General features: G+C 42.1%; 61 protein-coding genes, 1 other RNA gene and 1 pseudogene (1 of these 63 only partly in view). 12 read left to right on the top strand and 51 right to left on the bottom strand.

Annotated features, from left to right (window positions below; genetic code table 11):
* Positions 1 to 186: 186 nt before the first annotated feature.
* A complete protein-coding gene (locus AC5WOF_RS17775) occupies positions 187 to 4,482 on the bottom strand; it encodes a PDDEXK-like endonuclease domain-containing protein (protein WP_496051273.1) in 4,296 nt (1,431 codons plus the stop codon).
* 377 nt (positions 4,483 to 4,859) lie between these two features.
* Here AC5WOF_RS17775 and AC5WOF_RS17770 point away from each other — a divergent pair, with 377 nt between their 5' ends.
* Positions 4,860 to 5,948, top strand: coding sequence for a hypothetical protein (locus AC5WOF_RS17770; protein ID WP_496051272.1), 1,089 nt, complete (start codon positions 4,860 to 4,862; stop codon positions 5,946 to 5,948).
* A gap of 146 nt (positions 5,949 to 6,094) precedes the next feature.
* On the opposite strand, the gene ssrA is transcribed toward AC5WOF_RS17770, so the two are convergent.
* Together ssrA and smpB are read right to left on the bottom strand one after the other, a co-directional pair.
* Positions 6,095 to 6,457, bottom strand: a transfer-messenger RNA (tmRNA) gene (gene ssrA / locus AC5WOF_RS17765).
* 59 nt (positions 6,458 to 6,516) lie between these two features.
* A complete protein-coding gene (smpB, locus tag AC5WOF_RS17760) occupies positions 6,517 to 6,981 on the bottom strand; it encodes an SsrA-binding protein SmpB (RefSeq protein WP_496051271.1) in 465 nt (154 codons plus the stop codon).
* 177 nt (positions 6,982 to 7,158) lie between these two features.
* On the opposite strand from smpB, the gene AC5WOF_RS17755 reads away from it, so the two are divergent.
* From AC5WOF_RS17755 to pdaB, 3 genes are all read left to right on the top strand, one after another.
* A complete protein-coding gene (locus AC5WOF_RS17755) occupies positions 7,159 to 7,644 on the top strand; it encodes a DUF2690 domain-containing protein (RefSeq protein ID WP_496051270.1) in 486 nt (161 codons plus the stop codon).
* Positions 7,645 to 8,463: 819 nt separating this feature from the next.
* Complete coding sequence (locus AC5WOF_RS17750) at positions 8,464 to 8,937, top strand: glutathione peroxidase (protein ID WP_496051269.1); 474 nt, start codon at positions 8,464 to 8,466, stop codon at positions 8,935 to 8,937.
* 190 nt (positions 8,938 to 9,127) lie between these two features.
* Positions 9,128 to 9,898, top strand: a complete 771-nt coding sequence (gene pdaB, locus AC5WOF_RS17745; protein ID WP_496051268.1) for a polysaccharide deacetylase family sporulation protein PdaB — start codon at positions 9,128 to 9,130, stop codon at positions 9,896 to 9,898.
* Positions 9,899 to 9,944: 46 nt separating this feature from the next.
* Here the strand turns inward: pdaB and AC5WOF_RS17740 are convergent, their stop codons facing one another.
* Both AC5WOF_RS17740 and AC5WOF_RS17735 read right to left on the bottom strand, forming a co-directional pair.
* Positions 9,945 to 11,027, bottom strand: a complete 1,083-nt coding sequence (locus AC5WOF_RS17740; protein ID WP_496051267.1) for a hypothetical protein — start codon at positions 11,025 to 11,027, stop codon at positions 9,945 to 9,947.
* 97 nt (positions 11,028 to 11,124) lie between these two features.
* Positions 11,125 to 11,712: a KinB-signaling pathway activation protein gene (locus tag AC5WOF_RS17735; protein WP_496051266.1), complete on the bottom strand. Its 588-nt coding sequence runs from the start codon at positions 11,710 to 11,712 to the stop codon at positions 11,125 to 11,127.
* A 134-nt stretch (positions 11,713 to 11,846) separates the two neighbouring features.
* Here AC5WOF_RS17735 and AC5WOF_RS17730 point away from each other — a divergent pair, with 134 nt between their 5' ends.
* Positions 11,847 to 12,146 carry a hypothetical protein gene (locus AC5WOF_RS17730; RefSeq protein WP_496051265.1) on the top strand — a complete coding sequence of 100 codons (300 nt, stop codon included), beginning with the start codon at positions 11,847 to 11,849 and terminating at the stop codon, positions 12,144 to 12,146.
* Positions 12,147 to 12,177: 31 nt separating this feature from the next.
* Here AC5WOF_RS17730 and AC5WOF_RS17725 read toward each other — a convergent pair whose 3' ends face one another.
* Positions 12,178 to 12,930 (bottom strand): hypothetical protein, encoded by a 753-nt coding sequence (locus AC5WOF_RS17725; RefSeq protein WP_496051264.1) that lies wholly within the window; start codon positions 12,928 to 12,930, stop codon positions 12,178 to 12,180.
* A gap of 5 nt (positions 12,931 to 12,935) precedes the next feature.
* Complete coding sequence (locus AC5WOF_RS17720) at positions 12,936 to 13,148, bottom strand: hypothetical protein (RefSeq protein ID WP_496051263.1); 213 nt, start codon at positions 13,146 to 13,148, stop codon at positions 12,936 to 12,938.
* Between the two features lie 116 nt (positions 13,149 to 13,264).
* Between AC5WOF_RS17720 and gerD the strand changes: the two genes are divergently transcribed.
* A complete protein-coding gene (gerD, locus tag AC5WOF_RS17715; protein ID WP_496051262.1) occupies positions 13,265 to 13,927 on the top strand; it encodes a spore germination lipoprotein GerD in 663 nt (220 codons plus the stop codon).
* 17 nt (positions 13,928 to 13,944) lie between these two features.
* Here the strand turns inward: gerD and AC5WOF_RS17710 are convergent, their stop codons facing one another.
* From AC5WOF_RS17710 to AC5WOF_RS17685, 6 genes are all read right to left on the bottom strand, one after another.
* A complete protein-coding gene (locus AC5WOF_RS17710) occupies positions 13,945 to 15,012 on the bottom strand; it encodes a P-loop NTPase (RefSeq protein WP_496051261.1) in 1,068 nt (355 codons plus the stop codon).
* 57 nt (positions 15,013 to 15,069) lie between these two features.
* Positions 15,070 to 15,813 (bottom strand): N-acetylmuramoyl-L-alanine amidase CwlD, encoded by a 744-nt coding sequence (cwlD, locus tag AC5WOF_RS17705; protein WP_496051260.1) that lies wholly within the window; start codon positions 15,811 to 15,813, stop codon positions 15,070 to 15,072.
* A gap of 59 nt (positions 15,814 to 15,872) precedes the next feature.
* Complete coding sequence (locus tag AC5WOF_RS17700; RefSeq protein WP_496051259.1) at positions 15,873 to 16,328, bottom strand: hypothetical protein; 456 nt, start codon at positions 16,326 to 16,328, stop codon at positions 15,873 to 15,875.
* A gap of 135 nt (positions 16,329 to 16,463) precedes the next feature.
* Positions 16,464 to 16,778 carry a hypothetical protein gene (locus AC5WOF_RS17695; protein ID WP_496051258.1) on the bottom strand — a complete coding sequence of 105 codons (315 nt, stop codon included), beginning with the start codon at positions 16,776 to 16,778 and terminating at the stop codon, positions 16,464 to 16,466.
* A 142-nt stretch (positions 16,779 to 16,920) separates the two neighbouring features.
* Positions 16,921 to 17,199: a hypothetical protein gene (locus AC5WOF_RS17690; RefSeq protein ID WP_496051257.1), complete on the bottom strand. Its 279-nt coding sequence runs from the start codon at positions 17,197 to 17,199 to the stop codon at positions 16,921 to 16,923.
* A 142-nt stretch (positions 17,200 to 17,341) separates the two neighbouring features.
* Positions 17,342 to 17,569, bottom strand: a complete 228-nt coding sequence (locus AC5WOF_RS17685) for a hypothetical protein (protein WP_496051256.1) — start codon at positions 17,567 to 17,569, stop codon at positions 17,342 to 17,344.
* A 228-nt stretch (positions 17,570 to 17,797) separates the two neighbouring features.
* Here AC5WOF_RS17685 and AC5WOF_RS17680 point away from each other — a divergent pair, with 228 nt between their 5' ends.
* Positions 17,798 to 19,093, top strand: a complete 1,296-nt coding sequence (locus AC5WOF_RS17680) for a helix-turn-helix domain-containing protein (RefSeq protein WP_496051255.1) — start codon at positions 17,798 to 17,800, stop codon at positions 19,091 to 19,093.
* A gap of 382 nt (positions 19,094 to 19,475) precedes the next feature.
* Positions 19,476 to 19,856 carry a nuclear transport factor 2 family protein gene (locus AC5WOF_RS17675; RefSeq protein ID WP_496051254.1) on the top strand — a complete coding sequence of 127 codons (381 nt, stop codon included), beginning with the start codon at positions 19,476 to 19,478 and terminating at the stop codon, positions 19,854 to 19,856.
* A gap of 223 nt (positions 19,857 to 20,079) precedes the next feature.
* Here the strand turns inward: AC5WOF_RS17675 and AC5WOF_RS17670 are convergent, their stop codons facing one another.
* Positions 20,080 to 21,240 carry a hypothetical protein gene (locus tag AC5WOF_RS17670; protein WP_496051253.1) on the bottom strand — a complete coding sequence of 387 codons (1,161 nt, stop codon included), beginning with the start codon at positions 21,238 to 21,240 and terminating at the stop codon, positions 20,080 to 20,082.
* Between the two features lie 458 nt (positions 21,241 to 21,698).
* Positions 21,699 to 22,463, bottom strand: coding sequence for an ArsR/SmtB family transcription factor (locus AC5WOF_RS17665; protein WP_496051252.1), 765 nt, complete (start codon positions 22,461 to 22,463; stop codon positions 21,699 to 21,701).
* 182 nt (positions 22,464 to 22,645) lie between these two features.
* Here AC5WOF_RS17665 and AC5WOF_RS17660 point away from each other — a divergent pair, with 182 nt between their 5' ends.
* From AC5WOF_RS17660 to AC5WOF_RS17650, 3 genes are all read left to right on the top strand, one after another.
* Positions 22,646 to 22,774 (top strand): hypothetical protein, encoded by a 129-nt coding sequence (locus tag AC5WOF_RS17660; RefSeq protein WP_496051251.1) that lies wholly within the window; start codon positions 22,646 to 22,648, stop codon positions 22,772 to 22,774.
* Between the two features lie 77 nt (positions 22,775 to 22,851).
* Positions 22,852 to 23,196 (top strand): ester cyclase, encoded by a 345-nt coding sequence (locus tag AC5WOF_RS17655; protein ID WP_496051250.1) that lies wholly within the window; start codon positions 22,852 to 22,854, stop codon positions 23,194 to 23,196.
* Positions 23,197 to 23,232: 36 nt separating this feature from the next.
* A complete protein-coding gene (locus tag AC5WOF_RS17650; protein WP_496051249.1) occupies positions 23,233 to 23,634 on the top strand; it encodes an ester cyclase in 402 nt (133 codons plus the stop codon).
* Between the two features lie 297 nt (positions 23,635 to 23,931).
* Here the strand turns inward: AC5WOF_RS17650 and AC5WOF_RS17645 are convergent, their stop codons facing one another.
* From AC5WOF_RS17645 to AC5WOF_RS17625, 5 genes are all read right to left on the bottom strand, one after another.
* Complete coding sequence (locus tag AC5WOF_RS17645) at positions 23,932 to 24,522, bottom strand: DUF4309 domain-containing protein (RefSeq protein ID WP_496051248.1); 591 nt, start codon at positions 24,520 to 24,522, stop codon at positions 23,932 to 23,934.
* A 122-nt stretch (positions 24,523 to 24,644) separates the two neighbouring features.
* Entirely contained in the window at positions 24,645 to 25,103 is a 459-nt protein-coding gene (locus AC5WOF_RS17640; RefSeq protein ID WP_496051247.1) for a PIN domain-containing protein, read from the bottom strand.
* Positions 25,090 to 25,356, bottom strand: a complete 267-nt coding sequence (locus AC5WOF_RS17635) for an AbrB/MazE/SpoVT family DNA-binding domain-containing protein (RefSeq protein WP_496051246.1) — start codon at positions 25,354 to 25,356, stop codon at positions 25,090 to 25,092. The genes AC5WOF_RS17640 and AC5WOF_RS17635 overlap by 14 nt, the downstream gene beginning before the upstream one ends.
* Before the next feature lie 153 nt (positions 25,357 to 25,509).
* Entirely contained in the window at positions 25,510 to 25,857 is a 348-nt protein-coding gene (locus AC5WOF_RS17630) for a hypothetical protein (protein WP_496051245.1), read from the bottom strand.
* A 28-nt stretch (positions 25,858 to 25,885) separates the two neighbouring features.
* Positions 25,886 to 26,260 carry an EthD family reductase gene (locus AC5WOF_RS17625; RefSeq protein WP_496051244.1) on the bottom strand — a complete coding sequence of 125 codons (375 nt, stop codon included), beginning with the start codon at positions 26,258 to 26,260 and terminating at the stop codon, positions 25,886 to 25,888.
* 329 nt (positions 26,261 to 26,589) lie between these two features.
* Between AC5WOF_RS17625 and AC5WOF_RS17620 the strand changes: the two genes are divergently transcribed.
* Positions 26,590 to 26,871 (top strand): AbrB/MazE/SpoVT family DNA-binding domain-containing protein, encoded by a 282-nt coding sequence (locus AC5WOF_RS17620; protein ID WP_496051243.1) that lies wholly within the window; start codon positions 26,590 to 26,592, stop codon positions 26,869 to 26,871.
* Positions 26,872 to 26,990: 119 nt separating this feature from the next.
* On the opposite strand, the gene rpsI is transcribed toward AC5WOF_RS17620, so the two are convergent.
* The 31 genes and pseudogenes from rpsI to rplV form a co-directional block, all read right to left on the bottom strand.
* The gene (rpsI, locus tag AC5WOF_RS17615; RefSeq protein ID WP_240876441.1) at positions 26,991 to 27,383 is read right to left on the bottom strand and encodes a 30S ribosomal protein S9; all 393 of its coding nucleotides are present in this window, start codon (positions 27,381 to 27,383) and stop codon (positions 26,991 to 26,993) included.
* Between the two features lie 20 nt (positions 27,384 to 27,403).
* Positions 27,404 to 27,841: a 50S ribosomal protein L13 gene (gene rplM / locus AC5WOF_RS17610; RefSeq protein ID WP_496051242.1), complete on the bottom strand. Its 438-nt coding sequence runs from the start codon at positions 27,839 to 27,841 to the stop codon at positions 27,404 to 27,406.
* A 266-nt stretch (positions 27,842 to 28,107) separates the two neighbouring features.
* A complete protein-coding gene (gene truA, locus AC5WOF_RS17605; RefSeq protein ID WP_496051241.1) occupies positions 28,108 to 28,872 on the bottom strand; it encodes a tRNA pseudouridine(38-40) synthase TruA in 765 nt (254 codons plus the stop codon).
* Positions 28,869 to 29,666: an energy-coupling factor transporter transmembrane component T family protein gene (locus tag AC5WOF_RS17600; protein ID WP_496051282.1), complete on the bottom strand. Its 798-nt coding sequence runs from the start codon at positions 29,664 to 29,666 to the stop codon at positions 28,869 to 28,871. Before AC5WOF_RS17600 ends, truA begins: the two co-directional genes overlap by 4 nt.
* A complete protein-coding gene (locus AC5WOF_RS17595) occupies positions 29,656 to 30,516 on the bottom strand; it encodes an energy-coupling factor transporter ATPase (protein ID WP_496051240.1) in 861 nt (286 codons plus the stop codon). Before AC5WOF_RS17595 ends, AC5WOF_RS17600 begins: the two co-directional genes overlap by 11 nt.
* Positions 30,501 to 31,340: an energy-coupling factor transporter ATPase gene (locus AC5WOF_RS17590; protein ID WP_496051239.1), complete on the bottom strand. Its 840-nt coding sequence runs from the start codon at positions 31,338 to 31,340 to the stop codon at positions 30,501 to 30,503. The genes AC5WOF_RS17595 and AC5WOF_RS17590 overlap by 16 nt, the downstream gene beginning before the upstream one ends.
* A gap of 208 nt (positions 31,341 to 31,548) precedes the next feature.
* Complete coding sequence (gene rplQ / locus AC5WOF_RS17585) at positions 31,549 to 31,941, bottom strand: 50S ribosomal protein L17 (RefSeq protein ID WP_496051238.1); 393 nt, start codon at positions 31,939 to 31,941, stop codon at positions 31,549 to 31,551.
* A gap of 27 nt (positions 31,942 to 31,968) precedes the next feature.
* Entirely contained in the window at positions 31,969 to 32,922 is a 954-nt protein-coding gene (locus AC5WOF_RS17580; RefSeq protein WP_496051237.1) for a DNA-directed RNA polymerase subunit alpha, read from the bottom strand.
* Positions 32,923 to 33,048: 126 nt separating this feature from the next.
* Positions 33,049 to 33,447, bottom strand: a complete 399-nt coding sequence (gene rpsK, locus AC5WOF_RS17575; protein WP_496051236.1) for a 30S ribosomal protein S11 — start codon at positions 33,445 to 33,447, stop codon at positions 33,049 to 33,051.
* Positions 33,448 to 33,466: 19 nt separating this feature from the next.
* The gene (gene rpsM / locus AC5WOF_RS17570) at positions 33,467 to 33,835 is read right to left on the bottom strand and encodes a 30S ribosomal protein S13 (RefSeq protein ID WP_496051235.1); all 369 of its coding nucleotides are present in this window, start codon (positions 33,833 to 33,835) and stop codon (positions 33,467 to 33,469) included.
* 15 nt (positions 33,836 to 33,850) lie between these two features.
* Positions 33,851 to 33,964, bottom strand: coding sequence for a 50S ribosomal protein L36 (rpmJ, locus tag AC5WOF_RS17565; protein ID WP_240876428.1), 114 nt, complete (start codon positions 33,962 to 33,964; stop codon positions 33,851 to 33,853).
* An 84-nt stretch (positions 33,965 to 34,048) separates the two neighbouring features.
* Positions 34,049 to 34,267 carry a translation initiation factor IF-1 gene (gene infA / locus AC5WOF_RS17560; protein WP_028777722.1) on the bottom strand — a complete coding sequence of 73 codons (219 nt, stop codon included), beginning with the start codon at positions 34,265 to 34,267 and terminating at the stop codon, positions 34,049 to 34,051.
* Between the two features lie 163 nt (positions 34,268 to 34,430).
* The gene (locus tag AC5WOF_RS17555; RefSeq protein WP_496051234.1) at positions 34,431 to 34,757 is read right to left on the bottom strand and encodes a KOW domain-containing RNA-binding protein; all 327 of its coding nucleotides are present in this window, start codon (positions 34,755 to 34,757) and stop codon (positions 34,431 to 34,433) included.
* Positions 34,754 to 35,515 (bottom strand): type I methionyl aminopeptidase, encoded by a 762-nt coding sequence (gene map / locus AC5WOF_RS17550; RefSeq protein ID WP_496051233.1) that lies wholly within the window; start codon positions 35,513 to 35,515, stop codon positions 34,754 to 34,756. The genes AC5WOF_RS17555 and map overlap by 4 nt, the downstream gene beginning before the upstream one ends.
* Positions 35,512 to 36,165, bottom strand: coding sequence for an adenylate kinase (locus tag AC5WOF_RS17545; RefSeq protein ID WP_496051232.1), 654 nt, complete (start codon positions 36,163 to 36,165; stop codon positions 35,512 to 35,514). The genes map and AC5WOF_RS17545 overlap by 4 nt, the downstream gene beginning before the upstream one ends.
* Positions 36,166 to 36,241: 76 nt before the next feature.
* Positions 36,242 to 37,543 carry a preprotein translocase subunit SecY gene (gene secY, locus AC5WOF_RS17540; RefSeq protein ID WP_496051231.1) on the bottom strand — a complete coding sequence of 434 codons (1,302 nt, stop codon included), beginning with the start codon at positions 37,541 to 37,543 and terminating at the stop codon, positions 36,242 to 36,244.
* A 1-nt stretch (position 37,544) separates the two neighbouring features.
* Positions 37,545 to 37,985 (bottom strand): 50S ribosomal protein L15, encoded by a 441-nt coding sequence (gene rplO / locus AC5WOF_RS17535; protein WP_496051230.1) that lies wholly within the window; start codon positions 37,983 to 37,985, stop codon positions 37,545 to 37,547.
* Positions 37,986 to 38,019: 34 nt separating this feature from the next.
* Positions 38,020 to 38,208: a 50S ribosomal protein L30 gene (gene rpmD, locus AC5WOF_RS17530; protein ID WP_496051229.1), complete on the bottom strand. Its 189-nt coding sequence runs from the start codon at positions 38,206 to 38,208 to the stop codon at positions 38,020 to 38,022.
* Positions 38,209 to 38,220: 12 nt separating this feature from the next.
* Positions 38,221 to 38,736, bottom strand: a complete 516-nt coding sequence (gene rpsE, locus AC5WOF_RS17525; RefSeq protein ID WP_496051228.1) for a 30S ribosomal protein S5 — start codon at positions 38,734 to 38,736, stop codon at positions 38,221 to 38,223.
* The gene (gene rplR, locus AC5WOF_RS17520) at positions 38,736 to 39,098 is read right to left on the bottom strand and encodes a 50S ribosomal protein L18 (protein ID WP_496051227.1); all 363 of its coding nucleotides are present in this window, start codon (positions 39,096 to 39,098) and stop codon (positions 38,736 to 38,738) included. Before rplR ends, rpsE begins: the two co-directional genes overlap by 1 nt.
* A gap of 32 nt (positions 39,099 to 39,130) precedes the next feature.
* Positions 39,131 to 39,667: a 50S ribosomal protein L6 gene (gene rplF, locus AC5WOF_RS17515; RefSeq protein ID WP_496051226.1), complete on the bottom strand. Its 537-nt coding sequence runs from the start codon at positions 39,665 to 39,667 to the stop codon at positions 39,131 to 39,133.
* 19 nt (positions 39,668 to 39,686) lie between these two features.
* Positions 39,687 to 40,085, bottom strand: coding sequence for a 30S ribosomal protein S8 (gene rpsH / locus AC5WOF_RS17510; protein ID WP_496051225.1), 399 nt, complete (start codon positions 40,083 to 40,085; stop codon positions 39,687 to 39,689).
* A 24-nt stretch (positions 40,086 to 40,109) separates the two neighbouring features.
* Positions 40,110 to 40,295 carry a type Z 30S ribosomal protein S14 gene (locus AC5WOF_RS17505; protein WP_028777712.1) on the bottom strand — a complete coding sequence of 62 codons (186 nt, stop codon included), beginning with the start codon at positions 40,293 to 40,295 and terminating at the stop codon, positions 40,110 to 40,112.
* A gap of 21 nt (positions 40,296 to 40,316) precedes the next feature.
* Entirely contained in the window at positions 40,317 to 40,859 is a 543-nt protein-coding gene (gene rplE / locus AC5WOF_RS17500; RefSeq protein WP_496051224.1) for a 50S ribosomal protein L5, read from the bottom strand.
* Between the two features lie 23 nt (positions 40,860 to 40,882).
* Positions 40,883 to 41,263: a 50S ribosomal protein L24 gene (gene rplX / locus AC5WOF_RS17495; RefSeq protein WP_338057510.1), complete on the bottom strand. Its 381-nt coding sequence runs from the start codon at positions 41,261 to 41,263 to the stop codon at positions 40,883 to 40,885.
* Positions 41,264 to 41,297: 34 nt separating this feature from the next.
* The gene (rplN, locus tag AC5WOF_RS17490; RefSeq protein ID WP_496051223.1) at positions 41,298 to 41,666 is read right to left on the bottom strand and encodes a 50S ribosomal protein L14; all 369 of its coding nucleotides are present in this window, start codon (positions 41,664 to 41,666) and stop codon (positions 41,298 to 41,300) included.
* A gap of 30 nt (positions 41,667 to 41,696) precedes the next feature.
* Positions 41,697 to 41,966 carry a 30S ribosomal protein S17 gene (rpsQ, locus tag AC5WOF_RS17485; protein ID WP_240876417.1) on the bottom strand — a complete coding sequence of 90 codons (270 nt, stop codon included), beginning with the start codon at positions 41,964 to 41,966 and terminating at the stop codon, positions 41,697 to 41,699.
* Entirely contained in the window at positions 41,963 to 42,175 is a 213-nt protein-coding gene (rpmC, locus tag AC5WOF_RS17480) for a 50S ribosomal protein L29 (RefSeq protein ID WP_496051222.1), read from the bottom strand. Before rpmC ends, rpsQ begins: the two co-directional genes overlap by 4 nt.
* Positions 42,172 to 42,594: a 50S ribosomal protein L16 gene (gene rplP / locus AC5WOF_RS17475; RefSeq protein ID WP_240876415.1), complete on the bottom strand. Its 423-nt coding sequence runs from the start codon at positions 42,592 to 42,594 to the stop codon at positions 42,172 to 42,174. The genes rpmC and rplP overlap by 4 nt, the downstream gene beginning before the upstream one ends.
* A 3-nt stretch (positions 42,595 to 42,597) precedes the next feature.
* The gene (gene rpsC, locus AC5WOF_RS17470) at positions 42,598 to 43,260 is read right to left on the bottom strand and encodes a 30S ribosomal protein S3 (RefSeq protein WP_496051221.1); all 663 of its coding nucleotides are present in this window, start codon (positions 43,258 to 43,260) and stop codon (positions 42,598 to 42,600) included.
* 24 nt (positions 43,261 to 43,284) lie between these two features.
* Positions 43,285 to 43,375 (bottom strand): annotated as a pseudogene (rplV, locus tag AC5WOF_RS17465) (50S ribosomal protein L22); its annotated part runs 230 nt beyond the window's last position; the annotation flags it as partial.

Genomic DNA, 43,375 nt, shown 5'->3' with positions numbered 1-43,375 from the left:
TTTTTGTTGTCTGTCCGCACTGTCGCGGCGACAAGAAATAATATAGCATGGACAGACTTAAATAGTCAACACCTTTTTTTCTTTTTATATTAAAATCTATATTCCACTACTGTAATAGGTATTCTTTCCGTTTCCTTGTTTAAAAAGAAAGATGCAATCCTAAATGGATTACACCTTAATAGTGTCTTATACTTTTTCTAACTCTCGACTATCGGAAGATTGCTTTGGGAAAATCTGTAGTTTTTTGCATTTCTCCCAAACAGCCTGCATAGCGGTTTCTGGATCTTGATAGAAGTAACTGCCACGAATTCGATGAAAGTGCCAGCCCACTCGTTCCAATAATGATTGACGTTCAAATTCTTGTTTCCATTGTTCCATCGTGAGAGCCTTATCTCCATCACACTCGATAGCGAGTCTCGTTTTCTGTCCTTCGATCACGATATCTAAACTCTTTCCAATCCCTATCTGGACTTTGACACTAGCGTTATAACCTTTGTCCACGATGTACTGATAGACATCTTGTTCCAGTTGAGAAGCAAATAGCTTGTCCTCTTCGATTGCTTCCGTATTTTGACCAGAAGAGATGCTCTGGCAATATTTCAGCAGGGAGAAACGAATGTCATCAGGTGATAGACCTGTCAACTCTACAGAATGGAATAAGAAGATCTGATCTCTTGCCCGACTCGTAGCAACAGTAAACTGACGTCGATCCGCATCCGAAGTTAAAGCTTTCGGCTTTTCACCGGGAAGTACACCGAGTGATAAGAAAATAATATCTCGCTCATCACCTTGGAATCGATAAGGATCACCACAAATGACATGACGGCGCATCATTTCCAGCTCTCCTAGCTCCATACGAAGGCGATCTTCTATCAGTTTCGCTTGTTCTCCCCCAGCCAATGAGATAACACCAAATGTTTTATTGGCATATCGCTCATCATTGCAGCATTTTAAAATCTGCTCTGCAACAGTAATTGCTTCTGGTTCGTTTAATCCCTTCGCATTTTCTTTAGGATTATCTACTTGAACCGGAACAGTCACTATCGATGGGGAGAGGTTATCTTGTAAGCTAGGCAGTCGCAATGGAATCATTTCATTGTCATAACTTAATTGATTGCTAAATTGGATAATATCTGGAACACTTCTAAAATGTTCTTTTAAAATCACTTTGTTGTGAATGATCCGGTTTGCTGTGTCATATAAGCTGGTAGAAATATCGAGATGACCAGACTGTGGAATATCATAAAGGTAACGTTTAATCAATTCCATATTCAAATCACTATCAAACTTCACCATATCCGGGACAATCTGACCATCGTCTCCCACAATAACTGCTTTCTTCCCACGGAGCAGCGCACTTAGTGCATACAGATTGCTCTGACTGCTCTCATCGACAATGACAACATCAAAACGATCATCATCTAGTTTAATATTTTCGATAACACGTTGGATTGGCATGATCCAAACGGGAATAGCGCCACGACATACATTGAGTTCCTCGTTGGCCTGTTTGCGATAAAGATCCAATTGTTTATCAGAACTCGTACCAATCCGCTTGATCAACTGTAACCACGAAATCAAACTGCGTTTTTCTCTTTCTGTTGTCTTTTCCAACCGTTCTTTCCAAGTCGCGTCCGCAACTAACTGACGAATGATAAAAGCTTCTCTATCTTGATGCTTATGCAGCTCTTTTTCTAATGAATCCAAGTCATTCGTCGGTGCAAATTGACTCAGCGAATACTTGAGTTGACTCCATTTCCAAGCTTCAGCAAAGTTAGCATAAGGAAAATTTTCTTCTTGTTCCAATTTGGAAACAAGTTGTGGTGCAAACTTACGAAGTTGTTCATATTTCTCTTGGAAACGACTATAGACAGTTTGCAAACTTTCCAAACGCTCAAGATCATTATAGATTTGTTCCCAACGATTCATATCTGCTTCTTGCAATGCTTTAAGCAAATCACTCCAATAGGAGTGAGCATACTCGGAATCTCTTCCTGTTACTAATATATGATGCAGCTGCTTGAAATTTTGGTTTAGTTTTTCCCACTGGAAATAGTCTTGCAGAGCTTGCAAGGCGTGTATAAAGTCTTCATACCATTCAATGCGAACATAATCCGCTTGTGGTACTCCTAGTTTTTCTACAATCGGACTTAGTTGCTGTTCTACACGCAAAGGCCATGCTAACAAATATTCAATCTGCTCCAAGCACTCTGTCAATAAATGTACCAATCTTGGCGTAGTTGCTTCCACCATTGGGCCATTGATATCTTCCATCAATCGATTCCACTTTAGAACAACGCGATTTCGCAGATCGTTACGCTCAATATAGTCTTGGATAATCTCAAAATCTTCTCGTTCTTTGGCTACTTTGCCATTGATAGTACATTCTTTAAACAGATACGAGTATTGGCGCCCAGTAATACGACGGAATACACGGCCTGTGCGCTTCATCTGTTTCATTCTTTCCAATACATATGCCACATCTTGCTTGATGGTTGCTGTTGACTTCCCAATCGGTAATTCCACATCAAACTCTAGTAAAGCTTTATCGTAGGCACTGATCCAACTTAATCGATCGCGGAATTCTTCGATCAACTCCGGCCAATCGTGCTCTTCTTTTGTTTGCTGCAAAACATTCATCTGCCAAGCATCACGGTAAATCTCTTGCAACTCTAGGATCGCTTCTTCTACAACGCGTGTAGCTGGCGGCAACAAGTGGGCAACGGAGCCAGAAATATTCCATTCTTGGTAGAACACTCGATTTTGCTCCACACTTTGTTCTACAACCTGCAATTCTTGCATCAATGCAGCAAAGTTAACAGGGTTTGGCAGCTGTGTAAGTTCAGGACGTACACTTGTTAAAGAAATACGATCTTCCGCTTTAAAATGAGACAGACCTTCCACCAAATCCTGTACTTCTTGTCCACTCATCGGCAGGGCAACATCTGGCGAAATCGAATCTGGCAGCCAGTTATGTTCACGATTTTGATGTAACCATTTGGCAGCTGAAAGCGGTGTCCATTTTTCGCCGTCGATTTCTTTTGTTCGGCTGTCCATCATCGCGATCCTGCTCATTTGTTCTTCAATATCATCGATCTTACCCCGTACATTTCTTAACTCTTGGTTAAATTCGTTGATGCTCCGCTCCAGATCAGTCAATTGTTTCGTAGATAATTGTTCGGAGATGGAACGTATCGAGGTTTCTAACTCTTTTACACTTTTCGCATCCCCGCCGAGCAAACTCACACATAAAGATCGAATCTCTTGTGGAATTTTGCCACGCAATACATCTAAAACACGCTCTTTTTCACTTGTCACCAATACACGTTTCCCTTGAGCGAGTAAATGACAGATTAAATTAGCGATCGTATGGCTTTTTCCAGTCCCAGGCGGACCTTGAACAACGACACCATCTTCGTGATTGAGTTTCTCCACGATATCTTTTTGTTGTTGGTTAGCAGGAAGAGGGAAGAGTAAATGCTCACTTAAAATATGATCTTCTTCCTGTTCTCTTTCAAATGTAAATACATCTTCGTCTTCCAGCCAAACTAAGCGAGACAGCACGCGGGAAATAGGGTATCCTTCCTGTAAACGATCGAGGACATCACGAAGCTCCTGATCCCAAGCTAATGCCCCTTTTCGACGAATAAAAACAGCCGGGCTATAGGTGACAAATGGCCGTTCTGTCGCCTTGTTTACAGGCTCCATCTCTGAAGTATAACGGCCATCCGGGCTGATCACATGTACTACTCGTTGGAGAACAGGAGATATCTCATCTTCTTGTCGCGGGGAGTATAATCCACCCTGCTCTTGTACCAACTCATGAATTTGATTGGTATGCGTAAAGGAAGTAGATGTGAGCATATCCGTCTCCATATAACTTCCTTTTGAAGTGGAAGTAAGTCGAAACTCCCCTTTTTCTGGGTAAAAATGCAGTTCTAAGGGGGTGACGATCAAGTGACGGGAAATACGTACATCACCAATTTCCCAATTGAGCAAACCATGTCCCCAAACGATTTCTACGCTGTCACCCTCTGCTTGCAGACGATTATATAAGGAAAACAACTCATCATAAACACGTTTCACTTTATACTTGGCGGCAACTTCCCCAGCCCAAGGTTTCCATTCATCGTTTAGCCAATTCTCTAGAAGTTCTACGCGCTCTGCATCTTTTTGGAACTCCTTTTTTCCTTTGCTCGCAATTGGTTTTGGCTTTTTATCTGGTTGTTTCCAGTCGCTGATCCAACCGATCAATTTTGATGGCGGTGTTGGAGCTTCGCTCAGATGTGGTCGTTCAACGCTCATCCAAACTTCATCATTGCTATAAATATCATAAATATCTACTCCGCTCATACCCATCAGATCAGACTGCCACCAAACAGTTTCGTGTTCCTCGACGGTTCGGACAATTTTCTCTTGCAGACTTTTCGTCTCTTTCAGATATTGGAAAAGACGAATCACTCTTTCTCTTATTGGGTCCATCTGTGTTTTCACCTACTTTTCTATAATCCATCAACTAAACTATGTATGTGGTAAATCTATCATAACAAAAATCATACGGTGAAAAAATGGAGTTTCTCCATCAGATCGGCAAACAAATGGAAAAGTTATACTTTTTAATGTTTTAAAATTTAATTCAGATAATCCCTATAAAAATGGTTGTTGGATTAATATTTTGACGAATAATTCAACAGATTCTTATTCTAATGACAAAATTCATTGCCTGTAACTAATGTATTGCTTAGATTTTAAACTTTTGGTCTAATAGAAATAGAGTTGCCTTTTCCGTCGGTTCGATGGAAACTGGTATTTCAAGAAACTATCAGCAGCAAACAACACTCAAGCTCTAAGGAGCAGACATGAGCAATCAACACCTCCCTGAGTTCAAATCCCCCGCCAACAGTGAGACTCAAGAGAGGGTCGAGACAGGAGCAATTCTGCCTCGCTGTCCGGACAACACCGTGTTCAAGGGTGATCAGTTCACCGTCGAACATGTTCTGGGTCGCGTTCAGGGCGACAAGGAAGTAAGGTTCACCAACAGTGATGAGAAGAGCTCCGTCTGTGCTCCCCGAGTAATTGGTGGAACTGCCCATGGTAAGGTAATGGGAGACAAGATCTGGCTCCATTGCCTAGGGGAGAACGGTCATGCCAATGCAAACGAGCACCTCGAGATCAAGGAGGTCATGGGCGCTGCAATCTCGAAGAAGACAGCCGACATCGGTGTCATCCGTGAAGGCGGGCACGTGAACGCCTCTGGTCACCTCAAAGTGGTCGAGGGTATCTATGGAAGGGCAATAGCTGCCTCAATCCACACGTCAATCATCGGCGAGCAAGCGCGAGTTGACGCCCGCCACGGCCTGCTCCGCTGTAGGAGGATCGACGGCCAGGCTAAGGGTGATCGCATCGAGGCAAATGTCATCAGCCGCGGTGCACGAGCCACTGCTCGCCAGGAATTGACTGTCATATCGCTCGAAGGCCAAGCAGCAGCCAAGCGTGTGGTCATCCAAAATGAGATTGTTGGAACCCGTGTCATCGATGAGAAGGGTTGGAATCTAGTCCACAGCCTCGATTCGAAGGCACCACACGATCTCTACTCCGACTTCCATGGTGTGGCGATCGCCGAAACCTTCAACCTGAAGGGAATCATAGATGATGTTACGCTCGGGAGGCTCTTGGACATCTTCCTCAAGCAACAGATCTGGGACGATTCGATGAAGTGTCCCTACAAAGAAAATGCCCGCAAGTGGCGAGATCTGTTCGTGAAGATGAAGGAACAGCAGGATGGGAGTAAGAACTACCCCGATTCGTTCCTCGACGCCTCTTTCGAGGTGCGCGATCTCAACATGGGCGTGATCACATCGATCTTCACCATCGAAGGAGATTCAGTTGAGAAAGCCCTGCTCAGGCTGACTGCCGCCATCCGCGAAAAGATGATAGTTCTGAGCTGACAAGCACCCCCGCCGGACTGATGTCCAGCGGGGGCGCATGATTTTAGGACAATACTCCCCATGTTCTTACGAAAAATACCTATCAAACTCATATATATAATAAAAAACCGTAACCCACAAAAGGTTACGGTTTTTTATTATATATATGGTGGAGGCGAGCGGAGTCGAACCGCTGTCCGAAGACATCACCCCACGAGGCACTCCGAGCGCAGTCGCTGTATTAGAGTCTCATCTGACAAGCTGCCCAGCGACAGGCGACTTATCAGACCAGCCACTACATTTCGCTAAATCGATCGTGGCCTATCGATCAGCTAGCCTACTAAAGTTTGAGACCCAGCAGCTCCACATAGGCGATGGAGAAGTGGATCCTAGCTACACTATTAGGCAGCTAGAGCAAGATTTTCGTTTTTGCCAGTTATTATTGGCTTCCGCGTATTTAGCGAGATACGCAGCCCCTCGGCTCGCTCCTCGTGGGACAATCATCCCCGTCGAATCCCAAAAACGCCCCCATATCAAAAGAGCAATAACGACTTATGATTATAACACGTTTACTCTTCTTTGTATAGGGTCAGCGATTTTGTTCTTTTAACTTCCGTTCGATCATGCGATCGGCATCCCGTTTTGCCGCAGATGCACGTTTATCATACAATTTTTTCCCTTTGCCAAGAGCCAATTGCAGCTTTGCAAACCCATCCCGCAGATGAAGATCGAGTGGAATCAACGTAAGTCCTTTTACCTTGATCTGTCCGATCAATTTGTTGATCTCTTTTTTATGCATCAGCAGCTTTCGGGTGCGAGTAGGATCGACATTGTATCGATTTCCTTGTTCAAATGGACTGATATGCATGCCAACGACATAAAGTTCCCCTTTAGTCACCCTCGCATAAGCATCTTGCAGGTTTACTTTTCCCTTTCGGATCGATTTGATCTCGGTTCCAGTGAGGACAATCCCTGCTTCATATGTCTCTTCTATATGGTAGTCATGTGTTGCTTTTTTATTCCGAGCTACCACTTTTGTTCCTTTCGTGCCCATCGTGCATCACTCCTGATCGCTATTATAGCATGTGGAGAACATTAGCTCCATCAAATTAACAGAGTACTATCTGCATCATTTTACTGTAATTTTTCAACAAATAGAATTTTATATATTATAGAAATCATTTGTGTTATATTCCATATAAGATTGTACTATCCTACTACGAAAAGGTGGATGGCTCTGCTAGGTAAGTTTCGTGCGTTTAGTATCATCAGCGTTCTCTTATTGAGCTTTTTTTTCGTAGTCCCAACCTCTCATGCTGCTAGTAGTTATGACGGTGTATCTCCAACAGCAACATCTTGTGCAAACGACGCTACTACGATTCGGTCAGCTAATTTAAAAGACCCTAACGAAGCTACTACGTATCCTGGCGGGGTGATTGAAATCCGCTATAGTTTCAGCTGTCATACCGCATGGGCACGATTGACGATTAATTCGAATTGGAAAAACACTGATAGTATAAATACAAATAAAGCAACTATCCACCGAAATAGTGATGGCAGAGAGTATACATGTTCAGTGCCAACTGGTGGAACCTCTTGTTATACCAAAATGGTATATGACTATGGTGTAACTTCTTATGCAAAAGCTTATTACAATTACTACTACCAGCTTGCAGTACACTGGTGGCATTTTACAGGTCAAACGAGTTCATATTAAAATAAGACAAGCCTACTTCTTCAATAGGAAGTAGGCTTTATTGTTGATTCAAACCGATTACATGCGTCTGGCTCGGCGTCTCTGTAGAGATGCCGAGCCAGTGTTCCGACTATGCCACGCAGAGAGAAGGACTAGTCGTGCCAGGGACCTTCTTCGGAGTCCAGACGCTGATCTTCTGCGTCCGTCCTCACAGGCTTACGCCCGGTCGGCCTGTACCTGCCCCAGTTCTCTCCCTGGCCAGCTTCCTGACCGGAACTGGCGTCGACTCCACTGCTTTCGAGAGTGGTGGAGTCGTCAGTTGATGGAGTTGTCATGTGTGTTACCCTTCACTAACAACAAGCAATGTTCATTGCTTATATTTATTATAGTATCTATTGCCTAACTGGCAAGAATAATTTTCAGTTAGCAAGTATTTTATATATTAAAAAACTGACCCAAGAGCCCCTATGGATCAGCTTGTGTTCTGCTTATATGTGTGACTGGCTCGGCATCCCAAAAGAGATACCGAGCCAGCGTTCCTAGGTGGACTAGGACCCAAGAGGACTTGCCGTCACTTCAGACGAGAAGTCCGCCGGTGGTCCCGGCCGTCAGTCCGTTGTGGTCTCGCTCCCCTCGGAGCTCTCGTCTTCGGTCTGGTCGACCGGTTCACCATGCGGAGAACCCATGGGTGTTTCCCTTCTCTCAGTGGCAGCTGTCCTGCCTCTACTTTGAATTATACCATACAATATTCAAAAAAAAATACTATTTCGTTAATTTGCTTCCCTCTCCTACTCTGCTAAACTATAGTTAGTTACTCTTACAAAAAGGAGATTACATACCATGAGCATATATGATATCAGCGTTACTACTTCCATTGGGGAAGAGAAATCCCTTGCCGACTACCGCGGAAAGGTACTACTAATCGTTAACGTTGCGAGCAAATGCGGATTTACACCTCAGTACAAAGGTTTACAAGAACTATATGAAAAATACAAAGATCAAGGATTAGAGATCCTCGGTTTCCCTTGTAACCAGTTTCTCGGACAAGAACCTGGAACGAACGAAGAAATTCAAGACTTCTGCCAAGTGAATTATGGAGTTTCCTTCCCTGTGTTTGCCAAGATCGATGTCAATGGATCAAATGCCCATCCTCTATTCAAACAACTCACCAAAGAAGCTTCTGGAATCCTCGGTGGAGCGATCAAATGGAACTTTACAAAATTTCTCGTCGATCAGGATGGTAAAGTCGCAAAACGCTTTGCACCAAATACGGAACCGGAAAAAATGGCAGATAAAATTGAGGAACTTCTGTAGCATTCCTTTGTTTAAAAATAAAAGCAGGATAAACAAACACCTACCAACGAAATGGGGGTGTTTGTTTTATATATGAATAATGTTTTCCAGTTAACAGATTCAAACAAGAACATTTCAAGAAATCAGACATAAGTTGTCCTGACCGCCCATACGATGAAAGTAGGACAAACGGATGGAGGTCAATTTTAAAATGAACTTTTTCTGGATACTATCAGCCAAACAGCTAAAGAAAGTCGGCTTACTTGCACTTGGAATGGTTTTTGCAGCGGGAATCGTCTATGCCGAACGACAAAATGTTGATGTATTTCTCCCATTAGACGATAATGGACCTTCTGCGATTTATAGTGTAAAAACCGATAAAAAAGTGGTAGCACTCACCTTTGATATCAGTTGGGGGGAAGAGCGGACCGGTCCCATTCTTGATGTACTTGAGCAAAAAGGGATAAAAAAAGCTACCTTCTTCCTCTCCTCTCCTTGGTCAGAAGGTCATCCTGATATTGTAAAACGAATCGTAGACGCTAAGTGGGAAATCGGCAGTCATGGTCATAAACACGAAAACTATAGCACATTATCGGATGCAGAGATTCGTAATCAGATAACGAAGTCAGATAGCATTTTAAAAAAGGTAACAGGTCTCAAACAGCTCAATCTCATACGATATCCAAACGGCGATTTTGACAAACGAGTACTAAAAATTGCAGATGAGATGGGCTATAAATCGATTCAATGGGATACTGATTCACGCGATTGGATGAACCCTGGTGTCGACCAAATTACAAAGCGTGTTGTTACCAAAGCACACCCAGGAGATATTATTTTGCTCCACGCTAGTGACTCCTGCCGTCAAACAAAAGACGCCCTTCCTCAAATCATCGACCAACTTCGAGCAAAAGGCTATGAGTTTGTGACGATATCCGAGTTATTAGCAGGATCAGATGTAAAGCAAAAATCAGTAAACTAAACTTTCCATCCAAAAGAGATGCTAACTGCAAAGTCAGCATCTCTTTTTACATTCCAAAACCGTCTACTTCGAGCAATTGCCCAGTTAACTTTAACAAATACATCGCTACTTCCGGATTTCTTCGGCCTAATCCACATGAACATGCGATATCGACGGTATGACTGCGAACCGATTCAATATGTTTTAAAATCATCTTTGACTCTTCAAAATTTCGCTTTTCATGGATAAAACCAGCGACAAATTTTATATTCTCTGGCAGATGGACATACTTCAAAGGCTTGTAATACTCCAATTCTAAGGAAGGAGGAGCATCTCCTTCTGCTAATGGAAAATGAACATACTCAAGCTGATAGGTCTCCGGCCATTTTTCGATTAATTTATTTGTAAAGTGAACCATTTTATCTAATGTTTTCGCATGGGTCAGCGCTTTATTATTTAGGTCTCCCCAACAAAAATGCAGACCAATAGTTGCTGCTGTATCAAGTTTTTCAATGAGTGAAAGTAAACTGTTCACAGCGATCCCATTCATCATTTTCGGAAGTTGCTGTGCCAGCGCTATTTCAGCAGGCGCTTCAATCTGAATGATGACATCACCATCTGCGATACGGATCATTTCATTTACTTCATATGCCAACCGTCGATTAAATGACTCTTGATAACGGAATGCTTGAAGTGGTCGCAGCATAATCAAGCTAAGCGCAAGACCTGTTGGGATGCCCACTTGAAACTTTAATCCAGGCAAACCTTTCTCTGTCCGCAACTGCTGGAATATCGGATAACTTTTCTTAAAGTAATCCAAATATCCAAGATTTAAATACTGGTCTATATCTGCTGCCGAATGTTTAGGCTGTAATTTCACGGCTGATTGATATGATAAGGGAAATCCATTAGAACCGCGTTCTGCCTCTTTTAGTGTGTCCCAGTGTTCTTTATCTTTCAGACAACTATCAATAACGGAATTAATCCCAGCAGACCGATTTCCGTTTGGATATTCTTTTGATTTCTCTCCAATCTCCCCATCCGGCAAGGAAATAAGCGAGTCACCTAGAATTTGAATTGCTTTGGTCATTGCATCCCTCTCATCTAAAAAAGGCATGCTTCCAATCAGCAATGTGTTTCTTCTCGTCATATAATTCCCCTCTTCGGAGGTTTTGTCGGCTACATCTCAGATTATATAAGCAAAATAAAAAAAGAGGCCGCTATGAATCAGACCTCTTTCTAACAGTTTAGTTATTTTTTTGTGAACGAGTGACCAGCCAAGAGAGCTGTAAAATCTGATAGCTGTTACAAACGAGTAAAATCATTACCGTAAAAACGACAAATGGCAAGGGAACTTCACCCGCTTTCGAATTGATCGAAGGGATCGCTTCCAACGTTGTTGCCGCTACCATAAAAAACAGCGTTGGGACAAATGCCCCTGCAACACTTTTTGCTGACTTCCACCAAGCAACTGCAAGGGAAATAAGCAAAATCACAAGTGGTACAACCAAATGAGCGATCAGAGATGATCCTGCAAATTTACTTGTATTTAAATAAATCAAATTAAACAGCAGGATGAGGATTAAAAAAATTTGAATCGACGAAAAAAGCTTTGGATTGCGCAAAAAGCCTTTTGCTAACCAATTAAAGACCAAATAAGAGAAAAATCCAAGTTCGGCAACTGCCGCAAATGTTAATCCTGTCAATAAAATTTGGGTAAACTCCCCCAGATTCGTTCCGGTAGCTGCACGGATTCCATAAGCCAATACAATGGACAGCACTGCCCCGACAATCAGGGTAGAGCCAATCCAAAAGAACAATTTTTTTAATGTCATATGTATGAGCACTCCCTTGCTTCGTCTAAGATTGTAGCATATATAACCCTCCCTTTCACTTATCACCCCATTTCAAAAAAAAATTTCACTTTAGAGGAAAAAGGGAATTTTCTTGGAAAAAACTTCTTGGTAGAATGAGGGTAAGCGAAATCTACCCCGGAAGGGATCACGGTGCATCTCGAAATCAACAGGTTTACGGCCATTATCTGGCTGGTATTCCTGGCCATCAACGCACTCTTCTTCTGGCTCGGAGGGAAGTTCAAGGAGAACAAGAAGGCACTGAACGTCGAAAACATTCGGAAGCTCATCAACGGGCTGACTCCCATGGAGGCGAACCAGATCGCCGACTCGGTGCTGAGGCACTTGGAGAAGGGAGCCAAGGAAGGCTCGACAGAACAGCGAGTGTGGACTGCTCAGCACATGTTCGCTCGTGAAGTCCACAATGCCCGCGTAGAAGCGGAAAAATCAGAAAAGACAAAAGACCCCAAGGACATCAACGAGTTCCTCACCTTCTTCAACGAGAAGTTCAAGGACGCCTTCCACTACTTGGACTGGCTCTCCATGGGCCTGCTGAGTGAGAGGCAGAGGCAACAGAAGATCGAACACCAGGAGAAGCTGCTTCTCGAACAGGAGTGTGCAGAAGTTCCCACTGGACAGCGCCCGCAGAAGCTCGGTCGACAGCAATTCACACAGGGGCTCGGCGGACAGCAGTTCCATCGAGGTCCCGGTGAGCAGCAGTTCCAGCAAGCCCCCGGCATTCAGCAGGTCCCGCAGGTTCTCGGCAGGCAGCAGTTCCATCGAGGTCCCGGCGGGCAGCAGGTTCAGCGTGGTCTTGTCGGGCAGTGGTACCAGCAGGCTTCCGTACAACAGGGTACCCCGGTCGCTGGCGGTCACCCCGCTTCGCGTCAGGCTTCCGTACAACAGGGTGCTCCGGTCGCTGACGGTTACTCCGCTCCGCGTCAGGCTCCCGTACAACAGGATGCTCCGGTCGCTGGCGGTTACCCCGCTCCGCGGCAGGCTTCCGTACAACAGGGTGCTCCGGTCGCTGGCGGTTACCCCGCTCCGCAGCAGGCTCCCGTACAACAGGATGCCCCGGTCGCTGGCGGTTACCCCGCTCCGCAGCAGGCCCCCGTACAACAGGGTGCTCCGGTCGCTGGCGGTTACTCCGCTCCGCGTCAGGCTCCCGTACAACAGGACAACCAGGCGTTCGGCGGGCAACCCGCTCAGCCCTCGACTCCGTATGGAGTAAACGGCACAGGTCCATACGGTACGCAAACCCCGAGCAAGCCAGTGTGGATCGGAGAAACGAGGCACCCGTAATCTCTTCTTCCCAGTAGATTCCGTCCGGTGGCGGAGACAGGATGCAACACACCTGTCCCCGCCGCCCCGAGCATATAATGAGATACCCATAGATCAAAGACCAAAGCTAATGACACGCTTTGGTCTTTTTTATTTCTCAAGAAGAAACTATTGGAAATTACCCATATCTCCGCATAAGCAAAGCTTTTTCATCTCATATTAAGCAGTAAACAGTGTTGTCGGAGGAATTATCATGTATCGAAAATATATAGCTTGGCTCTTGTTGTTCGTGATTGGACTTACAGCTTGCAGCCAGAAATCACAGCAATCCCAACAAGAAATTCAATATCCGCAAATGAAACAAATGATGCTCGATATTCTCCATTCCAAAGAAGGAGAAAAAGTTTTTCAAGATGTATTGAGTACACCCGAAATTAAGCAACAGATGTTGATGGATGATCAGAAGATAGAATCGATGATGCAAAAATCATTTGCTGATCCGAAAATGCAAAAAAAATTAGAAACGATGATGGCAAAACCAGAGGTAGCAGAAAGCTTTTCTAAGGCGACAGAAAAACAACAGCAACAGATGTTGAAAGCTTTGATGAAAGACCCTGAATACCAAAAATCGATGATGGATATCATAAAAGACCCCGAATTTGAAAAACAGCTGCTCCAATTGACCAAGAGCAGCGAATACCGGAAAGAAGTAATGAAAGTTATCGCCGAATCGCTTCAAATCCCCACAATCAAAGATAAACTGATGAAACTCTCACAAGAACAACAAAAAGAGGGTGGCCAGAAAAAAGAAGGCGATAAAAAAGAAGATGGCGGTGAAGAAGGTGAAGGTGAAAGCGAAGGAGATCAAGGACAAAGTGCTTTTGCTCCAACAAACAAAAAGAAGAACCGAGATTGATCGGTTCCGCTTTTTGTTTACACTTTGGCAATAACTTTTTCGGCTAGTCGGCGATATATTTCTCCAGTGGGATGCTCAGCATCATAAATCGATGGAGAGAACAATGGATCGTTAGGATCAAGCGTATCTGGAGCACGGAGTGGAATTTGTGCCAGCAGTTCGACATGAAGCTCTTCTGCCAGCTTTTGCCCGCCACCGCGTCCAAACACATAATCTTGCTCTCCATCTCGCGTCTCATACCAAGACATATTTTCCACTACCCCGAGCAATTCGTGCTTAGTTGTATGTAGTGCCATTGCACCTGCTCGCGCAGCAACAAATGCAGCCGTTGCATGTGGAGTGGTCACAATGATTTCTTTGCTCTGAGGGATGATTTGATGAACATCTAACGCAACATCTCCTGTTCCCGGAGGCAGATCGAGCAGCAAATAATCGAGCTCTCCCCAATGAACTTCATGGAAAAAGTTGCGCAGCATTTTACCGAGAATCGGCCCACGCCAAACTACTGGTGCATTGTCATCAACAAAAAAGCCCATCGACATCACTTTCACTCCAAAACGCTCTACAGGTAAGATGGTCTCATCAATGACAACTGGCCTTTGTTCAATGCCCATCATATCAGGAACACTAAATCCATAAATATCTGCATCGATGATCCCGACTTTTTTGCCAAGTCGAGCCAAAGATACTGCGAGATTTACGGTGACCGTTGATTTTCCTACTCCACCTTTTCCGCTTGCAACTGCAATAAACTTGGTTTTAGAAGTTGGGGACAGCAGGTCTGAAGCACCTGTTTGCTGCTGAGGAGTACGTAGCTTTTGCGAAAGAGCTGCTCGTTCCTCATCTGTCATCGAACCAAATGTCACATGAACTTTTTCAGCTCCCAAAGCTTTAATCGCATCTTCTACATCTTCCCCGATCTTCACCTTCAAGGGACATCCTTGGATGGTTAAGATTACATCGAGGGAAACGGTAGTACCCTCAATTTGGATATTGCGAATCATATTTAACTCGACGAGGCTTCGATCAATTTCCGGGTCTTTTACCCCTTTTAAAGCCTCTAATACTTGCTCTGCCGTTATCATGGAAGTGGACACCTCGTTTTAACTCCACCCAAAAAATAAAATGGGCCCTCGTGTATATTATTCGTTTTTCATTATATCCGAGTGGTAGGCTAAAATGCCATAGTAGATCGAAGCAGCTATTTTTCGTTGATACTTTTCGTCACCCAACAATCTAGCTTCTTCGGCATCGCTGAGAAAACCGACTTCTACCAAAGCTGTTGGAACAGGGGAATATTTTAATAAAAATACATCGTTTTTCGCTTTTGCAATCCGGTCTGTATTTTCTAGATTATGAACGAGCTCATTTTGTATAAATGTAGCTAACTTCTTATTTGCTTCACGAGTAGGATTGTAAAATGTCTGTGCTCCATGTGACTTCCCAGGAAAGGCATTCCCATGAATACTTACAAACACATCAGCATTTTCTTGTTTTACTAAATTCAAGCGCTGGGAAAGGTCTCTTGCTTTCCATCTACTCTTTCCATTTCCTTCTCCTGCTAAATCTGTATCTGTTTCTCGTGTCATGATGACATATGCACCACTCTGCTGAAGAAAGTCACGTAAATAAGAGGAAATTTTTAGGGTAATCTCTTTTTCTGCTAATCCTTCCGCACTAGTTGCACCGCCATCGATCCCACCGTGACCCGCATCGATCACGATTACTTTACTTGATAAAGGCATCGTCCATGTATACCAAGATTGCTGCAAATCGAGATGAATCCACATAGGAATGGTAAGAAATCCAAACAGAAACGAGATCGCCAGCCACAAAAATTTTTGCTCTCGCAACGATTCATGAAGCTTCTCCCACAATATCTTCACCGCCCAGATTCACTATTATTTCCTATGTGTATGCATATAAAGACAGGCTTATCACACTATCAATGTCGACATCGTTTGCACTCTTCTTCTACACCTTGGCAAAACCAATGTATGACAAGCCCTTCTCCTAATAGATATATGTCCATCAGTGCCCGTTCATCCAGCCAATGCTCAACAGCAAACTGAGCCATACAAGACTTGACCAACTCATATCCTTCTTTTGTAAAGTATTTTGCATAAATACGTTCCCAAGATTCGTCAGCAAATTCGCGCAGACGAATAGCACGAACTGTTTTTGCAGACCGCATCCCCCAAACATAGGCATCATATACCAATCGGTAGATTGCCTCCAGCACAATATTTTGCTTTACACGTGACCAATAACGGACGATTGGAAACACCTGTGTTTTTTTTATATTATCCATCTCATCCCATGGAAAGTAGTTTAACGCTCGATCGCGAAGTTGTTCTTCATATGTAGCACGCAATGTCTCAAACTGAATAAGTCTCCCCATGTAACGGCTCCTTGTCTCATGTTACTTCCATTGTCGACAAGGGAGAGGGAAAAATATACACACAAAGCACAGCACCCCCCTCGTCGACTTGGACAGGGGGGTGCTTTGGCTGGTGTATCATTTAACACTACGATTTCACCAACCAAACACAGCAACTTGTATTTCGTACGGCTTCTCGTCCATCATCTTCATGAAGTCCTCGTAAGCCTGCTCTCTATCCGAGAACTTTCCGGCTTTTAGCTCATCCATCTCTTTTTGAGGGGCAAGACCATCACCGATGCGATCGCACAAGCGAGTACTTTCCCCACATACTTCCTCGTATCGTCCACGGATCTTGATGAACTTTTCCCGGAGTTCCTCAGGAGTTTCTTCTTCAGTCTCCTCAGCCACATCCTTGTGGTTCACTTCACCACTGGGATTCGCTACAAGTACAAGCTTACGTACACTCATACGGGTAGCCTTTCTCTTGTGTTAAGCTTTCGTAAAAATTATAGCATAGCTATGTGTCCTTTTGGATTTTATTTTAAATATTTCGATTAATATTCTGTCGTTTCCGCCCCCCTCCACCGGTCTGGCAGAGTGGGGCGGATTACTACGACGCCAGCTGCCAGAAACGCTTGATGTGCGCCTCTGGAACAGAGTTGATGATCTTTCTGAGATCAACGTAGTAATTTGAGCTCATGTCCCACATGGCTGTTTGTGCCTGAGTCAGCTCCTCGCCATCAAGCTGATTGATCACTCTCTGCTGTTCACAGAGAGCCTGTGTCATCTGCCTGTAGAGCTTACGATACTTTCTCGCAAGCTGATCGATTTGTCTGTTCTGCTTGAAACGATGGAACAGATCAAACATCCTACGCTTCAAATTTTGCATGTCTCTCTCATGTTCAGTAAATCCGTCATGATGACACAATAATTATAATTTGAATAATATTCTATCTCAAGTAAAAATATCGTAACTGCGGCCTGTGATGGTCACGCTGCTGCCAACCTTCTTCACTTTCGCATCTAACAGCTCAATCACCATATTTTTTTCGATCAGGTGTGACCAGATGCACTTTATGGACAGTCCGCAAAGATGGCTTTAATAGACTCGTTTTCACTTCACAAGTGAGTGAAAAATAATCATGATCATAACCTCTTTCTTCTTCTTTCTGCTCTACTTGAAACATAGGCTGTTCTCTCAAATAGTGAACAAAAGCTTGTACTTCTGCTACTTCTCCTGTGATTTGTAATTGAATCATCGAAACTCCTCCTAAAAAATATGATTTTCAAGCACATCTTCGCATAGTATAATGAATTTTACCAATTATGAAATTAATTCCAACAAAGAATAATAGCCTATGAAATCCGTTAAAATTCCGGGTAAAAGCCCGAATTTTAATGCAACTTCTTTGTAAACAGCATACGCTGCATTAAAATTAAGCGTTTGTCATACAAACTATCCAAAAAAATTTTTTTGAGGTGTTGATATGAAAACTCATCTCTATGTCACTGCGGAACTAGCTTCCGAGATACGAGAAGCGAGAAAGAAAAAGGGTTATCGCCAAGAAGACCTTGCGCTGGACGGATTTTTATCCACTGGTACGATCAGCAGAATGGAAAGAGGAAGTGTTTCCGTCAGTAGAGAAAAAGTCATCTTCTTATGCGAACAACTAGGAGTGGAAATTCAAAAATACCAAACGGAAGCCGACGAAGCGGATGAAGTAGATATCGCGTTAAAACTACTCTCGATCGAAAACCACCTTAACATGGTCTCCCCTGATGAAGCATGGGAAGAACTTAGGAAAATAAAGCCTGAAAGCGAATACCATCGCATTTGGGCACTGTATTTAAAAGCGAGATATTGGGAGAGGAAAGGGAAAAAAGACAAAGCAAAAGTAGTCTATCAGCAAGTGGTGGAAAACTATGACCCAGAACTAAGGATGTATAATCTTGCCCCTGCGAGCTGTCATGCATTAGGACGGATTCATTTTTATGAAGATTGTATAGACAAAGCCATGGAATACACAGTCAAAGGACTTGACATTTTTTATAAAGATGGAGAGAAAGAACATATCTATCATTACTTACTGATTAGTAAAGTTATCTATTTGGAAGAGTTAAATCGAAACGAAGAGGCATTGTTGGAAATCGAGGATTTATGGGCAAATAGAAATAATATCGATAGTCGACAAGTAATTCTTAGTATGTATGAAATAAAAACAAGGCTTTTAACCAAACTATCCAGATTTGAACAAGCTGTAACACTTGCTACTGAAGGCCTTATAATGGCTAGGGTTAATCGTATGTATGACCACGCCAGTTATCTGTGGGTGGCCTTAGGGGAGTGTTACCAGCAACAAAATGAAATTCAAAATGCAGAAATCTGCTTTCAATCTGCTATAAAAATGGGTTCACACATGCAAAATAAGTTTTTCATTTCTAAAATCTTTATCCAGATGGGAAAATTGTATCAGCAAGTGAACGCTTCTCAAAAAGCATATGAAATGTTTACTACTGCTATCTACAAATCAAAGGAAACTTCAAATAAGATAGTATTAGCTGAATCATTAGAATGTGTTGGAGACTACTACATTCAATATGAAAAAGTAGAAAAAGCTAGTAAAGTTTATGAAGAATCTCTCGATAACTATAAAAAACTTGGAAAGCGGGGGAATATTAGAAATTTGCTTTTGAAAATTGCTAGTTGTTATCGGGACACCAATCGAACAAAATATTATGAACTATTGGATGAATATCATCAGATCTACAGTGAAAATAGGTGATAGAGTTATGGATTTTACAGGTCCACCAGATGATCAATAGACTAAATTGACCATTGTTTTTGAGACATTAATGGTAGGAGGTAAAACATGAGCTTTCCTGGTCCACCAGATGATGACTAGACTAGAAAGACCATTGCTTTGAGACATAATGATAGGAGGGTAAAAAAATGAGCTTTCCTGGACCACCAGATGAACTATAAAAGGAGGTCATAATGATGAGAGATTCTTATATTAAACCACCTGAAGATTAATAAATTAACTTCCCTTCATAAGTACAGAATTGACTAACTATTAAATTTTATATATAGTAGGATAAATTGCTATTCTTTTACAGTAATACCTTTATCAATCGTGTATATCTACTTATGATGGGAGAATGTGAATGAACACCAAAGAAAAAAGTCTCGTACAGCAATATGTGGACGCTTACAATGCTTTTGATATTGAGGAAATGGTAGCGCTTTTACACCCAGATGTACAATTCCGCAATATTTCCGGCGGTGAGATAGAGGTAGAGACAAAAGGCATCGATGAGTTTCGTGAGTTTGCAGAAGAAGCGAAGGATGTCTTTTCCGAGCGCTGTCAAACGATCAAACAGTTTACGGTTCTCCCAGACAAAGTAGAAATAGAGATTGATTATGAAGCGACACTTGCGATGGATTTGATCGGATTAGTTGCTGGAGGAAAGCTGCAACACCAAGGGAAATCTATCTTTCAGATTAAAGATGATAAATTAATTGTGATCGAAGATCACAGTGAATAGCTACACAAAACAAAAAACACACTCCACAGGTTGGATTACTTAATCTGGCTGGTAGGAGTGCTTTTTCTAGTATCCTAATAGAATAAAGAAGATACAGGGGAAAAATAGCCTTATAATATTTGCCGATGACCCAAGCCCTGCTGGACTTGTGGGTCATCGAGCAATTCCCTGATAGTTAGCCTTTCTATTCGTTAGTTTAGTTTGTCTCACCAGCCCCAACCGACTAAATCTGCGGGTCCTTAGGTGGCAATTTGTGAAGCTTCCACGTGACTACCGCGAACATCACGGAAACTCCTGCCGGAATGAGGAGCCATCCCATAGCGGCTCGGTGAGATACATGGATAGACTCCGCGAGCCAAATGTAAGCACCCCCAATAAGACCCGACAAGTTCCAAGTCACCATAGGGAGAGTGCCACCCAACACTTTGTCCGACGCGTTGGCGTAGCTCGCGTGCCTGACGATGGAGTTGCTACACACGCCCAGCGCCCAAAGGGTTCCACCAGTGCCGATCGCAACCCATGAACCTCCGCTGAGCAGGATCAAACCAAGACCGATCAACATGCAGATTCGGCAGACCAAGATGATCCAGCTGCTCCTCGACCGATGCTTATTGGCATAACTGCTCAAAAGGACCTGAGCCAGCCCTGACAGAAGCGAGATCACCAGAAGCAGGATATCCACATGTCCTTCATCGACAACTTCAGCAAGCGGTAGCAGCTTGCCAAAACAGTAGAACACGAGCAGCATGCAGAAGTTTCCGACATTGATGCGCATCGCTGGATCATGCAACATACCCTTTAGTGACTGCTCCTCGGGTTCATCAGCATCTGGGATGCAGAAGAACATCAAGACCACGATGCCCAACTGAAGCCCAGAATCTAGGATCACCCAGATGAACATAGGTGCCTGAAAGCCCAGATACGTGCAGACAGCTGTAGCTAGTGTTGCAATAAGACCAATCTGTGAGGTTCCCTTGATGTGGTCTTCACCGAGCTGCTTACGAAGCATCAGAGAGACGATCGTTAAGCATGCGCTCGAAATACCTGGAGAAATGCCAAATGCCAAGTAGTAGCAGAGCACGTTGCCGTACTGCATCGCGATGACTAGCAGGACACTAGTTACCACACCGATCACTAGCATTACCTGCACTGTGTTTTTGGCTCCCCAGCGTTTGATCCAACGCCGCACGAACAGGTTGAACACTACCTGAGAAGCCATAACGTCCATGAGGATCAAGCCCAAATGGAAGATCAGGCCCTGTTTTTCCAGCAAAAGCCCCAGTCCTGGGAAAACAAGCTGTCCCTTCGATCCGAGCAGGATATCCGCGATGCTGAGATTCAGCAGGGAGAGGCTTTTCAGCCACGGGATCTTTTGTCGTAGCACAATTGCTCCAAGAGAGATAGGTCTTTGCAAATCTTCGGTTATATCGATTTCGGCTTAATGAGATTTACTACGTTTTTCTCTTTTCTTCTAGGCCAATAAAACAGGGATTGCCTGTGCTCTCTCATTTTATAATCTTCGAAAAATAAAATAAACCATTTTGTTTTGGGGGCTATTTAGTTGACTATGTATTTACCTCTGAAGATTTTATGTTAAACGGCGCCACCCCATCAGAGAAACAGATGAGGTGGGGAACAGACCAGCAGTATTCCTATATGATTGGAGACTACGGACTGCTCAGATTGTTTTCAGAACCTCGATTGGCTGCCCTTTGATATGTCGGATTCCCAAGAAATCCTTCGTACCAGCTTTCTTTGGCTCAACAGCACCAAGCTCCTTCCAACTAAGCAACAAGTAGTTTTGAAGAAATATTTGATAGCCAAGTAGAAGATTACAGTATATTACTCACTAGCCAGCGGCTTCCCTGTTTCCAATAACGTCTTCAAACCGGAAATAACTATCGGTAAACCATTTTCCAAGATTTTCGCTGTGTTTTCCGCTTGTGCAAATTCATCATGAATCACCGTTACAAGTGTAGTACCGGGGATTGCTTCATGTTCTTGTAATTCCCATGTGATCCTTGATGGAGTGTCCTTTTCTGTGCCTGGGAAAGAATGAAAACGGAAGCTCAGCACAAGTATATGTGGAGGCTTGATGTCTAAGATGATGCCTTCCGCCTTCTTCTCTTCTTGATTCCATAGCTCAAAGGAGGACTCCTCTTCCCAAGTCGAGCGCACTGCACAGTTGAACCAAAACTTCGATGTTTTCTCTGGATCTGTGATCGCATCCCAGACTTGATCTGGCTTTGCTTTTATCGCTATGCGGTGAATATGACTAGGTTTGCTTTCCATGCTTTTATCACGCTCCAATTCTTCTTGCAGAGATGCTAATCCACCCACCCACGGTTCGGTATATTTGCTCACCCATCTATTATAAATCTGGTGAATAGGCACAGCATTTAAATAATGTAACTTTTCTCGACCGACTTTTTTAGTTGTAATCAGCCCCGCTTCTTCTAATATGTTTAGATGTTTCATCACACCAAACCGGGACATCTCAAGCGGCTCACATAATTCATGTAAGGACTGCCCATCTGAGGAGTAGAGCAAATCCAAAAGCTTGCGCCGACTTGGATCAGCCAGTGCCTTAAAGGCATCTTTCTCCATCAAAAATCCTCCCAAAAAAATATTTTAAAAAATGATAAGCAACCCTTGACATGTGACCACATGGTAACATATGATAAAAATATCAAAGGTGATCTTTTAGTCACATGTTAGCACAAACAAATTGGTCTGTCAGCAAGTCAAAACGGAATAACACATAATTTAAAAGAAAGGTGATCAAATCCATGAGAATAACCTTAGTAGCAGGAAGTAACCGTAAAAATGCGAACAGTACCATCCTTTTGAAGCATAGCGAATCTATTTTAGCAAGCGAAGAAATTTCCGTTTCCTTTAAAGCTGTAATTTCAAGTTAAATACTCAAAAACACATTTTTTTAGGAAATACGTTACCTTTTGGTTACATTTATATAAATTTAAAGGAGATGTTTGTGATGAACACAATAGAACAAAAAAATTTGGAAGTAGTAACCGCATTTATTCAAGAGAAAGCAAATGAAATCACACTAAATGAGACAGATCAGTTTTTCTCCCCACAAATAACAGAAGCATTTACGAATCGACAATATGAGGTAGATGAAATTTTTGTCCAGAGAGAAAAAGCCATAGCAAGAATCATCATCACTGCTGAACATGTTAGGGCTTTCGCTGGGAACGCTCCTACAAAAAAATCAGTAAAAATTACCCAGTATCGTGAGTTCCAAGTAGTAAAAGGGAAGATTGTCAAGCATAAAGGTTGGTTTGATACAGGTACCCTTTTACCCCAGTTACAAGGTTAATGATAAAAAATAAAAAATTCAAAGGAGATGTTTTAGATGAATACAGTAGAACAGCAAAATGTGAAAGTTGTTAGCGAGTTTGTTGAGCAATTTTGGAACAAAAATGATTTTGATTGCCTCGATCAATTTCTATCGGAAAACTATCGAGAACTTGCATACCAATCCAAAGAAGGGCTGAAAAAGTTTGCTGCAACCATATTGAAATCCTTTCCTGATAAAGGCTATACCGTGGAAGAGATGATGACGAAAGACAATAAAGTACTCGTAAGAATGAAGGTAAAAGGCACGCATAAAGGGATATTCTTTGGAACTGCACCAACTGGCAATACGATTGATGTTACTCTCTATCGCCAATACCGGGTGGTCGATGGGAAAATTACGGAACATCGAGGTTGGATTGATATGGTTACGATGTGGAGTCAAATTCGAGGGAATTAAGTTGTTGACAATCTATATATTCTGAATTATAATGGAATTATTCTAAAAACGTGACCGCTCTCTACCCGAAAGGACACGATGAAGCGACAACGTTGAGCCCGGCATAACCGGGCACCCTAGAAACTTTGATTTGGTACCGCTGACCGCGACCGACCTCTTTGAGACGTGTCGGCCGCGGCCAGCGGGGACCATCCGGTGCAGCTCATATGCTGTACCCCGAGTATATAATGAAACACCATAAATCCCCCTTCTTTAGAAGGGGGATTATTTATTTACTTCCTATCATTTTCAGGGTTCTCACTTAAACAAAGAAGGCCATTTCATCCTATATTGCTGTTTCTCTTCTTGTGTCATATCTTTGTATTGATTCATCACGACAACTTGGTTTATCGTATCTGGATTTTTCCCGGTCTTATCATAGTAATAAGAGATGACAAGCAATTTTTTTCCACACTCATAAGTGGTATAAACTCCATCATCGCCCCTTGTTTCTTTGGAAGGTTCACCTAGCGTTTTTTTCACTTCTTTATAAGTGATGGGTTCATACCGTTTGTCATAGGAGACGATGTGGGTAACCAGACCATTGGATAAGAAAAACGCTATGTTTCGTTTGCTGTACGTAAATGCGTCTTCACTGGAGCTTTCTGGATCAGGCTGTCCCCATTTATTTTGGATATCTTGCCCTTTTACGCCTATCGCAAAGTCTTCACTGTTGATTGCTTTTCCCTGTGTAGCTAGCTGTTCCGTCTGCAAGATAGTACTTCTATGATCTTGTTCTGGGTCTACTTGTTTTGTAAGTGGAGCAGCATAGGTTAATGGTGCTAAACCCGTAATCGTCACTCCTACCGCGAAAGCAGCAGTAACTAAGACTTTCGTAAATTTTCGCATCATTACATCCCTTGTTGTTAGATTATTTTGTTTATTCCTTTATAATTTTATCATACAAACTGGATCATTGTCTATTTAATTGTAAATATAAGTGATTAATTAGAAAAATATGATAATATAATTCACTCTACTGGATTTACATCATGAATGAACAAAAAATCATGAACGGTCATCACCGTAAACACAGCTTTTACTTCTTTCGTATGGAAGTGTTTTTTATCATGGGACACAATCACATCTGATTTACCAATCCACGCACCGACAAAGATGATGACATCATCTGGGTCTTTAATCGGCGGCAATTGTTTTACAATCTGTTTGTATGCAGGATCATTAGGAGCAGGAGTGGGGATCAATTCATATTGAAGGTAACGAAGCATTCGACTCATTAAAGGTACCGCTTTTGGGAATCTTCTTGACAGTACTTCATCAATCTCATCTATAACAGCTGTAGACAGTAATAAAGTGTGATTTTTTTGTACTACTTCTAAAAAATAGCGCATTCTTTGGCTTTTAAATGCAAGCAAAGAGATAAAAATATTGGTATCAACGTAGACACGGAGTTTTTTATTCTTCTCCATAGCGTCTGTTCCTCCGAACGCTAGACAACTCATCCAATAGATCGCTCTCTTTTATTCCTATTTGCTTTGCTTCATGATTTATCTCATCTAAAACGGCAAATAAAGCCTCTATTCGTGCCCCCTTTTTGATAATAATTTCTCCATGTTCATTTTCCAGAAAATCGAGCACATCCCCCGGTTCAAGTTGGAGCTTATCGCAAATGGTTTCAGGTAAGGTGATCTGATTCTTGGCACTTAATCTCGCTTTGTCCATCTTTATCCCTCTTTTTATGTTTGATCACTTTAGATGTATGATCAAATCTTTATCCATAGTTCTAATCACACAAAAAACACCTTTTCGAATTGAAAAGGTGTTTCTATGGTAAAAGGAATAAGAAGGACAAAAATACATGCAAGTGACTAAGAGTTATCCTCTTAGTTGTTCCAAATCTGAGCGGTAAAAAATTTTTGTAACTCCATATGCGGTAGTCACTTCGGCTCCCATGGATTTTAAATATTGGACAATAGCTATACCAGCTTCCGTTTCAAAGGATTTCTTTAGATCTTCTTGTTTTATAAAAAGACCAATTTGATAGTAAATAGGACGATCTAGAAATTGTTTTTGGAGTTCATCAGGGGTATCTGAAAAGGGAGTTAGTTCAATTTTTTCTATGTATGGCATTTGATAGAGCCCTGGAAGAATCTCTTCCTGAATCTGCTTTTGAAACAATGATTTGTCAGCAGGTATATGAAACAATGCTTCCAATTTTATCATTTATAATCATCCTTTCCTACCTATTCTATTAGGAAGACGAGTTGATCACAAAGTCATTGTAGCGGGAAACTATCTCTGATTTACTAATTACTTCTGTATGTCCCCAAGCACATGTATATATGGGTTCACTATATGACGATAACTTTTCTTGAAGTTCCCGTCCAATTTCACTTTCATATAGGAAAAATTGAAATGACTTTTTGGTTTGAAAATACATTTCAATCTGCAAATCAAAAGGGGTTGGCGTGTCTCGTGTATATCCAAGAGGAATCCTGATTTTGGTTAGCTCCATTCTCTCTAACCCATCCACATTCACAATGGCTGGAATAAAATCATCATAATAAAAATGCTCAAATTCCTCTATGTTTTCAGTTTCTTTGAAGATAATCATTAGCTTGTACATGGCGACACCTCTTATTTACATTATTTTATCTTTAAAGATTAGATTACACTACATTTATATTCAAAAACATCTTTATACTAAGAATTTTTGTTAAAGGATAAAAGATGCTAATTTTCCGCACTTAATCTAGTAACTGTTTTTTTATATTGAATCTCTTAGCATCACAAAATGTTAGTGGTACCCTTAGATATAATATCTACAATTGGTAGATAAAGACTGTTTTTCGTTTACAGAAAGAAAATACCATGTATAATTGTAATAACAATGAAAATCAAGAGCGATCAGATGCATACATAAATAAATAATAAAGGAAAGGAAAATGAGACAAAGTGTCAACGGTAGAAGTAGAGAGAAAAGTGACAAAAATCGGCAACAGTCTAGGAATAACTTTACCAGCAGAAGTCTTAAAACATCTGAAAATAAAGCAAGGGGATAAAATTGTTTTTAACTTAGAGCAAGGGAAAGTTTCTTTCCAAAAAAATCATGGGGTAAATATGGAAGAATTTGAGGATATCGAATTTGAGGATATCAATCAAGAGTTTATAGAAGACATGAAAGAACTCTTTTATAACTATGAGGATACTCTCCGCAATTTAACGAAATTGCGCTAGAAATCTACTACTAAAGTAATGAAATGACTGATGAAATAACTAGAAGCCCATCTCACCAGTAACAAAAAACATGTTAAAAAGACTTCCAGTCATAAGATTGGAAGTCTTTGTTTCGATCATTAACGTTTGGAGAACTGAGGTGCACGACGTGCAGCTTTCAATCCATATTTTTTACGCTCTTTCATTCTTGGATCACGGGTCAGGAATCCAGCTTTTTTCAATGCTGGACGAAGCTCGTTATCCACTTCTAGAAGTGCACGAGAAATACCATGACGAATTGCTCCAGCTTGACCAGTATATCCACCGCCGTCAACATTAACCAATACATCGTAACGACCAGCTGTATCTGTTAATACCAATGGTTGACGAACGATTGCTTTTAGTGTTTCTAGATTGAAGTAATCATCAATGCTACGTCCGTTGATGACGATACGACCATCACCAGCTACAAGACGTACACGTGCTACGGATTCTTTACGGCGTCCGGTACCGCGATATTGTACTTGTGCCATTTACTTTTTCACTCCTTTTATTAGCCGCGTAGCTCATACGGGATCGGCTGTTGAGCCTGATGAGGATGTTCACTACCAGCGTATACTTTTAATTTTTTCAATTGGCTGCGACCAAGAGGTCCTTTAGGAAGCATTCCTTTAACAGCTAGTTCAATCATGCGTTCTGGACGGCTAGCACGCAGGTCCCCAGCGGTGATTGATTTCAATCCACCTGGGAATCCAGAGTGACGATAGTAACGTTTTTGTTCTAGCTTTTTACCAGTTAGGTTGATTTGAGAAGAGTTAATAACGATAACAAAATCTCCAGTATCAATATGAGGGGTGTAAGTTGGTTTGTGTTTTCCACGAAGCAAGGTAGCTACTTCAGTTGCTAAGCGACCGAGTGTTTTACCTGCTGCATCTACCACATACCACTTTTGATCCACGTCTTGTGGCTTAGCCATATAAGTGGTGCGCATTGTATTCACTCCTTGAATAAAGTAGGTTTCTATCCCTTGAAGCAAAGGGGTAGAAAATACATATCTATTTGGGAAATTCCTTTTTGCCGAACATGATTTTCCACGGGGCTAGCGGAAAATACCAAATATGATCATACCCCAATAAAGGGCCTAATGTCAATGGAATCACTAAAGTTAGTCATTTTTAGGATGTTAGAAAAAAATGCCTCCACTTGCTGCATTATTAGTGTTCATACACTCATTTAATAAAACAAAGATCTCCTTTATTATACGTAAAGAAAATCCTTTGTCTTAGGTTGATAACCCACTTCCAAAAGGTGCAGCCCCTCTGGTGGAAACGTAGAGCCTGCCGCTTGGCGATCACATGCGTTTATTATAGAGGGAATATCATGTGCATTAATCTTCCCTTTTCCCGCGTCATGAAGGGTACCAACGATAATTCTCACCATATTATAAAGAAAACCGCTTCCCGTTACTTCTACATAACGAAACCCATTTTCCTCCCAAACCATTAAATCATATATCGTACGTACTTTATCCTCTATTTCTGTTTTTGCTGAGCAAAAAGAAGTAAAATCATGCTCCCCAACTAGATGTTCAGCAGCTCGTTTCATCGTTTTCAGATCGATTTCAACAGGATAGTGATAAGCAAAACGCCTCATATGAAGCCTAGGAACTGCTTGTGTTTCAACTTGATAGCGATAGGTCTTCCAATGAGCACTTTTCCGGGCATGAAAGTCCAGCTCTACTTCTTCACTACTATTGATGATCAAATCCGCTGGCAGTGTGTGCCGAAGAATATATGGAAAACGCTTTGCAGGTATGGGTTTACTCGTGACAAAGTGACATACTTGCCCCAAAGCATGTACGCCTGCATCTGTTCTGCCTGAACCTTCAATAATGATGTTCTCTTTCAGTATCCTGCTGAGGGTCTCCTCTAAAACGCCTTGAATCGTGCGACGTCCCGGTTGACGTTGGAAACCGGAGAAATCAGTACCGTCATAAGCGATAATCATCTTTATTTTTCTCATGAGCGAAGCCATCCTATTAAGATTACTAACAGGAGAAAGATCACAATTAAACTATAATCTTTTCCTTTGTACTTCAACAATCGATATTTGGTTCGACCAACTCCTCCACGGTAAGCCCTCGCTTCCATTGCCATCGCGAGCTCTTCAGCTCTGCGAAAAGAGGAGAGAAACAATGGGATAAAAATAGGTATATAGGCTGTTACACGCTTAAAAATATTACCACTTTCCAAGTTCGCTCCCCGTGCAAGCTGCGCGTTCTTGATTTTTTCTGTTTCTTCCCACAGTGTAGGAATAAATCGTAGTGCAATAGACATCATTAATGCTAATTCATGAACAGGAATACGTATTTTTTTCAGTGGTTCTAGTAATTGCTCCAAAGCATCGGTTAAATCGAGTGAAGATGTAGTAAATGTTAATACAGACGCCATGACTACAAGGATAAGAAAACGAGAAGAGATAAAAGCAGCTTGTCGTACTCCCTCTTCATATACGGTAAATAGAGGTGTTGAAAGAAGTACTGCTCCTCCTTTCGTCATGATCAAATGTAAGATAGAGGTAAAAATAATAATAAATAAGACTGGTTTGGTAGATCCCAAGAAGAGACGTACTCGTATCTGTGATAAAAGGATACAGATGATGACAAATAAATAGAGTAAAAGATAAGAAGGTATATTATTTGCAAGAAAAATGAGAAAGAAAAACAGAAAAACAAAGAGGAGTTTTGCTCTTGGATCAAGTCGATGCAGGAAAGAGTCCCCTGGGATGTATTGCCCGATAACAATCCTACTCATTATTTCCTTCCTTCCTTCGAAGCTCTAAATGAGCAACAAGCTGGTCAAGTTCAAATAAAGAAGTAGGAATGGGCGGATGAATACGCTCATTCAGACGGTCAATTAGTTTGGTTAAGCTTGGAGGTTCCATACCAAGTCTATCCAGCCTTGATCGATCTGAAAACAACTCAACTGGTGAACCTTTAAAAACAGATTGTCCTTTCTCTAAGACAAGAACGCGATCTGCTAATCTCGCTACTTCATCCATTTGATGTGTAACCAAAATAATCGTTACTTGTTTTTGCTGATGTAAATGATGAATAAGATTCAATAGTTGCTCACTGCCTATTCTGTCTAAACCGGCTGTAGGTTCATCCAATATGAGGATAGATGGCTCCATAGCCAGAACACCTGCAAGTGCTGCTCTTCTCATCTGTCCACCACTTAAACTGAAGGGGGATTTCTCGAGTAACGATTCATCTAAGCCAACCAATTTAATAGCATGATAAACCCGATTTTTTATTTCTTCAGCAGGGATACCTTGATTTGTAGGTCCATAGGAAATATCTCTGTAAACAGTCTCTGCAAATAATTGGTGCTCTGGATATTGAAAAACAACGCCAATCTTAGAGCGATAAAGAATTTTTTTGGTGTTTGCAGTAACTTTATCCTCACCAACTGTAATACTCCCTTTAGAGGGACGCAATAAACCTGATAATAGCCCAATTAAAGTGGATTTCCCTGAACCTGTCTTCCCAATAATCGCCTGTATAATCCCATGCGGGATAGAGAAGGAGAGATTTGTCAGAGCCTCTTCTTCAAATGGTGTTCCCTTCTGATACACATACGATATGTCATTTACATGGATGTCCATAACTCACTCACCAATTGTTCTTCACTCTCAATCTTCTCTGAAAGTTTCCAACCTTTATTTCTTAATGCTTGGTGCAACAAAATACCAATTGGTACATCTAAGCCCCATTGGTCTAGTAGAGTCGCATTTGCATATAATTCTTTTCTGCTTTGATCCATCATTATTCGGCCTCGATGGATCACAATAAGCCGCTGTGCAAGAAATGCCTCAGTAGCCTGATGCGTGATATGAATAATAGTAATACCTGATTTATGCAATTCATCCATCAATCGAAGGATATGTTTTCTCCCATCTGGGTCCAACATCGATGTAGATTCATCGAATATGATAACATCTGGATGCATAGCCAAAATACCTGCAATAGCGAGACGTTGTTTTTGCCCGCCTGATAGATGATGCGGTTCTTTTTTTTCCAAACCTGATAGACCAACTTGCTGTAAAACAAGAGGAATGCGCAATTTCATTTCTTCTCGGTTTACTCCCAAGTTTTCAAGGCCAAAGGCAATATCATCAATAACCGAAGGTGCAACAATTTGGTTATCTGGATTTTGAAAAATCATGCCTACTCTACGTTTTAATTCCCAGCGGTCTTGATCCGTTGTAATCAGCTGCTCATTAATACGAAACTCTCCCTCGGTTGGAATAAATAACCCATTCAAGAGACAAGCTAAAGATGATTTCCCTGATCCATTGGAACCAATGATACTGATATATTCACCTTGTTTAAAGGTTAAACTCACATCTTGAACTGCCCAATGTTCACGGGATTCTGTTTGAGGATAATAATGAAACCATACATCTTTTAAGGTAATTTCCGTTCCCATAAAAACGCTCCTAATCAAGAAAAACAACCCACAAAAGCTTATCCGTTCATACTAGCAGATAAAGTTATGGCTTTTTATCCGATAAAGAAATCTTGTCGATGGATAAGCTTGTAGGCTTAATAGAGGCTTATTGCCGAATAGTTATAACATTTTCTAACAAAAAAGGGTGGACCGGTCCGATCCTGCCCTCCCCTTTGTCAATTCTTTTTTACTTTACAAGTTCAATAAAAACCATTGGTGCACCATCACCACGACGTGGTCCTAGTTTCAAGATACGAGTATACCCACCATTGCGCTCTTGGTAACGTGGTGCGATATCTTCAAACAATTTTTTAACTGCATCAACGTTTTTATGATGAGTTGCTTCTTCCCCTTCGTTCTCTGTGTAGGAACGATTGGTACGAACAAACTCTGCTGCTTGACGACGAGCGTGGAGATCGCCGCGTTTTCCAAGTGTAATCAGCTTGTCTGCGACAGAACGAAGTTCCTTAGCTTTTGCTTCAGTTGTTTCGATTCTTTCGTTTAGAATCAAGTCTGTCACGAGGTCACGAAGAAGTGCTTTTCTCGCACTACTATTACGTCCTAACTTGGAGTATGCCATATTTTTTCCCTCCCCCGCTACTTAGGATTAATCTTCTTCACGTAATCCAAGTCCGAGTTCCACTAGCTTTTCTTGCACTTCTTCTAGCGATTTACGTCCTAAGTTACGCACTTTCATCATATCTTCTTCGGATTTTTGAGTTAGCTCTTGTACGGTGTTGATGCCAGCACGTTTTAAGCAGTTATAAGAACGGACAGATAGATCAAGTTCTTCGATGGTCATTTCCATCACTTTCTCTTTCTTATCCTCTTCTTTTTCAACCATAATCTCTGCACCTTGTGCTTCTTCTGTCAAACCAACAAATAGCATAAGATGCTCGTTTAAGATCTTAGCACCAAGGCTGACTGCTTCATCTGGATGCAAACTACCATCAGACCAAACTTCCAACGTCAGTTTGTCATAGTTGGTAACTTGTCCAACACGTGTATTCTCAACTTGAAAGTTCACTCTGTCGATCGGTGTATAAATAGAATCAATAGGGATAACTCCGATTGGCATGTCTTCTGACTTATTGCGCTCAGCAGGAATATATCCACGACCACGATTCGCAGTCATACGAATATGTAAGTGTGCATCCCCTGCAAGCGTTGCAATGTGAAGACCTGGATTTAAGATTTCTACATCGCTATCCGCACGGATATCTCCAGCAAGAACAGCTCTTCCCCCAGAACCGCCCTCAATATCGATTTCTAAAACCTTTTCCTCATCGGAATGAATCTTCAGAGATAACTTTTTTAGATTTAATATAATCTCCGTTGTATCCTCTACCACACCCGCAATGGTGGAAAACTCGTGCAATACCCCATCGATATGCACAGATGTGACAGCAGCGCCGGGTAAAGAGGAGAGCAAGATACGGCGCAGCGAATTACCCAATGTTGTTCCGTATCCACGTTCTAGGGGTTCCACCACGAATCTTCCGTATCGATGATCGTCGCTCATTTTAACCGCATCGATCCTAGGTTTTTCAATTTCTATCATACGGCCCCTCCTTTTAGAACGTCGCGTTCCGGGCATTATTCGGTATTTAATAAATAAAATAGATCAGAACTTGTCTCATCCATTATACACAAATTACCGGTAAAATAAACCAACAGGCACGACTGACTATACACGACGACGCTTTGGCGGACGACAACCATTGTGTGGGATAGGAGTTACGTCTTTAATCAAACTCACTTCTAATCCCGCAGCTTGTAGTGATCGAATCGCTGCTTCACGTCCAGCTCCTGGCCCTTTAACCATTACTTCTACGCTTTTCATGCCACTTTCCATTGCTGTTTTTGCAGCTTGTTCGGCAGCCATTTGAGCAGCAAATGGTGTGCTTTTACGGCTTCCTTTGAAGCCCATGGTACCAGCGCTAGCCCAAGCGATGGAATTACCACGTGGATCAGCAATCGTGATGATCGTATTGTTAAAAGTGGAGCGAATGTGTACCACGCCAGATTCAACGTGTTTTTTTACACGACGTTTCACACGTTGGTTGGTTGTTTTACGTTTTACCACAAGTATCCCTCCTTACTTATTATTTTTTCTTATTCGCTACTGTACGACGTGGACCTTTACGTGTACGAGCATTGGTTTTGGTACTTTGACCACGAACAGGTAATCCTCTTCTATGGCGAATACCACGGTAAGATGCAATTTCCATCAAACGTTTGATGTTAAGTGCAACATCACGACGGAGGTCTCCTTCTACCACTACGCTTTTATCAATGTAAGTACGTAGTTTGGATACTTCCTCTTCTGTTAGATCACGTACACGAGTATCTGGATTAATACCTGTCGCAGCTAAAATTTCATTAGCTTTTGGACGACCAATACCATAGATGTAGGTGAGAGCGATCTCTACCCGCTTTTCACGAGGTAAGTCAATACTTGCTATCCGTGCCATCTATCTCTACACCTCCTAACCTTGCTTTTGTTTATGCCTTGGATTTTCACAAATTACCATGACTTTTCCATTGCGTCTGATTACCTTACATTTTTCGCAAATGGGTTTAACTGATGGTTGAACTTTCACTTCTCCAAACCTCCTATTTTAGAGGAATCAAAGCAGAAGCATTTTTAAAATAAAACTTCTAGTCTTTGGGCCTCTAACTTTAGACTATTTATACCGATAGGTAATACGCCCACGGGATAAGTCGTATGGAGAAAGTTGAACTGTCACTTTGTCTCCTGGCAAAATCCGAATGAAGTGCATGCGAATCTTACCAGATACATGAGCGAGCACTTCATGACCGTTCTCTAACTCCACTTTAAACATGGCGTTAGGTAGGGGTTCTTTTACAATACCCTCAACCTCAATCACATCTTCTTTGGCCAATAGAGTTACTCTGCCACGAAAACATAGCAAATAGCTGAGCCTTACCTCATTGCCTCGAATGAGAAAGTCTTTTTGACTTAAATGACTTTCAGATCACAACTAAGTTAACCTAATCGCGCACCTTAGTCAAGCTACAGCCATTTTTAACCTATTTTTTAATAGGTTATTCTCTATGTTTTGTTGCAGATTTCCCCCCCTTCAAATTCAGCTTTTTGTACTGATTTAGGGCAAACACCAATTTCGCATCATCTACAAATCCATTGGACTGTATCGCATCACTTACTTCATCTGCAATATATCTCGTCGGTTGTACATGACGTCTATTCTTACGCTTTGGCTTAGCAAATTTGCGTTCTCTCCCATTTGCTAACCAAACATAAGAATCATCTAAACGAACAACGACCGCATAATTGCCAGCTTCCCGTCCAGATAAGACCATTATTATCTGCCCTAAATGAATTCGACTTGCTGCCTCATGTAAGGCCTTCATTCGAAGTCACCTTCTGCTAGGGTAAGAATCTCATAGCCTTCATCTGTGATCAGGGTAGTATGCTCAAAATGAGCGCACCAAGAACCGTCATCGGTCACTACCGTCCATCCATCATCAAGGGTATGAACATATCGACTTCCCATATTCACCATCGGTTCAATCGCCAGTGTCATCCCACTCTTTATTCTTTGTCCACGTCCAGCAATACCATAGTTTGGAATAGTAGGTTGTTCGTGCAACTCTCTTCCAATTCCATGTCCAGCATACTCTTGAACGATAGAAAAACCAGCATCTTCCGCTACTGCTTGAATGCGGCTGCCCATATCGCCAAGGCGTATACCCGCTTTTAGTACTTTTAAACCGTCGAATAATGAGGCTTCCGTCACTGCTAGAAGACGTGCTACCTCAGGTGAAATTGTTCCAACTGGATATGTCCAAGCAGAATCGCCATGGAACCCTTCATAATACGCACCGATATCAATTGAAATAATATCTCCATCTTTTAGCTTTCTTGGACCCGGGATCCCATGCACCAGTTCTTCATTTACGGAAGTGCACACACTTCCTGAGAAGCCATTATACCCTTTAAAGGATGGTGTTGCTCCAAAACTACGAATAAACTGTTCTGCATGCTGATCTAATTCCATGGTCGTAACGCCGGGATGAATATATTTTTTCAACTCTTGATGCGTAAGGGCGACTAACCTACCTGCCTGGCGCATCTTTTCGATTTCATTCGCTGATTTTATGGTAATCATCTAGTCCTACTCCGAATTTTAGAGAAGATAGTCTCCGTTACTTGCTCTATCGGTTGTTCACCATCAACTCGTACTAACTTTTCTTTTTCCGTATAGTAACGAATCAAAAGTTCTGTTTGTTCCTGATTGATCTGTAGACGTTTTGCTACAGTTTCTTCTTGATCATCTTCTCGCTGGTAAAGAGAACCACCACAGCGATCGCAAACTCCATCTACTTTAGGTGGAGCAAACTGAAGGTGGAATGTAGTCCCACAATTGCTACAAATACGACGGCCAGTTAAACGATTAAGCAACTCTTGTTGTGATACTTCGATATAGATAACATAATCGATCTCTTTACCTAGATCAGAAAGTAACTCGTCGAGTGCTTCCGCCTGTGGAACTGTACGTGGAAATCCATCTAATAGAAAACCACTCTCACAATCATTTTTGCCTAACCGATCCCGGACGATACCAATCGTCACACGGTCAGGGACCAAAGCCCCTTGATCCATGTAAGATTTAGCTTCTACTCCAAGAGGTGTTTCTTCTTTTACAGCGGCACGAAACATGTCCCCAGTGGAGATATGAGGAATATGCAGTTTCTCAACAATAAGTGCTGCTTGTGTTCCTTTTCCTGCACCGGGTAATCCCATCAGTATGATATTCACATCTCATCCCTCCGGAAGGACGGCCACACGTATCAAGTTCGACCTATGGTCGCATGTGTATGTCAATTTCTTTGTCTTAGCTGTTCATGAATCCTTTGTAATGGCGCTTGATTAGTTGGCTCTCAATCGTCTTCATCGTCTCAAGTGCTACCCCTACAACGATCAAAAGGGATGTACCACCAATCTGTACAGACTGTGGAAGACCTGAGAGAGAAATGATAAAGACTGGAAGAATAGCAACTGCTGCAAGGAAGAATGCCCCTGGAAGCGTAAGGCGATTCAATACTTTTGTGAGATAAGATTCTGTCGCTTTACCAGGACGGATACCAGGAACAAAACCACCATTTTTCTTCATCTGATCAGAAAGTTGCATTGGGTTAATCTGTACAAAAGTATAGAAGTACGTAAACCCAACAATGAGAAGCAGATAAAGAATCATACCGAGTGGAGCTTGTGTATAGTCAAAGTTGACACGAATCCAGTCCGCTACAGCATTACCCGCCCAGAAACTCGCAATAGTAGGTGGGAAAAGCAAGAGCGATAGTGCAAAGATCACAGGGATAACACCAGCTGCATTGATTTTAAATGGCAGGTGTGTCGACTGACCCCCATACATCTTACGACCAACAACTCTTTTGGTATATTGGACTGGGATTTTACGTACTCCCTGTTGGATGTAAATAACGCCCACGATGACAATCACAATTACAACAAGTAATCCGACAGTTTTTAATACACCAATGGCAATAGGTGCATTCTTGGTAAACAAGCTACTGTATACCTGACTGATATGATTAGGGATGCTAGCCATGATACCAGCGAAAATAAGAATAGAGATCCCGTTCCCAATCCCTTTTTCTGTAATTTGCTCCCCTAACCACATCAAGAAAGTTGTACCCGCAGTAAGTGTAAGAGAGATAAGTGCATAAGTCCAAACATTAGGGTTTTGTATAAATCCACTTCCTAGCAGACGATCAAATCCCAAGGACAAAGTAATGGATTGGATTAACGCCAAACCGATCGTAAAATAACGTGTAGCTTGTGTAATTTTACGTCTACCAGTCTCTCCTTCTTTTGCCCACCGAGCAAATGCAGGAATTACATCCATCGTGAGTAGCTGAACAATAATCGAAGCAGTAATGTAAGGCATAATTCCCATCGCAAAGATAGAGAAATTACGAAAAGCTCCACCAGAAAAAGCATTGATCAGACCGAATACTCCTTGACTTTTATCAGCAAGTTGCTGAAGCACAGCAGGATTAGTATTTGGAACTGGTATAAAACTACCAATCCGAAAAACTACCAGCATAATAAGAGTAAACAGTATTCGACGGCGAAGATCTTCTACCTTAAAAATGTTACCAAGGGTCGCAAACATGTTAGATTACCTCCGTTGCTCCGCCAGCGGCTCTGATTTTCTCAGCTGCAGTTTCAGAAAACTTATGAGCTTTAACAGTAAGTTTTACTTGAAGCTCACCATTTCCAAGAATCTTAATTCCAGACTTAGTATCTTTGACAACACCAAGTTCTGTGAGTAGCTCAGGAGTAACTTCTGTACCCTCAGCAAAACGATTCAAAGTATCAAGATTTACGATCGCATACTCTTTGCGATTCGGGCTAGTAAATCCACGTTTTGGCAAACGACGGTAGATTGGATTCTGACCACCTTCAAAACCAGGTCGAACTCCACCACCTGAGCGAGCGTTTTGACCTTTATGTCCACGACCAGAAGTTTTACCAGAACCAGAAGCCATTCCACGACCTACACGTCTTGACTCTTTGCGAGAACCAGGTGCTGGTTTTAGCTCGTTTAATTTCATGCTTTGCACCTCCTCTTGTATTAAGTCAATGCTATTACTCAGTTACTTCTTTTACATCTACAAGATGAACAACTTTATTTACCATACCTCGAATCGAAGCATTATCTGGCTTGACCACAGTTTGTTCACGTTTGGTTAGGCCTAATGTACGAAGGGTTACCCGAACGCGCTCCGACTGCCCAATCATACTCCGTCTGAGGGTAATCGCTAATTTGTTTGCCACGGTTATCCCTCCTTATCCGAGTAGCTCTTCAACAGTTTTGCCACGTAGTTTCGCTACTTGTTCGGCTTGTTTAAGACTTGAAAGTCCCTCTAGAGTTGCGCGTACCATGTTGATTGGATTGTTGGATCCGGTAGATTTCGTCAAGATATCACCAACACCTGCAACTGTTAGCACATCACGAACAGGACCTCCAGCGATAACACCAGTACCTTGGCTAGCTGGTTTCAAAAGAACTTTTCCTGCTCCAAAACGTCCTACGATATCGTGAGGAATCGTATTTCCGGTTAGAGGAACAGTGATGAGGTTTTTCTTCGCTGCTTCTACACCTTTTTTGATAGCTTCTGGTACTTCAGCCGCTTTACCGATACCGGCACCAACACGACCTTTTCCATCACCAACAACAACAAGTGCACTGAAGCTGAAACGACGTCCACCTTTTACTACTTTTGCTACACGGTTGATGTTAACAAGTTTTTCTGTGAACTCGGACTGCGCAGCATCACGTTTATTACCTTTGTTTTGTCTCATTAGAAGTCAAGACCTCCTTCCCTTGCCCCATCCGCTAACGCTTGTACACGACCATGATAGAGGTATCCTCCACGATCAAATACAACTTTGTTGTATCCTTTTTCGACAGCACGTTTGGCAATTAACTCGCCGACACTTTTTGCTGCATCAACGGTCCCACCACCTGCACCTTGGTACTCTTTATCCATCGTAGAAGCGGAAACAAGGGTTACTCCTGCTTCATCATCAATAAGTTGTGCGTAGATGTTCTTGGATGAACGGAATACATTAAGGCGAGGACGAAGAGCCGTGCCAAAAAGTTTTTTCCGAACCCGAAGGTGACGCTTTTTCCGATTTTGATTGCGATCTGCTTTTTGAATCACGGTCTGGTTCACTCCCTTCTGAATTAAAAATTCTATTTACCAGTTTTACCTTCTTTACGACGAATTCGTTCTGTAGAGTATTTAATCCCTTTTCCTTTGTAAGGTTCAGGCTCACGTACGGAACGAATGTTAGCAGCCATAGCACCGACTTTTTCTTTGTCGATACCTTTGACGATTACTTGTGTTTGAGTAGGAACATCAAGTTCGATACCATCAGTTGGAGTAATCTCAACTGGGTGAGAATATCCAACGTTTAATACAATATTGGTTCCTTTTTTCGATGCACGGTACCCAACACCTACTAGGTCAAGGGTTTTAGAGAAACCAGTAGATACACCTTCCACCATGTTGGAGATGATGCTACGAGTTGTTCCGTGCAGTGCCCGATGTGTACGATGATCGCTAGGACGCTCAACCAACAACTCATTTGCTGAGATATTGATCTTCATTTCTGCGTGCAGATTGCGAGTCAAAGTACCTTTGGGTCCTTTTACTGTCAACTGATTGCCTTCTAAGTTTACTTCGACACCAGCAGGAACAGTAATTGGTTTTTTCCCGATACGAGACATGTTTGGTTCACCTCCATCATTACCAGATGTATGCTAGCACTTCTCCACCAACGCGTTGTTGACGTGCTTCTTTGTCAGTTACGATTCCTTTATTTGTTGATAGGATCGCAATTCCAAGTCCACGTAGTACGCGAGGTACTTCATTAGATTTGGCATATACACGAAGTCCAGGTTTACTGATTCTTTTTAGACCAGTGATTACCTTTTCGTTGTTTGTACCGTACTTTAAGAAAATACGAAGGATGCCTTGCTTATTATCCTCGATGTATTCAGCATCGCGAATAAATCCTTCTTGCTTTAATATTTCTGCGATCTCACGTTTTACACGAGAAGCAGGTAGTTCAACACTTTCATGGCGAACCATGTTTGCGTTACGAATTCTAGTCAGCATATCCGCAATGGGATCTGTCATCACCATGTGTGAGCCCTCCTTTCAGAAGCATTACCAGCTTGCTTTTTTTACGCCGGGAATCTGCCCTTTGTAGGCCAATTCACGGAAACAGATACGACATAGTCGAAATTTGCGTAATACAGAGTGAGGACGTCCACAACGTTCGCAACGAGTGTACCCTTGCACCTCAAACTTAGGTTTGCGCTGTGATTTGACGATCATCGATTTTCTGGCCAACGGATTCCCTCCTTTGCCTTATTATTTGCGAAATGGCATCCCCATTTCAGAAAGTAGTGTAAATGCTTCTTCATCAGTATTAGCAGTAGTTACGATAACTACGTCCATACCACGCACCTTATCTACCTTGTCGTACGAGATTTCTGGGAAAATCAATTGTTCTTTAACTCCTAAGGTATAGTTTCCACGTCCATCAAAAGATTTAGGGGAAATACCACGGAAGTCACGGACACGAGGTAGCGAAATGTTGATCAATTTGTCTAAGAAATCGTACATACGCTTACCACGTAGGGTAACCTTTACTCCAATTGGCATTCCTTCACGAAGTTTAAAACTTGCGATTGATTTTTTTGCTCGAGTAATTACTGGTTTTTGACCAGCAATAACGGTCATGTCTTCTACTGCATTGTCCAACACTTTGGAGTTTTGAACAGCTTCACCAACACCCATGTTCAAAACAATCTTCTCCACTTTTGGAACTTGCATTACAGACTTGTACTCAAACTTATTCATCAAAGAAGGAACAATTTCATTTGTATATGTTTCTTTTAACCGTGCAGTCAAGGAATGTACCTCCCTTCCTCATACTATTTATCCAGGATTTCGCCTGACTTTTTCGCAAACCGTACTTTCTTCTGTTCACCGTTTTTACCTTCGATAAACTTATAGCCAATACGGGTTGGTTGTTTTGTTTTTGGATCTTCAATCATCAAGTTGGATACATCGATTGGCGCTTCTTTTTCGATGATTCCACCTTGAGGATTTGCTTGTGTTGGACGGGAGTGTTTCTTCACCATGTTGACTCCCTCAACGAGTGCTCTGCCTTCTTTAGGAAGCATTTTGATGACACGGCCTTTCGTGTACACCTTTTTGCCATCTTGGAAGTATGGAGCTTCTTTCCCACGCATCACGATAACCGTATCACCAGTTTTGATGTGAAGTTTATTGGGGCGTTTTTCGCTTTTCACTCACGCGCACCTCCTTATCTCTCACGATCTGTCCTTAAAGCACTTCTGGTGCTAAGGAGATAATCTTCATAAAGTCGCGATCACGTAGCTCACGGGCAACTGGTCCAAAGATACGGGTACCACGTGGGCTTTTGTCATCCTTAATCACGACTGCTGCATTTTCATCGAAACGAATATAGGAGCCATCAGGACGACGGTTTGGACGAACAGTACGAACTACTACGCACCTGACTACATCGCCTTTCTTAACAACGCCTCCGGGTGTAGCTTGTTTCACCGAAGCAACGATGATATCACCGATACCAGCAGTAGACTTCTTCGATCCACCTAACACACGAATGCACATGATTTCTTTCGCACCGGAGTTATCTGCAACTCGAAGACGTGTCTGTTGTTGAATCATCGGTCTTTCCTCCTTCCTTAAGAGAACTCCTTAGATGATGACAGCCTCTTCTACAATCTCTACGAGACGCCAATTCTTATCTTTCGATAATGGGCGAGTCTCCATGATTCTTACGATGTCACCTGTTTTGGCTTGGTTGTTCTCATCATGGGCTTTAAACTTTTTGGTATGTTTTACGCGTTTGCCGTACAGACGATCCTTTTTATAGGTTTCTACTGCAACTACGACTGTTTTATCCATTTTGTCGCTGACCACTTTACCGACACGCACTTTCCGACGTGTTGTACGTTGTTCGCTCAACCCCGATTCCTCCTTTCGCTATCCAGTTCACGCTGGCGAAGGACCGTTTTACAACGAGCAATGTCTTTGCGTACTTGACCCAAGCGGTTTGGGTTTTCCAATTGCCCTGTTGCAGATTGAAAACGTAGGTTAAACAATTCTTCTTTGTACTGCGTCAGTTTTTGTTCGAGCTCAGTGGTGGTCAACTCGATTAGCTCTGCTGCTTTCATTCGTTACCACCTGCTTCACGTTTTACAAATTTTGTTTTGATTGGAAGTTTGTGAGCTGCTAGACGCATTGCTTCACGAGCAACTTCCTCTGGTACTCCCGCCAATTCAAACATGATTTTACCAGGTTTTACAACAGCTACCCATTTTTCAGGGGAACCTTTACCGCTACCCATACGAACCTCAAGAGGTTTTTGAGTAATTGGCTTATCTGGGAAAATCTTAATCCATACTTTCCCACCACGTTTGATATAACGAGTCATCGCAATACGCGCTGCTTCAATTTGACGGTTGGTAATCCAAGATGGTTCCAATGCTTTTAGGCCGTATTCACCAAAAGCAACTTCTGTTCCGCCTTTCGCCTTCCCACGCATTTTTCCACGGTGAGGACGACGAAACTTGACCTTTTTTGGCATTAGCATGCGTTACTCGCCTCCTTCGACTGCTCCTTTTTTCCCTTTGGTAGGCAGTACTTCACCACGGTAAATCCATACTTTTACTCCGATACGACCATAAGTGGTATGTGCTTCTGCAAAGCCATAATCGATATCAGCACGTAAAGTATGTAGTGGAACGGTACCTTCGCTATATCCCTCACTACGAGCGATATCAGCACCACCAAGACGACCACTTACTAGTGTGCGAACCCCTTTTGCACCGGAACGAAGAGTACGTCCGATTGCTTGTTTCATAGCTCGACGGAAAGAAACACGACGCTCTAATTGACTTGCAATGTTTTCAGCTACAAGATAAGCATCCAACTCAGGGCTTTTGATTTCATTGATATTGATGTGAACTTTTTTACCAGTCATTTTGGTAAGTTGGTTACGAAGTTTTTCTACTTCGGTACCGCCTTTCCCAATAACCATTCCAGGTTTCGCTGTATAGATGGATACGTTTAGACGGTTTGCTGCACGTTCGATCTCTACTTTAGAAACTGAGGAATCTTTCAATTGTGTTTTGATGTGATCGCGAACACGGATGTCTTCATGAAGTAGTGTAGCGTAATCTTTGCCGCCGTACCACTTGGATTCCCAATCACGAATAATACCGACTCTCAATCCCACTGGGCTAACTTTTTGACCCAAAGTTCTTCCCTCCTTATTGAAAAATTATTTTTCAGATACTACCACTGTGATGTGGCTAGTACGTTTGTTGATGCGGCTTGCGCGTCCTTGTGCACGTGGGATGAATCGTTTCAAT

The organism is Shimazuella sp. NTD250, assembly GCF_059510375.1.
Note: the sequence above shows the minus strand (reverse complement) of the source record. Positions and strands in the feature narration are given on the sequence as shown.

Excerpts from the sequence above, each read along its gene's own strand:
- AC5WOF_RS17775 (WP_496051273.1), bottom strand. The coding sequence starts at position 4,482 with ATGGACCCAATAAGAGAAAGAGTGATTCGTCTTTTCCAATATCTGAAA.
- AC5WOF_RS17770 (WP_496051272.1), top strand. The coding sequence starts at position 4,860 with ATGAGCAATCAACACCTCCCTGAGTTCAAATCCCCCGCCAACAGTGAG.
- smpB (WP_496051271.1), bottom strand. The coding sequence starts at position 6,981 with ATGGGCACGAAAGGAACAAAAGTGGTAGCTCGGAATAAAAAAGCAACA.
- AC5WOF_RS17755 (WP_496051270.1), top strand. The coding sequence starts at position 7,159 with ATGGCTCTGCTAGGTAAGTTTCGTGCGTTTAGTATCATCAGCGTTCTC.
- AC5WOF_RS17750 (WP_496051269.1), top strand. The coding sequence starts at position 8,464 with ATGAGCATATATGATATCAGCGTTACTACTTCCATTGGGGAAGAGAAA.
- pdaB (WP_496051268.1), top strand. The coding sequence starts at position 9,128 with ATGAACTTTTTCTGGATACTATCAGCCAAACAGCTAAAGAAAGTCGGC.
- AC5WOF_RS17740 (WP_496051267.1), bottom strand. The coding sequence starts at position 11,027 with ATGACGAGAAGAAACACATTGCTGATTGGAAGCATGCCTTTTTTAGAT.
- AC5WOF_RS17735 (WP_496051266.1), bottom strand. The coding sequence starts at position 11,712 with ATGACATTAAAAAAATTGTTCTTTTGGATTGGCTCTACCCTGATTGTC.
- AC5WOF_RS17730 (WP_496051265.1), top strand. The coding sequence starts at position 11,847 with ATGAGGGTAAGCGAAATCTACCCCGGAAGGGATCACGGTGCATCTCGA.
- gerD (WP_496051262.1), top strand. The coding sequence starts at position 13,265 with ATGTATCGAAAATATATAGCTTGGCTCTTGTTGTTCGTGATTGGACTT.
- AC5WOF_RS17710 (WP_496051261.1), bottom strand. The coding sequence starts at position 15,012 with ATGATAACGGCAGAGCAAGTATTAGAGGCTTTAAAAGGGGTAAAAGAC.
- AC5WOF_RS17700 (WP_496051259.1), bottom strand. The coding sequence starts at position 16,328 with ATGGGGAGACTTATTCAGTTTGAGACATTGCGTGCTACATATGAAGAA.
- AC5WOF_RS17695 (WP_496051258.1), bottom strand. The coding sequence starts at position 16,778 with ATGAGTGTACGTAAGCTTGTACTTGTAGCGAATCCCAGTGGTGAAGTG.
- AC5WOF_RS17690 (WP_496051257.1), bottom strand. The coding sequence starts at position 17,199 with ATGCAAAATTTGAAGCGTAGGATGTTTGATCTGTTCCATCGTTTCAAG.
- AC5WOF_RS17685 (WP_496051256.1), bottom strand. The coding sequence starts at position 17,569 with ATGATTCAATTACAAATCACAGGAGAAGTAGCAGAAGTACAAGCTTTT.
- AC5WOF_RS17680 (WP_496051255.1), top strand. The coding sequence starts at position 17,798 with ATGAAAACTCATCTCTATGTCACTGCGGAACTAGCTTCCGAGATACGA.
- AC5WOF_RS17675 (WP_496051254.1), top strand. The coding sequence starts at position 19,476 with ATGAACACCAAAGAAAAAAGTCTCGTACAGCAATATGTGGACGCTTAC.
- AC5WOF_RS17665 (WP_496051252.1), bottom strand. The coding sequence starts at position 22,463 with ATGGAGAAAGATGCCTTTAAGGCACTGGCTGATCCAAGTCGGCGCAAG.
- AC5WOF_RS17660 (WP_496051251.1), top strand. The coding sequence starts at position 22,646 with ATGAGAATAACCTTAGTAGCAGGAAGTAACCGTAAAAATGCGAACAGT.
- AC5WOF_RS17655 (WP_496051250.1), top strand. The coding sequence starts at position 22,852 with ATGAACACAATAGAACAAAAAAATTTGGAAGTAGTAACCGCATTTATT.
- AC5WOF_RS17650 (WP_496051249.1), top strand. The coding sequence starts at position 23,233 with ATGAATACAGTAGAACAGCAAAATGTGAAAGTTGTTAGCGAGTTTGTT.
- AC5WOF_RS17645 (WP_496051248.1), bottom strand. The coding sequence starts at position 24,522 with ATGCGAAAATTTACGAAAGTCTTAGTTACTGCTGCTTTCGCGGTAGGA.
- AC5WOF_RS17640 (WP_496051247.1), bottom strand. The coding sequence starts at position 25,103 with ATGGAGAAGAATAAAAAACTCCGTGTCTACGTTGATACCAATATTTTT.
- AC5WOF_RS17635 (WP_496051246.1), bottom strand. The coding sequence starts at position 25,356 with ATGGACAAAGCGAGATTAAGTGCCAAGAATCAGATCACCTTACCTGAA.
- AC5WOF_RS17630 (WP_496051245.1), bottom strand. The coding sequence starts at position 25,857 with ATGATAAAATTGGAAGCATTGTTTCATATACCTGCTGACAAATCATTG.
- AC5WOF_RS17625 (WP_496051244.1), bottom strand. The coding sequence starts at position 26,260 with ATGTACAAGCTAATGATTATCTTCAAAGAAACTGAAAACATAGAGGAA.
- rpsI (WP_240876441.1), bottom strand. The coding sequence starts at position 27,383 with ATGGCACAAGTACAATATCGCGGTACCGGACGCCGTAAAGAATCCGTA.
- rplM (WP_496051242.1), bottom strand. The coding sequence starts at position 27,841 with ATGCGCACCACTTATATGGCTAAGCCACAAGACGTGGATCAAAAGTGG.
- truA (WP_496051241.1), bottom strand. The coding sequence starts at position 28,872 with ATGAGAAAAATAAAGATGATTATCGCTTATGACGGTACTGATTTCTCC.
- AC5WOF_RS17595 (WP_496051240.1), bottom strand. The coding sequence starts at position 30,516 with ATGGACATCCATGTAAATGACATATCGTATGTGTATCAGAAGGGAACA.
- AC5WOF_RS17590 (WP_496051239.1), bottom strand. The coding sequence starts at position 31,340 with ATGGGAACGGAAATTACCTTAAAAGATGTATGGTTTCATTATTATCCT.
- rplQ (WP_496051238.1), bottom strand. The coding sequence starts at position 31,941 with ATGGCATACTCCAAGTTAGGACGTAATAGTAGTGCGAGAAAAGCACTT.
- AC5WOF_RS17580 (WP_496051237.1), bottom strand. The coding sequence starts at position 32,922 with ATGATAGAAATTGAAAAACCTAGGATCGATGCGGTTAAAATGAGCGAC.
- rpsM (WP_496051235.1), bottom strand. The coding sequence starts at position 33,835 with ATGGCACGGATAGCAAGTATTGACTTACCTCGTGAAAAGCGGGTAGAG.
- AC5WOF_RS17555 (WP_496051234.1), bottom strand. The coding sequence starts at position 34,757 with ATGAAGGCCTTACATGAGGCAGCAAGTCGAATTCATTTAGGGCAGATA.
- map (WP_496051233.1), bottom strand. The coding sequence starts at position 35,515 with ATGATTACCATAAAATCAGCGAATGAAATCGAAAAGATGCGCCAGGCA.
- secY (WP_496051231.1), bottom strand. The coding sequence starts at position 37,543 with ATGTTTGCGACCCTTGGTAACATTTTTAAGGTAGAAGATCTTCGCCGT.
- rplO (WP_496051230.1), bottom strand. The coding sequence starts at position 37,985 with ATGAAATTAAACGAGCTAAAACCAGCACCTGGTTCTCGCAAAGAGTCA.
- rpsE (WP_496051228.1), bottom strand. The coding sequence starts at position 38,736 with ATGAGACAAAACAAAGGTAATAAACGTGATGCTGCGCAGTCCGAGTTC.
- rplF (WP_496051226.1), bottom strand. The coding sequence starts at position 39,667 with ATGTCTCGTATCGGGAAAAAACCAATTACTGTTCCTGCTGGTGTCGAA.
- rpsH (WP_496051225.1), bottom strand. The coding sequence starts at position 40,085 with ATGGTGATGACAGATCCCATTGCGGATATGCTGACTAGAATTCGTAAC.
- rplN (WP_496051223.1), bottom strand. The coding sequence starts at position 41,666 with ATGATTCAACAACAGACACGTCTTCGAGTTGCAGATAACTCCGGTGCG.
- rpmC (WP_496051222.1), bottom strand. The coding sequence starts at position 42,175 with ATGAAAGCAGCAGAGCTAATCGAGTTGACCACCACTGAGCTCGAACAA.
- rplP (WP_240876415.1), bottom strand. The coding sequence starts at position 42,594 with ATGCTAATGCCAAAAAAGGTCAAGTTTCGTCGTCCTCACCGTGGAAAA.